Below are 57,671 nucleotides of genomic sequence, written 5' to 3' on the forward strand. Positions count from 1 at the left end.
GTGCATCCAGGAGGATTCGAACCTCCGACCGCTCGGTTCGTAGCCGAGTACTCTATCCAGCTGAGCTATGGATGCATCGGAAATGGCGGTGAGGCGGGGATTCGAACCCCGGATGCAGCTTTTGACCGCATACTCCCTTAGCAGGGGAGCGCCTTCAGCCTCTCGGCCACCTCACCTTACGCGTTCTTCCGAACCGTGCTTCTGAACTTGTTTCTGCTCATCGGCACTGCGTGGCGCACATATTACTTTCCCGGACTTATAAGTCAAACAATTTCTCCCGACTTTTTTCACTCACGCGTCTGATTGCACAAATGACGCACAATTCGGCTGATTTAGCGGCGAAAAGAGTGATTTATCAACAGCAAAAGCCAGGAGAGCAATGAAAAAACAGAGAGGGGTAAAACAGAAATAAATGAGCGGAGGAAGCAGAAAGGTAGCGTCTCGCCCATGAGCGAGACGCTGAAAACGTTAGTAACCCGTGGTTTGCGTTTTTTCAGCCTGAATACGCTGATAAATCTCTTCACGATGTACTGATACTTCTTTTGGCGCATTAACACCAATGCGGACCTGGTTACCTTTAACACCCAGCACCGTTACAGTCACCTCATCGCCAATCATGAGGGTTTCACCAACTCGACGAGTTAGAATAAGCATTCTTTGCTCCTTGAAAGATTAAAAGAGTCGGGCCTGTTCGGGTTCCCGGCCATATCCATCATATACCGCTGAACAATGCCTATGACAAATACACCATTGCGATTTGTCACGCCAATACATTCTGCTGATAATTAGTTTAGCCGAAATACACTACATCGACCGGACTTTGTCATTACCTGGTGTCCATTGCACTAAAAAGCGCCGGAACAGACGTTCCCGGCGCTATACAACGCTTAATTTTAATTGTTAAAGCCGGCTGCTTACCCACTCCTGTACGCCTGCCAGCGCGCCTGCCAGCGCCTGCGGATTGGTTCCGCCCGCCTGCGCCATGTCAGGACGTCCACCGCCTTTACCGCCCACCTGAACGGCCAGTTCGCCAATCAGCTCGCCTGCCTTCACGCGATCGGTCAGATCTTTGGTTACGCCCGCAATCAGCGAAACCTTACCTTCTGCGACCGTTGCCAGTACGATAACGGCAGACCCAAGCTGATTTTTGAGGTCATCCATAATCGTACGCAACATTTTAGGCTCAGTGTTGCTCAGCTCACTCACCAGCAGCTTAGCACCTTTGATTTCGATGGCGTTGCTGCTCAGTGATGCGCTCTCCTGTGCCGCCTGCTGATCGCGTAGCTGCTGCAGCTCTTTCTCCAGCGCACGGACGTTATCAACCAGACCGCGCACCTTCTCATTGAGATTGCTGCTGTTGGCTTTTACAACCTGGGCAATATCAGCCAGCTGATCGCTCTGCGCATGCAGCTGCGCAATAGCAGCCTCGCCGGTCAGTGCTTCAATACGGCGAATACCGGCAGCCGTGCCCGACTCAGACTGAATGCGGAACAAGCCGATATCGCCAGTGCGTGCAGCGTGCGTACCGCCACACAGCTCTACTGAATATTCACCCATGCTGACCACGCGTACACGCTGATCGTATTTCTCACCAAACAACGCCATTGCACCGCGCGCTTTGGCCTCTTCCAGATCCATGATATCGGTCTGAATCAGCAGGTTGCGGCGGATCTGTGCGTTGACAATATCTTCCACCTCACGGATCTGCTGCGGTTTCATCGCTTCAGAGTGCGAGAAGTCGAAACGCAGATATTTATCGTTATTCAGCGAGCCTTTCTGACCAACGTGATCGCCCAGTACCTCACGCAACGCTTCATGCATCAGGTGCGTTGCCGAGTGATTCAGGCGAATACGCGCCCGGCGCGCTTCGTTTACCTGCGCCTGCAGCGCATCACCGATACGCAGCTGACCGTGGGTGAGCTTACCGATATGTCCCAGTGCTTTGCCATACTTTTGCGTATCCTGCACGCTAAATTCAGCATTCTGCCCTGTCAGTACGCCGGTATCACCCACCTGCCCGCCTGATTCACCGTAGAATGGCGTGGCGTTCAGGATTACGACTGCATCCTGACCAGCTGTAATCTGCTCTACAGGCTGACCATCAACAAACAGCGCTTCAATGGTGGCATTCAGCGTAAGCGCTTCATAACCTTTAAAATCGGTTACGGCATCAACGCGAATAACGCTATTGTAGTCTGCGCCAAAGCCACTGGCTTCGCGCGCGCGCTGGCGCTGCTGCTCCATGGCGGCTTCAAATCCTGCCTCATCAATCTTGAGATTGCGCTCGCGGCAGACGTCAGCGGTCAGGTCCGCCGGGAAGCCAAAGGTGTCATAAAGACGGAATACGGTTTCACCATCCAGCGTATCGCCACTGACTTTTGCCAGCTCGTCATCCAGCAGTGCCAGGCCGCGCTCCAGCGTTTTAGCAAACTGCTCCTCTTCAGCCTTCAGCGCATTTTCGACCAGCTTCTGCTGACGCTTCAGATCTTCACCTGCAGCGCCCATGACCTCAATCAGCGGTGCAACCAGCTTATAGAAGAACGCCTCTTTGGCACCGAGCATGTTGCCATGACGGACCGCACGGCGAATGATGCGACGCAGCACGTACCCGCGGTTTTCATTCGATGGCATGACACCATCGGCAATCAGGAAAGCACAGGAGCGGATGTGATCCGCAATAACGCGCAGCGATTTGTTATTGAGGTCGCTCGCGCCCGTGACCTGAGCAACGGATTTAATCAGCCGCGCAAACAGATCAATCTCATAGTTGGAATTTACATGCTGCAGTACCGCCGCAATACGCTCCAGCCCCATGCCGGTATCCACTGACGGCTTAGGCAGCGGTTGCATGGTGCCGTCAGCCTGACGGTTAAACTGCATAAACACGATATTCCAGATCTCAATATAGCGATCGCCATCCTCTTCCGGGCTACCCGGCGGGCCTCCCCAGATATGGTCGCCATGATCATAGAAAATTTCAGTGCAGGGACCGCAGGGGCCGGTATCGCCCATCTGCCAGAAGTTATCAGATGCGTACGCGCTGCCCTTGTTGTCACCAATACGGATAATGCGCTCACGCGGGACGCCGATCTGGTCAGCCCAGATATCAAAGGCTTCGTCATCAGTTTCGTAGACGGTTACCCATAAACGCTCTTTGGGCAGGCTGAACCACTGCTCACCCGTCAGCAGTTCCCAGGCATAAGCAATCGCTTCCTGTTTGAAATAGTCGCCAAAGCTGAAGTTGCCCAGCATTTCAAAAAAGGTGTGATGGCGTGCGGTATAACCCACATTTTCCAGATCGTTATGCTTACCGCCTGCGCGTACACAGCGCTGCGAGGTAGTGGCACGCGTGTAGTCACGCTTGTCCTGACCAAGGAAAACGTCTTTGAACTGCACCATGCCGGCGTTGGTAAACAGCAGCGTTGGATCGTTATTCGGTACGAGGGAGCTGCTGGCTACAACCTGATGTCCCTTGCTATGAAAAAAGTCGAGAAACGCTTGACGGATCTCAGCAGTGCTCTTGCTCATAAAATTCCTGGAATCACGCTAACGAACGTTCCCTTTCGCTGACAAACCCTGTCTATCCGGTCCGTCGCTGACTGAGGAACAAAAAGTGGGAATAAGATAAAATTTCTGCAATAGGAAGTAAAATCACATTGCCTTTCAGTCGTCACTATTTCTGAAAACCGCCTGAATATCTTCCATCATAAAGCCTTTTGTCATGAGAAAGCGCTGTACTTTGCTTTTTTCTGCCCAGGTCTGCGGCAGCGGCTCGCCGAACTTCCGTCTGGCAAGCTCGGCAGCACACGCCGCCCAGTCCACGTCACTTTCTGCCAGCGCCTGATTAATTTCGTCGCGTCCGATACCTTTTTGCTGCAGCTCCATCCTGACGCGCTGCGGACCATACCCTTTACGCGCCCGACTCTGAATAAAACGCTCGGTGAATCGATTATCGTTCAGCCAGCCATTTTCCTGACACCAGTCGAGCACTTTTTCCAGTAGCTCATCCGGGATGGGAATATTTTCCTGCTGCTGCAGGTAGGCCGCGCGCTGACCCGACAGCTGCAATTTGCGCTTCAGTTCGCTGCGACTGTGATCGCGCTGTGACAGCAGCCGCATAGCGCGGTCGAGTAAACGGGAAAAGTCAGGTACCGGGGCCTGTGAGGATGTTGATGACATACGTATTAGCCTTACTGTTAGTAACGGGCAGGGTAAAGCATGAGGGCAGAGAGCGGAAGGCGTACAGAGGAGTATAAAAGAAAACGGGAGCATTGCTGCTCCCGCTGATATTAAAAGTCTTCGTTGATGTCGCCGGCTTTTTCCAGCTCAGCGTCAGAAGGCTCTTTGGTATTCGCTTCCGCTGTCGCACCTGTCAGCAGCGACTCACGCAGCTTGCTATCAATCTCATTAGCAATTGCCGGATTCTCTTTCAGGAAGTTAGTCGCGTTCGCTTTACCCTGACCAATCTTGTCGCCGTTGTAGCTGTACCACGCACCGGCTTTCTCCACCAGCTTGTGCTTCACGCCCAGGTCCACCAGCTCACCAAAGGTGTTAATACCTTCGCCATACATAATCTGGAATTCAGCCTGCTTAAACGGTGCAGCAATTTTGTTCTTCACCACTTTCACACGCGTTTCACTACCAACGACTTCATCACCCTCTTTGATCGCGCCGATACGACGGATATCAAGACGGACAGAAGCGTAGAACTTCAGCGCGTTACCGCCGGTAGTGGTTTCCGGGTTACCGAACATCACGCCAATTTTCATACGGATCTGGTTGATGAAGATCAGCAGCGTGTTGGACTGTTTCAGGTTACCCGCCAGCTTACGCATCGCCTGGCTCATCATACGTGCCGCCAGACCCATGTGCGAGTCACCGATTTCACCTTCGATTTCCGCTTTAGGCGTCAGCGCCGCAACGGAGTCAACGATGATGACATCAACAGCACCTGAACGTGCCAGTGCATCACAGATTTCCAGCGCCTGCTCACCGGTATCTGGCTGTGAACAGAGCAGATTATCGATATCTACGCCCAGTTTTTTCGCATAGACCGGATCCAGCGCATGCTCAGCATCAATAAAGGCGCAGGTTTTGCCTTTACGCTGTGCAGCTGCAATAACCTGCAGCGTCAGCGTGGTTTTGCCAGAAGCTTCCGGTCCGTAGATCTCTACGATACGACCCATCGGCAGACCACCCGCACCCAGTGCGATGTCCAGCGACAGGGAGCCGGTAGAAATGGTTTCTACATCCATCGAGCGGTCTTCACCCAGACGCATGATGGAGCCTTTACCAAATTGTTTTTCAATCTGGCCCAGTGCGGCAGCTAAAGCCTTCTGTTTGTTCTCGTCGATCGCCATTTACACTCCTAATCATGCCGGGTGAGCAAACACTGGCTGTGTCCGCCCGTTCTGTTGCCAATAATTATACTGTATAATCATACAGTATCAAGCCTAATTTATCAGAAATTGATCAAGCAGCGTCTGCAGCGCCCACGCCACCGACTGACGCCGTACCGCCTCACGATCGCCAGTAAAAACACAGCGTTGCGTGAGAATGCGCGCCGGTCCGGCAAGGGCAAACCAGACGGTGCCCACCGGCTTATCCGGGCTGCCGCCGCCGGGTCCGGCAATTCCACTGACCGCGATCCCGTAGGGCGCCTGCGCCGCCTGGCATGCACCTGTCACCATCTCACGCACTGTCTGCTCACTCACCGCACCGTAACGCGCGAGCGTCGCTGCCTGTACCCCTGCCATCTGCTGCTTGGCACTATTACTATAGGTGACAAATCCGCGCTCAAACCAGGCAGAGCTGCCGCTGATATCAGTGAAAACTTTGGCTATCCAGCCGCCGGTACAGGACTCAACCGTCGTCACGCTGGCGTGCCGCGCGATCAGTTTTTCGCCGATCTGATGGCTTAACTGCTGCAGCTGTTCATCATTCATCGCTTTTTCCTTTTGCGGCGCAACGATAGCAGTAAATGGAGCGGCTGACGGGGCTTTTCAACCAGCGGCAGCGAAATTTGCGGCCCCGCTTCCGCTGCCGCTGGCCTGATTTATTCCCATCCTGAACGGATGCGGGAAAGCGCACAGGAGGGTGCCGCCGCTGCCTGCCGGATTAGCCAGCGTCAGCGCCGCCTGATCAATCATAGTCGTTATCTGCGCCAGGCAGGCGCGGGCGTTTAGCCGCGAGTGAGACTGAAGCTATTGTCAGAGAGAATGGTGCAATGAGAACCGAAAGCGTGGAGCGTAAATACGCGCACAAGGAAAAGCAGGACGGCCTGTGCCGTCCGGCTGTCAGCTCTTCTTCACAAACTCAGATTTGAGTTTCATCGGGCCAAAGCCCTCAATTTTGCAGTCGATATTGTGATCGCCTTCGACCAGACGAATACTTTTGACTTTGGTACCGATTTTCAGCACCGAAGAGCTGCCTTTCACCTTTAAATCTTTGACTACGGTGACGCTGTCGCCATCTGCCAGTACGTTGCCATTAGCATCACGTACCAGCAGCGTATCGCCTGCTTCCGCACCGCTGGCCGACCAGATATGGCCACACGACGGACAGTTCAGGTTGTCGCCATCCTGCCAGGTGTAATCAGCCTGACACAGCGGACAGGCGGGTAAATGTTCCATGAGTGCTCCTGATAATCTGCATGCGGTGAAACGGCACCGCAAAGAGGGTGCCATCTTATATCCTCACACTTTATAAGGACAGTACTAAAGCAGATTACCCTGACGCGCTTTGGCAACCGCGTCTCCCAGCTGCCACACCGCCATGGCGTAGTGCGTGCTGTGGTTATAACGCGTAATCACATAGAAATTAGGCAGACCGTACCAGTACTGATAGCTGGTGCCGAGATCGAGCCGCAACAGGCTGGCTTCATTGTTACCGTCCAGTGAGCCCTGCGGTGTCAGACCGCTAGCGGCCAGCGTGGCAACCGGATAACGCGTCTTGAAGCCATTCTCCAGCACGGGTGCCTGCCCACTGGCCGGGACAGCGACCGACTCACCGCTGCGCCAGCCGTGCGCTTTAAAATAGTTTGCTACGCTGCCAATCGCATCAACCGGATCCCAGAGGTTAGTATGGCCATCTCCGTTAAAATCCACGGCGTACTCTTTATAGGATGAGGGCATAAACTGGCCATAGCCCATTGCCCCGGCAAACGATCCGCGCAGATCCAGCGGATCATCCTGCTCGGTGCGTGCCATCAGCAGAAACGTTTCCAGCTCGCTGCTGAAATAGGCGGCGCGACGCGGATAGTTGAAGGAGAGCGTCGCCAGCGCGTCCAGCAGACGCGTTTTGCCCATTACCCGACCCCAGCGCGTCTCAACGCCGATGATGCCCACAATAATTTCCGGTGGTACGCCATAAACCTGCTGCGCCCGCTGCAGAGCATCCTCATACTGATTCCAGAACGCTACGCCATTCTGTACGTTATCGGGCGTTATGAATTTTTTCCGGTAGCGCAGCCAGGCACCGTTTGGCCCTGCGGGCGGCGTATAGCTCGGCGCCTGCTGATCCATCAGGCGCAGCACGTAATCAAGCCTTTTTGCCTGGCCGATAACCGCATGCAGCTGATCGCGGTCGAAACCGTGCTTCGCTACCATCTGATCGATAAACTGCTCCGCCGCCGGGTTGCCGGCAAAGTCACCAAACATCGGCTGAACCGCATGCGAAGTGTCCAGCAGAAAGCCACCTTTAGGCGCCGGCACAACATCGCCTTGCTGGTGAGAAGCAGGCTTACTGCTGCAGGCAGCAAGCAGGAAAAAGAACGGAATGAGGGCAACCTTAATACGCATTAGATATCCATAAGCGAGCAAAAAACCTAAACGCTTATGGTAGACGTTCAGCGCATTGACGGACAGAATAATGTCGTAACTTTACGCGCTGCGTGCGCCCCCTCAACGCGAGGTTGCGCACGCAACAGGTTCAGGGTACCAGCAGCACTTTGATCGATTCACGACCTGATGCCATCGCAAAGCCCTGCTCCCACTCCGCCAGCGGAAAACTGTGCGTGACAATGCCTTCTGCGGTGAACCATTTTTTCTCAAAAAAGCTGATGACTGTTTCATAACAGTGCGGGCCAAGGTGCGAGCCGCGCACATCCAGCTCTTTGCGGTCGCCGATAATTGACCAGTCCACCGTGGCAGGCTTGCCAAAGACGCTGAACTCGACATAGCGGCCCATGCGCCGGATCATCTGCAGTCCCTGATTAACCGCCAGCGGGTTGCCGGTCGCCTCTATATAGATATCACAGCCGTAGCCGTCAGTGAGTTTGCGCACCTCCGCATCCACATCCTGCTCCAGCGGGTTGAAAACCAGATCGGCTCCCAGCTTTTTCGCCAGCGCCAGACGTTCCGGAATGGTATCCAGCACAATAAACAGTTTGGGATTTTTCAGTCGGATAGCCTGAATCATGCCGGTACCAAGCGGGCCGGCACCCGCCAGCACCACCACATCATTGAATTCAATCGCCGCGCGATTCACCGCGTGAACGGCACAGGCGAATGGCTCAATCAGCGCACACTCTTCGTGCGTCAGCGTATCAGGGATTTTATGTACCCGGCTGTTGGCTTTAAACAGCATATATTCGGTCATGCCGCCATCAGAGTCCTGCGTCTGAAAGCCGTAGATATCATGCTTTTCGCACATCCAGTATTTGCCATCTTTGCAGAAGCGGCACTGAGTACAGGGAATGATCTGCTCAGCGATTACGCGGTCACCAGGCGACACGCCAAAATGCTCCAGCGCGCCTTCGCCATACCCCACTACCGTGCCATAAAACTCGTGCCCTACCACCACGGGCGTTTTAACCCAGGCTTTTTCCGGATTGCCGTCTCCCCAGTACATGGGCGCCCCGTGCCAGCAGTGGACGTCAGAGGCGCAGATACCACACGCCCCGACTTTTACCAGCAGCTCACGTGCTTTCGGCTCAGGAAGCGGTAACGTTTCCAGGCGATAATCGCGCGGGCCGTAGTTCACCAGGCTTTTGATCTGTTGCGGCAGAATATTCATAGCATATCCTTTTCGATAAATGTTAACGTCAACATTGAATGATATAGAGATGACCCGCAGGTCATCTTAACGGTGTGCTTTACGCTTAACGGAACTCAGCCAGATTGCGCCCAGAATGATCCCGCCTTTAATCACAATCTGCACATAAGGTGAAACGCCCATCAGATTCAGACCATTGTTGAGAATGCCGAGCATCATCGCGCCCACTAATGTGCCAAGAATGGCGCCTTTTCCGCCGGCTATTGCCGCTCCACCCAGCACCACAGCAGCGATCGCATCCAGCTCAAAACCATTACCGGCGTTTGGCTGCCCGCTCATCAGACGCGAACTGAGCACAATGCCGGCCACGGCCGCCGTGAGTCCGCTGATGATATAGACCCAGAGCTTGGTGCGGGAGACGCGGATACCACTCAGGCGCGCAGCCTCTTCATTGCCACCGAGGGCGTAGACGTGGCGACCAAAGGGTTTCTGGTGCAGTAAGATCCACGCCAGTAAATAGACCACCAGCATGATTAAAATAGGCACCTGAATACCCAGCAGGCTGGCACGGCCAAACATCATGAAGCTTTCCGGCAGGCCGGAAATGGGATACCCCCCGGTATACATCAGCGCCAGTCCCCGTGCGATCCCCATACTGGCGAGCGTAACGATAATAGGCGGCATACGCAGCCAGGCGATACAGCCGCCATTTAAAGCGCCAAAGCCCATACCGATCAGTAATCCGGCCAGCACCGCCAGCGGCATCGGAATACCCGCCACCATCAGACCAGCAGCAACGGTACCGGAAAGCGCCATTACCGATCCTACCGACAGATCAATCCCGCCGGTTAAAATGGCACAGGTCATTCCCACAGCAATAATGGCGTTGATAGAGACCTGACGCGCCACGTTACTGAGGTTGTTCGCCGTCAGAAAGCTGTCGTTGAGAAAAATCATCACAATAAACAGCAGCACAAAACCCACAAACGGCAGAAAGGCGGGATGATGCAGGCATCGATCAAGCCGGCCGCGCCTGCGCGACGTTTGTGACAGCATGGAATTAGACAGAATACTCATGATGCGTTCCCCGTAGCGTGTAGCATGATGGTCTCAGCGTTGATTGCGGTATCGTGAAGCTCCTGCGCGATGTGTCCGTTGCGAAACACCAGCACCCGGTGGCAGAGGCCAATAATCTCCGGCAGCTCAGAAGAGATGACGATGATGGCGATGCCTTTACGCGTCAGCTGCTGCATCAGCTGATAAATTTCCATTTTTGCGCCCACATCGATACCGCGTGTGGGCTCGTCAAAAATCAGCACCTTACAGTCATTGTTCAGCCAGCGCGCAATGACCACCTTTTGCTGATTGCCGCCGCTAAGCGTATTGACCTCCTGCTCCGCTGACGGCGTCTTCACGCCAACCCTGCGGATAAGATCGCTGACCACTTCACGCTCGCGCACATGGTGCAGAAATCCGCCGTGGGTGATCTGCCGGTTCAGGGTAATGTTATGCGCGACGCTAAACGGCAGTACCAGCCCTTCGGTTTTCCGGTTTTCCGGCAGCAGCCCAATCCCCTGCTCTAAAGCATCGGCCGGACTGCGCAGCCGCAGCGGCTCGCCATTCAGCCGCACCTGCTTTTGCCAGCACGCCTGCGCCCCCAGCATCGCGCAGGCGGTTTCAGTGCGGCCCGACCCCACCAGCCCGGCAAAGCCGAGAATCTCTCCAGGCCAGAGCTGAAAGGCGTCTGCCGGCCCCTGACGCTGGCGCTGCAGGTTAACCTCGAGCAGCGGTAGCGTTGCCGCCGGTAGCGGCAGCTTGTCGGGAAAATGCTGTGCTACCTGACGGCCCACCATCATTTTTACCAGCTGCTCGCTGCTGCATTCGCTCACCGGGATGGTGCCAACATAGCCTCCGTCACGCAGTACCGTAATGGTGTCGCACACGGCAAAGATCTCCTCCAGATGATGCGAGATGAACAGCATGCCCACCCCCTGCTGTCGCAGGTCGCGCATCACCCGGAACAGATGCTCAGCTTCACCCGGCGTCAGCGTCGCCGTAGGTTCATCCAGGATCAGGATCCGTGCATCCAGCGCCAGCGCTTTGGCAATCTCAACAAATTGCTGCTGCGCCACGCTGAGATGCGTCACTGCAAGGTCCGGATCGAGCTCAACCCCCAGTCGCGCCAGCAGCGCCAGCGTACGATCACGCATCGTCTTGCGATCCAGCCATCCCCAGCGGGTACGCTGTTCGCGATTCAGAAAGATATTCTCTACTGCATTAAGGCCGGGTATCAGCGAGAACTCCTGAAAGACAATCCCCACGCCGGCTGTTATCGCCTGACGATAGCCAGCGAACTGCTGTGGCCGATCGTTGATACAGATCTCGCCGCTGTCAGGCTGATAAATTCCGCTCAGAATCTTCATCAGCGTGGATTTACCCGCTCCGTTTTCACCGAGCAGCGCATGAATTTCACCGGCTTGCAGCGTCAGATTAATGTTATTTAACGCGCGTACGCCTGGAAATGATTTACTGATTCCGTTGAGTTGCAGTAACGGCATGACAGCGCCTCCCCGGAGTGATTACCAGCTAAAGCCGCTGGCGTTCTCTTTCGTGATCAGTTTTACATCAAGCGGTACCGCAGCCGGCACCTGACTTCCCCAGTGCTTCGCCATCGCTACACCCAGCCCCAGCCGTACCATGTCGCGTGGGAACTGCGCAGAGGTGGCAATAAACGGCGAGCCCGCTTTTTCAATCTCTTTAACCGCTTCCGGCTGACCATCGACGCTGACCAGTTTCACATCTGCGCCATTAGCCTGAATCGCCGCCAGGGCCCCAAGCGCACCGGTATCATTGACGCTAAATATGCCTGCCAGATCCGGTGCCGCCTGCAGCATATTCTCGGTAACGCTCAGTGCGGTATCGCGCTCCTGCTTGCCGTTCTGACGGTTAACGATTTTGATGCCGGGATACTTCTTCATCGCATCTTCAAACCCTTTGACGCGTTCAATAATCGGCACTACCGGAATACCATCAAGAATGGCGACTTTACCTTTACCGCCCAGCGCTTTGGCCAGAAACTCTCCGGCCTGCAGGCCGGCATCATAATTTTTAGAGCCGACAAAGGAATCGATAGGGCCTTTGGCCTGAGCGTCAATCGCTACCACCACCACTCCCGCTTTTTTCGCCTCATTAACTGCGTTTTCAACACCATTGGTATCTGCCGGATTAATCAGCAGAATGTCGACTTTTTTCTGCAGCATGTCTTCAATGTCGTTGATCTGCTTTGAAACATCATGACGGGCATCTGCCTCAATAACCGTGGCCCCCATGCTGCCGGCGGCGTCCTTGAGCGCTTCCTGCATCGTGACAAAATAGGGATTATTCATTTCCTGGAAGGACATGCCGATGGTCAGCGGTTTTGCTATTGCTAACGCAGATGCCAGCATTAAAGGGGTTGTTACGCAGAGCGCCAGCAGGGTATTCAGTTTGCCTTTCATAGTTTTCTCCGGGTCTTTTCAGTTAACTGCTTGTCGTCGTTACGAAATAAAGCCGGTACACGAAACACTGCGCAACCACACCTGAAATGTTGACGTTAACATAGGAGCAAAAACGTCTTATCTGCCAGGAATACGCCCTGTGAGGATGAATAAATTCATTCCGCCAGAAGTGAGATCAAAATTTAAACACCAGGAATGACAACGTCAACATCCGCTGACGAGCAAGTTTGAGATTCTTGCGGCATGTCACATCTTCTTAACATCGCTTTCAGTGCTGTTACAGAAAAAACCACCAGGCATCTGAAACTAAAGGTTTTTCAGGAAGCCATTGATCATCACGCGGGTTTCATAGGGGCGGCCCTCAATGGCAGAGATGATATTTTCTGACACTACCCGCGCCCACTGCCCGGTATCATGGGCGACATAAGGAATAATCTGATTAAAATCGTCGGCACAGGGGACTTCATCGACAGAGATAAAGCGGGTGTCATGCATCCCCCACTTATTGGCCAGAGCGATCGCCGCCAGCGTGATCATGCCATTTAATCCCACGATGGCATCGTAGCGTTCAGTAGTGGTAGAGAACCATGACTGGATCATCGCCTTAGCGTGTTCGTAACGGTAGTCGGTATAAAGCGCGTGCAGATTAACATGCGCATTAATACCGCTACGGATACCGGCAATACGCTGCTGTGTGATATGGGAATGTTCACTGCCGCCGATCACCAGCACATTACGATATTCTTTTTTCATTATCGCGTCTGCGACCAGTTCACCGGCACGACTGTTGTTGATATAAACTGCCGGCAGCGAAGTATCAAACTGACGATCCAGCTGGATAAGCTGGCTCGAAGAGTGACGCACCACGTCAATATGGCTTTTGTCGTAGCGGTCAGAATCCTCTACCACCGACAGAATAATCCCTGCCGCTTTGTAACTGACCAGCGTCTGCAGCGCGCGCGCCTCAATCTGCCGGTTACCGTTCGTGGTAAAGAACATGACCGAATAGCCTTTAGCATCTGACAGACGGCACACCTCTTTAATGATGTGGGAATAGACAATATTGAAGGTGTCGTCGGTGACCACGCCAATAATACGGCTCTGGCTGGCCTTGATAGTGCGGGCAAAGGCGTTGGGAACATAGTTAAGCTTGCGCGCGGCGGCAAGGATCCGCTCGCGCGTTTCGGGTTTAACCTTATCAGGCGCAGTAAACACGCGCGAAACGGTGATATTGGTTACGCCTGCAATCTGCGCAATATCTTTAATGGTGGCCGCTTTGGTGCTTTTTCGGGTCATAACATTCGCTATCGGCAGTATCAGCAAGAGTAACGCGATGGTAGCAGCTTTAATGAAATGTTGACGATGACATTTTACGTGCTCAGTGCAGAAACAGGGCCGGCGTAGTGTGCAATTCTGAAGCGCCCCGAAGAAACAGCCCTGTGCGCCGGTTTTCCTGCTATACAGACTTCGTTATCATAATCAGCACACAGTCGTGAACACATTCAGGTTAATGGCCGCCCTTCAGCTATCATCGGGCAACAAGTTGAGCCTTAAACGGGTTTTACGCCGTAATACAGCGCTGAAAGGCAGATAAATGATAATCAACATCATGTATCGCGCTGCTTATGTTTAAACATGGAAACCCTAATACTATGAGTACATTAGAGAATATCAGCGCTCACACGCCAATGATGCAGCAGTATCTGCGCCTGAAAGCCGATCATCCTGACATCCTGCTTTTTTACCGTATGGGCGATTTCTACGAGCTGTTCTTTGATGACGCAAAACGCGCCTCGCAGCTGCTGGAAATCTCCCTGACCAAACGTGGCGCCTCCGCTGGCGAGCCGATTCCAATGGCGGGTGTGCCCTATCACGCCGTAGAGGGCTACCTGGCAAAGCTGGTGCAGCTGGGCGAGTCGGTGGCGATTTGCGAACAGATCGGCGATCCGGCGCTGAGCAAAGGGCCGGTTGAGCGCAAGGTGGTGCGGATTGTTACCCCCGGCACTATCAGCGATGAGGCGCTGCTGCAGGAGCGCCAGGATAACCTGCTGGCTGCTATCTTCCAGAGCCAGCGCGGCTTTGGTTACGCCACGCTGGATATTAGCTCCGGGCGTTTCCGCCTGAGCGAACCGGGCGATGCTGAAACCATGGCCGCTGAGCTGCAGCGCACCAATCCCGCCGAGCTGCTCTACCCTGAAGACCTGCAGGCAATGTCACTGATCGATCAGCGCCGCGGGCTGCGGCGGCGTCCGCTGTGGGAGTTTGAGATCGATACCGCGCGCCAGCAGCTGAATCTGCAGTTTGGCACGCGCGACCTCAGCGGGTTTGGCGTGGAGCAGGCGCATCTGGGGCTGCGGGCAGCGGGCTGTCTGTTGCAGTACGCTAAAGATACCCAGCGCACCACCCTGCCGCACATCCGTTCTCTGAGTATGGAGCGCCAGCAGGACAGCGTAATCATGGACGCAGCCACGCGCCGGAACCTTGAAATCACGCAAAACCTGGCCGGCGGAATCGATAACACGCTGGCGGCAGTACTGGACAAAACCGTCACGCCCATGGGCAGCCGCATGCTGAAGCGCTGGCTGCACATGCCGCTGCGCGATATTGCGGTGATCACCCGACGTCAGGATGCCATTGCAGAACTGCAGTCGCTGAGCGACGCGCTGCAGCCGGTACTGCGCCAGGTCGGCGATCTGGAGCGCATACTGGCACGCCTGGCGCTGCGCACTGCCCGCCCGCGCGATCTGGCGCGCATGCGGCATGCGTTTCAGCAGCTGCCGGAAATCAATCAGCTGCTGACCGGCGCAGAGGCCGGGCAGCTGGTCACTCTGCGCACGCAGATGGGCGAATTTGCTGAGCTGCGCACGCTGCTGGAGCAGGCGATCATTGAATCACCGCCGGTACTGGTCCGTGACGGCGGCGTCATTGCGCCGGGCTATAACGCTGAACTCGATGAGTGGCGGGCGCTGGCCGATGGTGCCAGTGACTATCTCGACCGGCTGGAGATCCGCGAGCGGGAAAAACTGGGGCTGGATACGCTGAAAGTCGGCTTTAATGCGGTGCACGGTTACTATATTCAGGTCAGCCGTGGGCAGAGTCACCTGGTGCCCATCCACTATGTTCGTCGCCAGACGCTGAAAAACGCTGAGCGCTACATTATCCCTGAGCTGAAAGAGTATGAAGATAAAGTTCTGACCTCCAAAGGCAAGGCGCTGGCGCTGGAAAAAGGCCTCTATGAAGAGCTGTTCGATCGCCTGCTGCCGCATCTGGAAGCGCTGCAGCTGAGCGCGGCCGCGCTGGCCGAGCTGGATGTACTCGCCAGCCTGGCAGAGCGCGCCTGGACGCTGAACTACTGCCGGCCGGTGCTGCAGGAGAAAGCGGGGATCCGCATTACCGCAGGCCGGCATCCGGTGGTTGAACAGGTGCTGAAAGAGCCCTTTATTGCCAACCCACTCTCGCTGTCGATGCAGCGGCGCATGCTGATTATCACCGGACCCAATATGGGCGGTAAAAGCACCTATATGCGCCAGACCGCGCTAATAGCGCTGATGGCGTGGATCGGCAGTTTTGTGCCGGCTGAAGAGGTGGTGATCGGCCCGGTGGATCGTATCTTTACCCGCGTCGGCGCAGCAGACGACCTCGCCTCCGGCCGCTCCACGTTTATGGTTGAGATGACAGAAACCGCAAACATTCTGCATAACGCTACGGAAAATAGTCTGGTACTGATGGATGAGATAGGCCGCGGGACCTCAACCTATGATGGTCTGTCCCTTGCCTGGGCGTGCGCCGAAAATCTTGCCAGCCGGATTAAAGCGATGACGCTGTTTGCCACCCATTATTTCGAGCTGACCACGCTGCCGGAAAAAATGGAGGGCGTCGTGAATGTTCATCTGGATGCGGTTGAACATGGCGATACTATCGCATTTATGCACAGCGTGCAGGAGGGTGCCGCCAGCAAGAGCTATGGCCTGGCGGTAGCGGCGCTGGCAGGCGTGCCTAAAGAAGTGATCAAACGCGCGCGGCAGAAGCTGAAAGAGCTGGAGACGATCTCCATGAGTCAGAGCGCTTCGTCAACCGGAGGAGCGCAGCTGCCACTGCTGGTGGCAGAAACCTCACCCGCAACAGATGCGCTGGAAGCGCTGGATCCTGACAGCCTGACGCCAAAACAGGCGCTGGAGTGGATCTACCGGCTGAAAAGCCTGGTCTGATACACGGGCAAAAAAAAACGGTGACCTGACAGGTCACCGTTTTTGCTGCTGATTATGGCTTATTCACGAAACAGTGCTTCGATATTGAGGCCCTGTGTCTGCAGGATTTCCCGCAGGCGACGCAGCCCTTCAACCTGAATCTGACGAACGCGTTCACGGGTTAACCCGATTTCACGACCCACATCTTCCAGGGTTGCCGCTTCATAGCCTAACAGGCCGAAACGACGCGCCAGCACTTCACGCTGCTTGGCATTGAGTTCAAACAGCCACTTAACGATGCTCTGTTTCATGTCATCGTCCTGCGTGGTGTCTTCCGGACCGTTGTCTTTTTCATCGGCCAGGATGTCCAGCAGCGCTTTTTCGGAATCACCACCCAGCGGGGTGTCAACCGAGGTAATACGTTCATTGAGACGCAGCATACGGCTTACGTCATCAACTGGCTTATCCAGCTGCTCGGCAATCTCTTCCGCACTCGGCTCATGATCGAGCTTGTGTGAAAGTTCACGCGCGGTACGCAGATAAACGTTCAGCTCTTTAACAATATGAATCGGCAGGCGAATTGTACGGGTTTGGTTCATGATAGCCCGTTCAATAGTCTGACGAATCCACCAGGTAGCGTACGTTGAAAAACGGAACCCGCGCTCCGGGTCAAATTTTTCTACGGCACGAATCAGGCCAAGGTTACCCTCTTCAATCAGGTCCAGCAGGGCCAGACCACGATTGCTGTAACGACGGGCAATCTTCACTACCAGGCGTAAGTTACTTTCAATCATGCGGCGGCGAGAAGGAATATCGCCTCGTAAAGCACGACGCGCAAAGAAGACTTCTTCTTCTGCCGTCAGCAACGGAGAATAACCGATCTCTCCGAGGTAGAGCTGCGTCGCATCCAGTACTCGTTGCGTCGCACCCTGTGACAACAGCTCTTCTTCTGCTACTTCGCTATCACCAGGTTCGTTCTCAACAAGAGCTTTCTCATCGAAAACTTCAGCTCCGTTCTCCTCGAATTCCGCATCTTCATGTAACTCATTAACTTTCAGCGTATTCTGGTTCATAAGCGGCTCCTACCCGTGATCCAAGGGCAGAACACCAAAGGTTCTGCCGGATTATCGCTGCGGTAAATAACGCAACGGATTTACGGATTTCCCCTTGTAACGAATTTCAAAATGCAATCTAACTGAACTGGTACCGGTGCTACCCATGGTAGCTATCTTTTGCCCCGCCTTAACTTCCTGTTGTTCCCGGACCAGCATTGTATCGTTGTGGGCGTAGGCGCTCAGATAATCATCGTTATGCTTAACGATGATCAAATTACCGTACCCGCGCAACGCGTTACCTGCGTACACCACCCTTCCCGATGCGGTAGCGACAACAGATTGTCCGCGAGACCCGGCGATATCGATACCTTTGTTTCCGCCTTCCGCAGCAGAGAAGTTATCGATGATCTTGCCATCAGTCGGCCAGCGCCAGCTCCCCACCGGGGTTGAGCTATTTGTAGTGCTGCTGACTGTAGGCGGTGCGGTAACCGGAGCTGTGGTCGTTGCCACATTAGTTGCTCCTTTCGACGGTAGCATTTTCCCACCTGTCGAACCTGAATCATCAGAATACGTAATAACAGGTTGCTGTGCAACAGCCGGGGATTTAATTTGCGTTTGAGTATTGGTTCCAGGGGTGCCGCTCTGGCTGGCATCGGCCGCTGTAATCGCATTTCCACCGGTAATTGTCTGACCGTTACCGTTGCCAACCTGGAGGGTTTGGCCGGCGCTCAGGCCGTACGGCGCGGGGATGTTGTTGCGCTGAGCCAGATCGCGGAAATCGTTGCCGGTAATCCAGGCGATATAAAACAGCGTGTCGCCACGCTTAACGGTATAGGTTTCACCGCCGTAACTGCCTTTCGGAATATTCCCGTAATTTCGGTTGTAAACAATTCGTCCGTTTTCAGTCGCTACATTATTACTGGTACTAATCATTCCGCCCGCAGGCGCGGCAGAAGGTGCATTATTGCTTAACATTCCACCTTGTGGCATAGCGGGTACCGGGGAACTCTGCCCGGCGACCATACCCCCTCCTTGTGGAGCGGCCATGCCGCCGCCCTGAGGTGTCAGCATACCGCCGCCATTACTGCTGCCGACCTGACTGATAGGCGCCTGCGTGTTATCGCCAGAGCTACAGCCAGCCAGCCAGAAACCTACCAGTGAGACTGCCGCCAGACGGCGTAATTGAAATGCGGTGCTTCCTGTGCTCATTGCTCCCCCGTGATGGCAATACTGGTCAGAACTCTCTTGCGGCCTGAACCGCATAATTCTCTACGCGTATGGTTTCAAACGCGCATCGGTATCGAAAAAGAGGATAGTAACAATATCACCTGCGCCATGCCACGCCGGGATTGTGAAGAAATACGTAAGATCGCCCTTACGCCAGGTCGCCCTGCACCAGCGGAACAAAGCGTACCGGCTCGATAATCTCTTCGGTCAGCTCGCCTTTTCGGCGGCGCAGACGCTTAAGCACCTGATGGTCCTCCCCCACCGGCAGCACCATTCTGCCGCCTTCCCCGAGTTGTGCTATCAGCGCAGTCGGAATTTCAGGCGGTGCCGCGGTAACAATGATGGCATCAAACGGCCCGCGCGCGGGCCAGCCGAGCCAGCCGTCGCCGTGCCGGGTAGAGATGTTGTGCAGGTCGAGCTGTTTCAGACGGCGCTTAGCCTGCCACTGCAGCCCTTTGATGCGCTCAACGGAGCAGACGTGATCGACCAGGTGCGCGAGAATCGCGGTCTGATAGCCGGAGCCGGTACCAATTTCCAGCACGCGTGAGTGCGGGTCCAGCTCCAGCAGCGCGGTCATACGCGCCACCATATAGGGCTGAGAAATGGTCTGTCCGCTGCCGATGGGGAGTGCCGTGTTGTCCCACGCCTTGTGCTCAAAGGCTTCATCTACAAAGCGCTCCCGCGGTACATCGGCAATCGCCTGCAGCAGACGCTCATCAGTAATGCCCTGCGCCCGCAGCTGGGCTAACAGCGTGTCGATGCGCCGGTTTATCATGCCAGTGAGACCTCTGCCTGCAGCAGCCAGTCCTGCAGAACGCTCTGCGCGGGGTGGGCGGTGAGATCGACATGCAGCGCCGTCAGCGAAACATAGCCGGCGTCAACGGCAGCAAAATCGGTGTCAGGTCCGGCATCAAGCTGGTCACCAGGTGGACCGATCCAGTAGAGCGGCTGGCCGCGTGGATCTTCAGTGCAAATCACCTGATCCGCCGGGTGGCGGCTGCCGCAGCGCGTAACGCGAAAGCCTTTAATCTGCGCCAGCGGTAAATCGGGCACATTAATATTGAGGATGCGTCCGGTGCGCAGCGGTGCCCGGGAGAGCGCGCGCAGCAGCACACAGGTTACGGCTGCAGCAGTGTCATAATGCGTATGGCCATTCAGCGACACCGCAAGCGCCGGCAGGCCGAGATGCCGGCCCTCCATCGCAGCCGCGACGGTACCGGAATAGATGACATCATCGCCCAGATTGGGGCCGGCATTGATGCCTGAAACCACAATGTCGGGACGCGGCTGCATCAGCTTATTCACGCCAAGAAAGACGCAATCGGTGGGCGTGCCCATCTGTACAGCGATATCGCCGCTGGCATGCGTAAAGGTACGCAGCGGCGTTTCCAGCGTCAGCGAATTAGAGGCGCCGCTGCGGTTGCGGTCAGGTGCCACCACCTGGACCTCAGCAAATTCCCGCAGCGCATGCGCCAGCGTCTGAATGCCAGGCGCATGGATTCCATCATCGTTACTGAGCAATATCCGCATCTGTTTCTGACCTTTGTTCATTAACCGGTCCCCGCCAGCCTGTGCCGGCGGTGCGAAAAATCGGGCGCAACTACGCCAGTGGCCGGTGAGACAGGGATAGGTGCATTCTAGCGATGAGGCGCAGGAAGTGGTAGACGTAAATCGCGATACAGAGAGGGTTTGTCAGTGCAGTGGTCAGAACCCGGCCAGCGGCCGGGTGGAATAATGCGCCGGAGGTCAGCGCAAGGGAACCAGCACTACTCGTCGCCGAGCGGTGCCGCAGCGCCGTTGCTCAGCAGCTCGCGCACCAGGCTAGTAGCGAAGCTGCCGGCGGGCAGCCAGAACTGCAGCGCCAGCGTGGCGTCATCCTGCCACTGCCACTGCAGATTGTCTGGCACTACCAGCATGGCGCGGCGGGCGGCATCAACCCGTTCACGCGTCAGCAGCGTCAGCAGGGCTGGCGATTGCGCCAGCTGCTGCTGCTCAAATGAGGCGACTTCACCTTGTGTGCCCGCTTCACCCCGTCCCGCCAGCGGTGCCGTGATGCGCAGCTCATGCGCGGCCACGCGCTGCTGCAGCACCGGCAGCTCATCGGCGGCAGCCACAAACCAGCTGCCGCGTCCGGCGAGCTGCAATGCATCGCCTGCCTGCACCTGCTGCAGCGAACCGTCGCGCTGCAGACGCGCGCTGGTTACCTGATTAAACAGATAGCTGCGCGCGGCTGACAGCAGCAGACTTTTCATGTTGCGATCGCGCGGATGAAACTGCTCTTCTGCCCAGCGCTGCGCTTGCTGAAGATTATTACCGCCGCGGCCAAAGCGCTGCTCGCCAAAATAGTTGGGCACGCCCTGCGTCTGGATCTGCTGCAGGCGTGCGTCAACGTCTGCACGGTCAGACACGTCGCGGATCACCAGACGAAAGGCATTTCCTGCCAGCGCGCCGGTCCGCAGCTTACGCCTGTGCCGGATCACCTGCAGGATCTCAACCCCTTCAAGGTGAAAGCCGCTCATGACCGGCATTGCATTACCCGGCAGGCGAAAACAGAGCGTCTGTTCAGTCACGGCGTGGCGGTCTTTCATGCCGGCATAGCTCAGGTCGCGCGCCGGCACCCCCAGATACTTTGCCAGGGCTTCAGCAACAAACCGCGTGTTGCAGCCGGTTTTACGGATGCGCACCAGCAGCTGCTCGCCGTCACCGTCATAGGGATAACCGAGATCTTCGATCACCACAAAATCATCCGGACGCGCTTTAATGATGCCAGTGGCAGCGGGCACGCCGTGCAGATAGTGCAGCTCACTCATGCGTTAGCCTTTACCAGCAGTGCCACTGCCTCGCAGGCGATACCCTCACCGCGTCCGGTAAAGCCCAGCTTTTCGGTGGTGGTGGCTTTCACGTTCACCGCATCCATGTGGCAGCCCAAATCTTCGGCGATATTGACACGCATCTGCGGCACGTGCGGCAGCATTTTAGGCGCCTGCGCGATAATCGTGACGTCAACGTTGCCAATGGCGTAGCCTTTTGCCTGAATACGGCGCCACGCCTCACGCAGCAGCCCGCGGCTGTCCGCCCCTTTAAACGCCGGATCGGTATCCGGAAAGAGCTTGCCAATATCGCCCATCGCTACCGCGCCCAGCAGGGCATCGGTCAGCGCATGCAGCGCAACGTCACCGTCGGAGTGGGCGATAAAACCGTGCTCAAACGGGATACGCATCCCGCCAATCACCAGGGGACCTTCACCGCCAAAAGCGTGAACGTCGAAGCCGTGACCGATACGCATCATGCGTTCTCCTGTCGTTGAATCTGAGTAAGGTAAAAGGCCGCCAGCGCCAGATCTTCCGGTCGCGTGACCTTGATGTTGTCGCTGCGCCCGCTGATCAGCTGCGGATGATAGCCGCAATACTCCAGCGCTGACGCCTCATCAGTAATGGTGGCACCTTCGCTGAGCGCCCGGCTCAGACAGGCAGTCAGCAGCGTATGCGGGAAAAACTGTGGCGTCAGCGCATGCCAGAGATCGTCACGTTCAACGGTATGCGCCACCGCGGTTTGGCCCGGCTCAGCGCGCTTCATGGTATCGCGTACCGGTGCGGCCAGAATGGCGCCGGTTTGAGTGTGATCCCGCGCGGCCAGCAGCCGTGCCAGGTCGTTAGCATGGAGGCACGGGCGCGCGGCGTCGTGCACCAGCACCCACGCGCTCTCTTTGATGTGCTGCAGGCCTGCCAGCACCGACTCGGCGCGGGTTGCGCCGCCGGTAACCCGCACCACGCGCGGATCGTGCGCCAGCGGCAGCGAATCAAACCAGCCGTCGTCAGCACTGACGGCGACAATAACCTGCTGCACCGCGGCGTTAGCCAGCAGGCGCGCCACGCTGTGTTCAAGCAGCGTCATGGTACCAATAGTGAGATATTGCTTGGGAAACGCCGCCTGCATGCGGCTGCCGACACCGGCAGCCGGCACGACGGCAATCACATCCGCAGCGTGAGAGTGGTGAGTCATGTTGTTATCGTTGCTGATTTTGCGCAGATTGCTGCGCATTACGTTTGTTCTGGTCTGCCACCAGGCGATAGAAAGTCTCGCCGGGTTTAATCATACCCAGCTCGCTGCGTGCGCGTTCTTCAATCGCTTCTGAACCGCCATTGAGATCGTCAATTTCGGCAAACAGCTGATCGTTTCGCGCTTTGAGTTTGGCGTTATTCGCCTGTTGTGACACCACGTCTTCGCTGACGCGTGTGTAATCATGGATACCGTTCTTGCCCAGCCACAGGGAATATTGCAACCATCCCAGTAGCGCGAGCAGCAGTAACGTCAGTTTTCCCATCCCCGCCCCCTGAAAAACGGCCCAATCATCCCATAACTTGAGTCCGGACTCCACTGCGGCAGCGAAAATGGCGCGTAAGCAGATTTATCCGGATCATTTATAGCAGGCGGACGCGGAAAACAGCAGGCAAACTTTTGTAACCAGCCGATGCGTTTGCACATCTCTGCGCTTACCAGCCGGACAGATAAGAGAACAGCAGCCAGAACAGGCAGATGACCAGCAGGCCAGTCGCAACGGCGCACCAGAACAGGTGCCCGCGCATCATCAGGCTCAGCACAATGCCGGCCAGCACCGATACCGGCAGCAGCGCGAGGAAAAAAGGCCAGGTATAGAGAAAAAAGAACAGCGTATTAGAGCCGTAGAGCAGAAAGGGGATTGCCAGCGCACACCAGTAGGCGAAAAAGCCAATGACGCCGCCGGGTAACGAAGAGCGCGGCTCTTCAGGCAAGCTGTCGTCTTTGCGTGCGAGCATGGGAGTGACGTTCTGCATAGAGATCCTGTTGACGCTAAAATGCGGCAAACCCGGTGAAGGCATTTGCCGCGTCGGTTCAGGATCTGATGATATCGCGGCGGCGCAGCAGGTCTAACAATTGGGCCGCGAGTTTTGTAACCAATTGTTCGCCATCCAGCGTGATATCAGCGGCCTCTGGCGCCTCATAGGCGCTGTCGATACCGGTGAAATTGCGCAGTTCGCCGGCGCGCGCTTTTTTATACAATCCTTTCGGATCGCGCGCTTCGCATACCGCCAGCGGCGTATCGACAAAGACCTCAACAAACTCGCCCTCGCCCAGCAGATCGCGCACCATCTGCCGTTCAGCGCGGTGCGGCGAGATGAACGCGGTCAGTACCACCAGCCCGGCATCGACCATCAGCCTGGCAACCTCACCCACGCGCCGGATATTCTCCCGGCGATCGTCATCACTGAAACCCAGGTCGCGGCACAGGCCGTGTCGCACGTTGTCACCGTCCAGCAGATAAGTGCTGACGCCAAGCTGATGCAGCGCCTGCTCCAGCGCACCCGCTACGGTGGATTTACCCGAGCCGGACAGCCCGGTAAACCACAGTACGACACCCTGATGACCATGCTGCTGCTCACGCGCCGTCCGGGTGACCGGATGGTCGTGCCACACCACGTTTTCATCATGCTGCGCCATTACGCACCGCCCAGCAGATCGCGTGCGTTCCAGTGCGGGAAGTGGCGACGTACCAGCGCATTCAGCTCCAGTTCAAAGGCGCTATAGGTACCCGCTGTAGCAGGTGCAGCGCTCTGCGGCTGATTGATCATACCAGCGCCTACGGTGACGTTGCTCAGGCGGTCAATAAAGATCATGCCGCCGGTCACCGGGTTTTGCTGATAAGGATCCAGCACCATCGGCTCATCAAAAGTGATCTCTACCAGCCCGATACCGTTCAGCGGCAGGCTGTCAACGGTGTGCGTTGCCAGGGTGTTGATCTCCACCTGATGCAGAATTTTTTCCACCCGCCCACGCGCTTTTTTACCGGCAATTTTAATTTCATAGCTCTGCCCTGGCTGCAGCGGCTGCTCCGCCATCCAGACCACGTCAACCGTAGCGGACTGTACCGCCTGCAGATCGGCATCGGCAACAACCAGCAGGTCGCCCCGGCTGATATCGATCTCATCGTTCAGCACCAGGGTAATCGCCTCCCCCGCTGCCGCTTCCGGCAGATCGCCGTCAAAGGTCACGATGCGGGCGATAGTGGACTCCACGCCAGAAGGCAGTACTTTTACCCGCTGTCCCGGTCGCACGGTACCGGACGCCAGCGTCCCGGCGTAGCCGCGGAAGTCGAGATTAGGGCGATTAACGTACTGTACCGGGAAACGCATTGGCTGGTGATCGACCACGCGCTTCAGTTCAACCGTTTCCAGCACGTCCAGCAGCGTCGGACCGCTGTACCACGGCATGGTGGTACTCGGGGTGGCGACATTGTCCCCTTCCAGCGCGGACATCGGCACAAAGCGAATATCCAGATCGCCCGGCAGCTGAGCCGCGAAGTCGAGATAATCCTGTTTGATCTGCTCAAATGTCTCCTGGCGATACTCCACCAGATCCATTTTGTTGATCGCCACCACCAGATGTTTGATGCCCAGCAGCGTAGAGATAAAGCTGTGGCGCCGGGTCTGATCCAGCACGCCTTTGCGCGCGTCGATCAGCAGAATAGCCAGATCGCAGGTTGAGGCGCCGGTGGCCATATTACGGGTGTACTGCTCGTGTCCCGGGGTATCCGCAATAATAAATTTGCGTTTTTCCGTCGAGAAGTAGCGATAAGCGACATCGATAGTAATGCCCTGCTCGCGTTCCGCCTGCAGGCCATCGACCAGCAGCGCCAGATCGAGTTTTTCACCCTGGGTACCGTGCCGTTTGCTGTCGTTATGCAGGGAAGAGAGCTGATCTTCATAAATCTGTCGCGTGTCGTGCAGCAGGCGGCCAATCAGGGTGCTCTTGCCGTCATCAACGCTGCCGCAGGTCAGGAAACGCAGCAGGCTCTTATGTTGTTGCGCCGTCAGCCAGGCTTCTACGCCACCCTGCTCGGCAATCTGTTGTGCAATAACGGTATTCATCTGCGTCTCCTTAGAAATAACCCTGGCGTTTTTTCAGTTCCATCGATCCCGCCTGGTCGCGGTCAATCATACGTCCCTGTCGTTCGCTGGTGGTGGAGACCAGCATCTCTTCGATAATCTCCGGCAGCGTCTGCGCTTCAGACTCTACAGCGCCGGTCAGCGGCCAGCAGCCCAGCGTACGGAAACGCACCATGCGCTCGATGATCTCTTCGCCTGGCTGCAGATCGATACGATCGTCATCAATCATCATCAGCATGCCGTCGCGCTCCAGAACCGGGCGCGGCGCAGCAAGGTAGAGCGGCACGATGTCGATGTTTTCCAGGAAGATATACTGCCAGATATCGAGTTCGGTCCAGTTAGAGAGCGGGAATACGCGAATGCTTTCGCCCTTGTTGATCTGGCCGTTGTAGTTATGCCACAGCTCAGGGCGCTGATTTTTAGGATCCCAGCGATGAAAACGGTCGCGGAAAGAGTAGATGCGCTCTTTCGCACGCGACTTCTCTTCATCACGACGCGCGCCACCAAAGGCGGCATCAAAACCGTACTTGTTCAGCGCCTGCTTCAGTCCTTCCGTCTTCATAATATCGGTGTGTTTGGCGCTGCCGTGGACAAACGGGTTAATCCCCATCGCCACGCCTTCCGGATTACGGTGCACCAGCAGCTCGGCACCCATGTTTTTCACCGTGCGATCGCGGAACTCATACATTTCGCGGAATTTCCAGCCGGTATCAACATGCAGCAGAGGAAACGGCAGCGTTCCCGGGAAGAATGCTTTACGCGCCAGGTGGAGCATCACCGAAGAGTCTTTACCGATGGAGTACATCATCACCGGATTGCTGAACTCGGCCGCCACCTCGCGGATGATATGGATACTCTCTGCTTCCAGCTGACGCAGATGAGTAAGACGATTTTGGTCCATAGTTTTTCCTCAAGCCAAATTGACAACGGCGGACTCGCGAGCCCCCTGCTGTGCAGAATGTTGAAACCAGGCTAATTGCCCGTGCAAGTTCACCACTTCGCCAATCACTAACAGCGCAGGCGTCGGCGCGGCGGCTGCCAGCACCTCAAGTTGATTCAGGGTTCCGGTCAGCACCTGCTGATCCTGACGCGTGCCGCGCCCGATTACCGCCACGGGCGTTAGCGGATCGCGGCCGTGGTCAATCAGTCCGGCGGCAATCTCTGCTGCTTTGACGGTGCCCATATAGATAGCCAGCGTCTGGCGCGCACGCGCCAGTGATGGCCAGTCAATGCCATCGCCGTCGGCGCGGCAGTGACCGGTAATAAACATCACACTCTGGGCATGATCGCGGTGCGTCAGCGGGATGCCTGCGTAGGCGGTCGCGCCTGCGGCAGCGGTAATGCCTGGCACCACCTGGAACGGAATGCCTGCCGCTTTCGCCGCCTGCAGCTCTTCACCGCCGCGGCCAAAGATAAAGGGGTCGCCGCCTTTCAGCCGCACCACGCGCTTGCCCTGCAGCGCCAGCGATACCAGCAGCTGGTTGGTCTCTTCCTGCGGCACCGAATGGGCACCGGCGCGTTTTCCGACGCAGATGCGATCGGCATCGCGCCGCACCAGATCCAGCACCTCATCGCTGACCAGATGGTCATACAGCACCACATCCGCCAGCTGCATCACCTGCAGGCCGCGCAGCGTCAGCAGGCCGCTGTCGCCAGGCCCTGCGCCAACCAGCGCAATTTCACCCTGGTTATCGCTGATGTGTTCCAGCTCACGATCAAGCGTCTGGCGCGCTGCGCTGACATTGCCTGCCGCCATCTGACTGGCAAACAGACCATTAAAGGCGCGCTCCCAGAAACGGCGGCGATCGGACATTTTGCGATAGCGCTGTTTGACTTTGTCGCGCCACTCTCCTGCCAGTGCGGCCATCTGGCCCAGGTTTGCCGGCAGCAGCGCTTCGATTTTTTCCCGCAGCAGCCGCGCCAGCACCGGCGCGGTGCCGCTGGATGAGATCGCAACGACCAGCGGTGAGCGATCAACAATAGAAGGGAAGATAAAGCTGCATTTAGGCTGGTCATCCACTACGTTAACCAGCTTGTGCCGCGCATTGGCGGCGTCAAATACCTGCGAATTAAGCGCGTTATCATCGGTAGCGGCAATCACCAGAAATACGCCGTCAAGCTGAGACGGCTCAAAACTGCGGGCTATCCACTCAACGGCTTGCTCTGCCTCCAGCGCCTGCAGTTCATGCCCCAGCTCGCGGGCGGCCACCAGGATGCGCGCGCCAGCCCGGCGCAGCAGTTCAATTTTACGGGCAGCGATTTCACCACCGCCGACGACCAGCACCGGACGCTGTCTGAGATCGGCAAAGAGGGGCAGATAATCCACGATAACCTTGCTAGTTTTACAATAAGTTATCGCGACTATACGTCGCGCTATTCCGCCAGATGAAATTACGATTTCGCATGAGTAGTTACCAAATGGAATATAGCGGTGGCAAAGCTGATGCGTTTTTCTGCTTAAGAACTGATTTTATAACGCTTTTTTCAGGCAGCACGATTCTGACCGCGGCCAGACGGGGATCACTTTAGGAATTAGCAGAGGTGGGCCAGAGAGGAATAAAAAAACAGGGCGAAAATTCGCCCTGTGGATCGAGGTTAGCCTTCGTGCAGACCGCACTCGCGCTTGAGGCCAAAGAAGCGCGTCTCCTCTTCAGCCATGCCCGGTTCCCATTTACGCGTGGTATGGGTGTCCCCTACTGAGAGATAGCCCTCATCCCGCAGTGGGTGATAGCTCAGGCCATGCTGTTTCAGGTACTGATGCACCTGCCGGTTATCCCAGTCGATAATAGGCAGGATCTTAAAGACACCGCGCTGGACCGCCAGCACCGGCAGACTGGCCCGGCTGCCTGACTGGTCGCGCCGCAGTCCGGCAAACCAGGTCTGCGCGCCCAGCGTGCTCAGCGCCCGGTTCATCGGTTCCACTTTATTGAGCTGGTTATACTGCTCAATGCCGTCCACGCCCTGCTCCCACAGTTTGCCGTAGCGCGCTTCCTGCCATGCAGGCGAGGTCTCCGCGCGGAAAATCTGCAGGTTAAGGTTGAGCTTTGCCGTTAACTCATCGATAAAGCGATAGGTTTCCGGGAACAGATAGCCGGTGTCGGTGAGGATCACCGGAATATCCGGCCGCTGCTGCGTGACCATATGCAGCAGCACCGCCGCCTGGATACCAAAACTGGAGGAGAGAACAAACGCTCCCGGCAGCTGTTCCAGCGCCCAGCTGACGCGCGCTTCAGCAGAGAGTTTCTCCAGCTGCACATTGCTCTCAGCCAGCGCCATAATACGATCAACTTTGCTGCCGCTGTTCAGTACGGCGAGATCGGGCAGGGTCATACAGCCTCCGCGTCCCAGAAATCACGAGCCGGATCCGTCACCGCTTTAACAATACCGGTGCGGATCGTGAAGTCACCAAAACCTTCGCCAGCCTCGCGCTCATTTGCCCAGCGCGCCACCAGTTCATCAATCGTGGCAAGAATTTCGCTCTCGGTGATATTTTCACGGTACATACGCGGAATGCGCGTACCCACCCGGTTACCGCCGAGATGCAGGTTGTAGCGGCCTGGCGCTTTGCCGACCAGTCCCAGCTCTGCCAGCAGCGCACGACCGCAGCCGTTCGGACAGCCGGTTACGCGCAATACGATATGCTCTTCGCCCACGCCGTGACGATGCATAATCTCTTCAACTTTGGTGACAAAGGACGGCAGGAAACGCTCTGCTTCTGCCATCGCCAGCGGACAGGTCGGAAACGCTACGCAGGCCATTGAGTTTTCACGCTGCGGGGTCACGCTTTCCATCAGTCCGTGCTCGCGGGCAATCGCTTCAATCTGCGCTTTCTGCGCTTCCGGCACACCGGCCACAATCAGGTTCTGATTAGCGGTGAGACGGAAATCCCCCTGGTGTACTCTGGCGATTTCGGCGATGCCGCTTTTCAGCGGACGGCCCGGATAATCAAGCAGGCGGCCATTTTCAATAAACAGCGTCAGGTGCCACTTGTTATCGATGCCTTTAACCCAGCCGATACGATCGCCGCGCGTGGTAAATTCGTACGGACGCGCCGGCGCGAAAGTCAGACCGGCACGCTTTTCCACTTCCGCTTTGAACGTCTCAACGCCCACCCGCTCAAGGGTGTATTTGGTTTTAGCGTTTTTACGATCGGTACGGTTACCCCAGTCGCGCTGCGTAGTGACGACTGCCGCCGCCACATCCAGGATCTTCTCTACCGGCAGGAAACCAAACTCACTGGCGGTACGGGCGTACGTCGCTTTATTGCCATGTTCGATAGAGAGACCGCCACCCACCAGCACATTAAAACCGACCAGCTTGCCGTGCTCGGCGATCGCAATAAAGTTAAGATCGTTGGCATGCAGATCAACATCATTGTGCGGCGGTACCACCACGGTGGTTTTAAACTTACGCGGCAGATAGGTTTCGCCAAGAATCGGCTCTTTATCTGTGGTCGCAACTTTTTCCTTATCCCACCAGATTTCCGCATAGGCGCGGGTCTGCGGCAGCAGGTGCTCAGAGAGTTTTTTCGCCCACTCGTAAGCCTCCTGATGCAGCTCTGACTCCACCGGGTTTGAGGTGCAGAGTACGTTGCGGTTGACATCATTGGCGGTCGCCAGCGCGTCGAGTCCCACTTCATGCAGCATCTGATGCGTGGGTTTCACATTCTTTTTCAGAATGCCGTGAAACTGGAACGTCTGCCGGTTCGTCAGGCGGATGCTGCCATAGAGGGTTTTTTCAGCCGCAAACTTATCAATCGCCAGCCACTGCGTCGGGGTAATGATGCCGCCCGGCAGACGGCAGCGCAGCATCATGGCGTGACGCGGCTCCAGCTTCTGCTCAGCTCGCTCAGCGCGAATATCGCGATCGTCCTGCTGATACATGCCGTGAAAGCGGATCAGCAGGAAGTTATCGCCGGTGAACCCACCGGTCAGGCCATCGTCGAGATCGTCTAAGATGGTGCCACGCAGATAGTTGCTCTCTTTTTTCAGACGCTCGGCGTCAGAAAGTTTACCTTCAACCACCAGCGGTCCAGGGTGTTTTTCGCTCATTAGTAAACGTCTCGCTGATAACGGCGCTCAATGCGCAGCTCACTCAAAAATTCATCAGCCGTTTCACGATCCATGCCGCCGTGTTCGACCACCACATCCAGTAATGCCTGCTCCACATCTTTCGCCATGCGATTCGCATCGCCACAAACGTAAAGGTGAGCGCCCTCTTCGATCCAGCGCCAGACCTCTGCGCCTTTCGCCCGGATTTTATCCTGTACATAGACTTTCTCAGCCTGATCGCGTGACCAGGCGAGATCGATATGGGTCAGCAGCCCCTGCTTAACATACTTCTGCCACTCTACCTGATAGAGAAAATCTTCGGTAAAGTGCGGGTTGCCGAAAAACAGCCAGTTTTTACCGCCGGCACCGTCATTATCACGCTGCTGCATAAACGCGCGGAACGGCGCAATACCGGTGCCCGGACCAATCATGATCACTGGTGCATCCGGATTAGCCGGCAGGCGGAAATTGTCATTATGTTCAATGAAGACGCGGATGGCGCCCTCTTCTTCCAGCCGATCGGCGAGCCAGGTTGAGGCGCCGCCACCGCGCTGACGGCCATCGATCTCATACCGCACCGCCCCCACAGTGATATGCACCTCGGTGTCGTTCTCCGCCTGGGAAGACGCAATTGAGTAAAGGCGCGGCGTCAGCGGACGCAGTAAGCCCGTCAGCTGCTCGGCATTCAGTTCAGTGGGCGCCTGGCGCACCATATCCACAATCGGGAAGCTCTGGGCATAGCTCTGCAGCTTCTGCTTATCTTCTGCCAGCGCCAGCAGCGCCTCATTGCGCGACAGCGCGGCGTAGCGCTCCACTATCTGCGGCGTGTTGACCGTGAGTTCAAACTGCGTCTGCAGCGCTTCAGTCAGCGGCAGCGTTTTGCCCTGTACCGTTACCTGCTCATCGCCTTTCAGCCACACCAGCTGCAGCAGCTCCTGCACCAGCTCAGCATCATTCTCATACCAGACGCCCAGCGCGTCGCCCGGCTGATAGCGCAGGCCGGAGTCACCGAGGTCGATTTCAATATGGCGCACATCTTTATCAGAGAGGCGGCCGGTGATTTTCTGATTCAGCGCAAAGCTGGCGGTCAGCGGCAGCTCTTTCGTGTAAGGGCTGCTGTCAACCAGGTTAACATTGCCGGTGCTGCTGGCCGCAATCTGCGCCGCAGGTGCGACCGGCACGCGCGCTTTCAGCAGATCGGTCAGCTGCAGGCGCCAGGCGCTGGCCAGCTCGCTGTATTCAACGTCGGCATCAACGCGATCCAGCAGGCGCTCTGCACCCAGCTCTGCCAGACGGCTGTCGAAATCTTTACCCGCCTGGCTGAAAAACTCGTAAGAGGTGTCGCCGAGACCAAACACGGCAAAGGCCGCGCCGTCCATTTTCGGTGCTTTCTTCGACAGCAGGAATTTATGCAGCGCGACCGCCTCTTCCGGCGGCTCACCTTCGCCCTGCGTCGAGGTGACGATAACCAGCAGCTTTTCCTGGCCAATCTGCTTGAACTTATAGTCACCGGCGTTAACCAGATTGACATTCAGCTTCGCTGCCAGCAGGTCGTCACGCAGCTGTTCTGCCAGGCGACGCGCATTGCCGGTTTGCGAAGCTGAAATCAGCGTCACGCCCGGGGTTTCCGCTGGCGGAGCAGCAGGTGCTGCAACCGCACCGGGCGTCTGGTTGACCATGCCCCAGAAGTAGCCCGAAAGCCAGGCCAGCTGAGTCGTATTGAATTCCGTGGTCGCCGCCTGTAAGCGCGCAAGTTGCTCCGGAGAGAGCGGCAGCATGGAGCCTGGGGGTGCCTGAGTCGTCATCGCGTTAAAAATTCCAGTGTCAGAAGTCCGGACCGAGAAGCGGTGGAAGAGGAGGTAGGTTACCGAGCTGTATATTAACGATTAAATAAGGGTTCGACATAATAAATAACCAAAATGACTAAGCGGTTTTTCGGGTATCAGTAACCGCCAAAAGTGGTAAATTATCCCTTTGTTAAATATGGATTTTATCTTCAGGTACCCTGCCGGATAGCGTTAAATGCGCTTTTGCGCCCCGGCGGGTGCGAAAAATCTGCTTTTGAGGTAGACTTCAGCGGTTTTTTCGTTTGAGAGTCATTATGTCTACCACGCTGTTTAAAGAGTTCCAGTTTGAAGCGGCTCACCGCTTACCTCACGTGCCTGAAGGGCACAAATGCGGTCGTCTGCACGGCCACTCCTTTCTGGTGCGACTGGAAATAACCGGTGAAGTGGATGCGTATACCGGCTGGGTTATGGATTTTGCTGAACTGAAAGCGATTTTCAGTCCGCTCTATGAGCGACTGGATCATCACTATCTGAACGATATTCCGGGTCTGGAAAATCCCACCAGTGAAGTGCTGGCGAAGTGGATCTGGGATGAGCTTAAGCCGGTGCTGCCGGTGCTGAGCGCGGTCATGATCAAAGAGACGTGTACTGCTGGCTGCGTTTACCGCGGCTGACCGGACCGGCGTTTTCCACGCTGCAGGTGCGCTGGCTGCCCTTGTCCACCCCCGTCACTTACTCATGTAAGCGCCTGAGGAGGAACGCGGTTGCTGCCTTCCTGCAACGTGGGATCACGGGTCCGCATCTGAACCGCTGTCAGACCTGAATGCATCTCCGGATCGCCTATTACTGCTGATTCATCTCTTTGTAACAATCCCCCTCTACGTTGTTGTCTCCTCTGTTAAAACTCAAGAGAATCAACAATGAACCTTGTGAAACACCTTTCCCTGCTTGCTGTTTTTATCTCTGCTTCTGCTGCCGTTCAGGCGCAAAATGTGCTCGATTTTCCCCAGCCGGAGAAGATGCCGGAAGAGTTTTACGCGGTGACAGAAATTCCGGCAGGCGGAACGATCAAATATGAAACTGATGCGAAAACCGGGTTTATTGTGGCTGACCGCTTTCAGTCGATGCCGGTCGCGTATCCGGCTAACTATGGTTCCCTGACTCAGTCACTGGGCGGCGATAACGATCCGCTGGATGTGATTTTTTACACCCGTGCGCCGTTACAGCCCGGCACGCTGATTAAGCTGCGTGCGATTGGCGTGCTGAAAATGATTGATGGCGGTGAAGTGGATGACAAAATTGTCGCCGTACCCGCCAGTAAAATCGATCCGACCTATGATGATATTAAAGAGATAAGCGATCTGCCCCGCATTGAGCAGCAGCGGCTGGAGGCTTTTTTCCGGGTGTATAAACAGTTACCGGATGGCCGTAAAAAGGTCGAACTGAACGGTTTTGAGGATGCGGCTAAAGCCAGGGCGGAGATCAAGCAGGCGTTTGACGCCTATAACGCGAAGCAGTAGCTGGCCCGGGCGCGCCCCTACCGGTATGTGCGTAGTGGACGCATTCATGCGTCCCTGGCCGATGTGCGATTTCTATCCGGGCGCCATAAATGGCGCCCCTACGGATATGTGCGTAGGGGGCGCATTGATGCGCCCCTGCTGTGAATCAGGCAATATTCAGGTACTTGTGCGTCTGCATGGAGAGCCGCCAGTTACGGGCGATGCAGGTTTCAATACAGAGCCGGGTCGCGGCATCGCCGCGGCTGATCGGCTGCAGCGCCACAATACGCGGTTTATCATCATGCAGCTCTGCCAGCAGCTCATCAAGCGCCTCCACGTCACGCTCGCGCGCCACCGGATGCTTGATCTCATCTGCGCGCGTCAGCGCCTGCAGCAGCACATCGTAGCCACCGCGCATATTCACCTTAGGTGAGACCGTAACCCAGGTCGCTGCAGAGCAGTGCACCTCATGGGTGCCGCTGGTCTCGATCTGACACTGGAATCCGTGCGCTTCCAGACCCTCTGTTAGCGGACGCAGGTCAAAAATTGCCGGTTCGCCGCCGGTGATCACCACGTGGCGCGCGCTCCAGCCCTGCCGGGCGATGGTCTCAATTAGCGTGGCCGCGTCTGCACTTCCCCAGGCATCGCTCTCCACGGTTTTGACCAGAATATCACCCAGTGAGGTCTCCCGATCCGCGCGCTTCTCCCAGGTATGTTTGGTATCACACCAGCTGCATCCCACCGGACATCCCTGTAAGCGGATAAAGATGGCCGGCACGCCGGTATAAAACCCTTCGCCCTGCAGCGTCTGGAACATTTCGTTAATCGGGTAGAACATTTTTCACTCACGTCTCTCATTCGGGGCGCAGATTATGGCAGATTTTTACTGCAGCTTCACAGCCGCTTTGTGCCCTGAAAAACAAAAAGCCCCGCTTATAGCGGGGCTTTCAGGCAAAGCGTGCTGCACGGAGCAGCACCTGCAGGCGATTACGCCTGGCCTTTCACTTCTTTCAGACCATTGAACAGTGCTTTTTCGCCCAGCGCTTCTTCAATACGGATCAGCTGGTTGTACTTAGCAACACGGTCAGAACGGCTCATGGAACCGGTTTTGATCTGGCCCGCTGCCGTACCTACCGCCAGGTCAGCGATAGTGGCATCTTCTGTCTCGCCTGAACGGTGAGAAATAACGGCCGTGTAGCCTGCATCTTTCGCCATCTTGATCGCAGCCAGCGTTTCGGTCAGAGAGCCGATCTGGTTGAATTTGATCAGGATAGAGTTCGCGATGCCTTTATCAATACCTTCCTTCAGGATTTTGGTATTGGTGACAAACAGATCGTCGCCTACCAGCTGGATTTTGTCGCCCAGCACTTTGGTCTGGTAAGCGAAGCCGTTCCAGTCAGATTCATCCAGGCCATCTTCGATAGAAACGATTGGGTACTGTTTGGTCAGATCTTCCAGGAAGTGAGTGAACTCTTCAGAAGAGAACGCTTTGTTGCCTTCGCCAGCCAGAACATATTTGCCATCTTTATAGAATTCAGACGCGGCACAGTCCATCGCCAGGGTGATATCTTTGCCCAGCTCATAGCCCGCTGCTTTTACCGCTTCAGCGATAACCGCCAGCGCTTCAGCGTTGGAGCCGAGGTTAGGCGCATAGCCACCTTCATCACCGACTGCAGTGCTCATGCCTTTGGCTTTCAGCACTTTAGCCAGGTTGTGAAAGACTTCAGAACCCATACGGATGGCTTCTTTGATATTTTTCGCGCCCACCGGCTGGATCATGAACTCCTGGATATCCACGTTGTTATCCGCGTGCTCACCGCCGTTGATGATGTTCATCATTGGCAGCGGCATAGAGTATTTGCCTGGGGTGCCGTTCAGCTCAGCAATGTGTGCGTAAAGCGGCAGGCCTTTTGATGCTGCAGCAGCTTTCGCTGCGGCCAGAGAAACAGCCAGGATGGCGTTTGCACCGAAGTTGGATTTGTTATCAGTACCGTCCAGCTCGATCATGATCTTATCGATGTTCGCCTGGTCTTTGGCATCTTTGCCTTTTACCGCGTCAGCGATTGGGCCGTTAACCGCTGCAACCGCTTTGGTTACGCCTTTGCCCAGGAAGCGAGACTTATCACCGTCGCGCAGCTCCAGTGCTTCACGTGAACCGGTAGAAGCGCCTGATGGAGCTGCCGCCAGACCAACGAAACCGCCTTCCAGATGCACTTCTGCTTCTACAGTCGGGTTGCCACGGGAGTCGATGATTTCGCGACCAATGACTTTAACGATTTTGGACATTCGATTTTCCTCAGTACAAGTTAGTCAATCCTAAGACAAACAACGCGCGAAAAGTTCGCGCGTTGTTCGTAAACTCTTACTTCGCTAAACGCTTCTGGTGCTCCTGCGCGGCTTTCACAAAGCCGGCAAACAGCGGATGACCATCACGTGGTGTTGACGTGAACTCCGGATGGAACTGGCAGGCCACAAACCACGGATGGTTCGGGATTTCAATAATCTCAACCAGTTGATCATCGCCGGAACGGCCCGCAATATGCAGCCCCGCTGCTTCAATCTGCTTCAGCAGCAGATTGTTGACTTCATAACGGTGACGGTGACGCTCGGTAATCACATCAGAACCGTAGAGCTGGCGTACTTTGCTTTCCGGCGTCAGCTGACACTGCTGGCTACCCAGACGCATAGTACCGCCCAGATCGCTCTGCTCAGTACGCTGCTCAACGTTGCCATGTTCATCACGCCATTCCGTGATCAGCGCGACCACCGGATATTTACAGTCTGGCACAAATTCGGTGGAGTTGGCGCCTTCCATCCCGGCCACATTACGTGCGAACTCCATCAGCGCAATCTGCATACCGAGGCAGATGCCGAGATACGGAATGTTATTTTCACGCGCGTACTGTGCCGTCATCAGCTTGCCTTCCACGCCGCGATAGCCGAAACCGCCGGGAATGAGAATCGCATCGAGATCTTTCAGGATCTCAACGCCGCGCGTCTCCACATCCTGTGAATCGATCAGTTTGATGTTCACGGTGACGCGGTTTTTCAGGCCGCCATGCTTGAGCGCTTCAATCACTGACTTATAGGCGTCCGGCAGCTCAACATATTTGCCGACCATACCGATGGTCACTTCTCCGCCCGGATTCGCTTCTTCATAGATAACCTGCTCCCACTCGGCGAGGTTAGCTTCCGGTGCGTTCAGATTAAAGCGTTTACAGATATAGTCATCCAGACCCTGCGACTTCAGCAGGCCCGGGATTTTATAAATGGAGTCGACATCTTTCAGCGAGATAACGGCTTTTTCCGGCACGTTACAGAACAGCGCAATTTTTGCCCGCTCGTTGGCAGGTACCGCGCGATCGGAACGGCAGATCAGTACATCAGGCTGAATACCAATCGACAGCAGCTCTTTGACTGAGTGCTGAGTAGGCTTGGTTTTTACCTCACCCGCTGCGGCCATATACGGCACCAGCGTCAGGTGCATGTACATGGTGTGTTCACGGCCAACGTCTACCGCCATCTGGCGAATCGCTTCCAGGAACGGCAGGGATTCGATATCGCCTACGGTGCCACCAATCTCAACCAGCACGACATCATGACCTTCGCCACCTTCGATGATGCGCTCTTTGATAGCGTTGGTGATGTGTGGAATAACCTGGATCGTGGCACCCAGATAGTCACCGCGACGCTCTTTGCGCAGCACTTCTGAGTAGATACGACCGGTAGTAAAGTTGTTACGACGCGACATTTTGGTGCGAATGAAACGCTCGTAGTGACCTAAATCCAGATCGGTTTCGGCCCCGTCATCGGTGACAAATACTTCACCATGCTGCGTCGGGCTCATGGTACCCGGATCAACGTTAATATACGGATCGAGTTTCATGATGGTCACATTCAGACCACGTGCTTCGAGGATAGCTGCGAGGGAGGCTGCGGCAATGCCTTTGCCCAGAGAGGAAACGACCCCGCCGGTCACAAAAATATAATTCGTTGTCATGCTGAACCTGAGAGTTTAGGTTTAAAGACGATGGAATAACCAGGACGGGAAAGCAGTATACCCGAAGTCGTCCCCAGCCACAATTGATGAATCACACCATCCTCCCGCGCCGTGCAGCGGCTAACATAACGGATAGTCAGCCAGAAAATGTTGACGCATGTCACAAAGTTGCCGGATGGCTGAATCGAGTAAGCGCAAGCGGATGAATTATGCGCACTGCTGGAATAACCAGCAGTATAACGCTGCACAGGCTAGTGATTGTTCTCACTCAGTTTTACCTGCTGCCATGCCGCTTCCATCTGCTCCAGCGTTGCTGCCGGCATACTCAATCCCTGCGCCGTAATAATCTGCTCTACGTGGCGGAAGCGACGCTCAAATTTATCATTGGCTTTCTGCAGCGCGATTTCCGCTTTACTGCCGAGATGGCGTGACAGATTTACCGTCGCAAACAGCAGATCGCCAATCTCCTCCTCCAGCTTGTCGCTGTCGACAGTGGCCTGCTGCGCTTCATGCATGACTTCATCAATCTCCTCATGCACCTTATCCAGCACCGGTCCGAGGCTGTCCCAGTCAAAGCCTACACTGCTGCAGCGCTTCTGGATTTTATGCGCCCGCATCAGCGCCGGCAGCGCGCGCGGAATATCATCCAGCGCCGAGTGCTGCGCTTTCGCCGCGCGTTCATCCTGTTTAATCGCTTCCCAGTTCTGCAGTACCTCTTCGGCGCTCTCAGCCTCAGCGCTGCCAAAGATATGCGGATGACGGCGCTCGAGCTTGTCGCCGATCGCGTTGCAGATATCGTCGAAGTTAAAACGCCCTTCTTCTTCTGCCATACGGGCATAGAACACAATCTGAAACAGCAGGTCGCCCAGCTCATCGCGCAGATCGGTAAAATCTCTCCGCTGGATAGCATCAAGCAATTCATACGTCTCTTCCAGCGTATAAGGCGCAATAGTGGCAAATGTCTGCTGGCGATCCCACGGGCAACCGCGCACCGGATCGCGCAGGGTTTGCATCAGGGTAAGCAGACGGTTCAGGGCTGTCATGGAGAATCCTCGAAAAACAGTATAAAAAGGGCCGCCGTTAAGGGCGACCCTGAAGGGCAGCGGGCCAGTGCCGGCTGCGCGTTAATTCAGACGACGGGCGTCGATAATATCCGGCACCTGGTTAAGCCGCGCCAGCACGCGACCCAGCACCTGCTGGTTATAAATCTCAATATCCATATCAATGGTCGCCAGCTGTTTTTTGGTATCGCTGCGGCTGGAGACGCCCAGTACATTGACCTTTTCATTCGCCAGTATGGTCGTGATATCGCGCAGCAGACCGCTGCGGTCGTTGGCCGTCACGCGCACCACCAGCGAATAGCCGCTGGAGTAGCTTTCACCCCATACGGCATCAACGATACGCTCCGGCGCATGAGAGATCAGTTCACTGAGCTGATCGCAGTCGGCACGGTGAATTGAGATGCCGCGTCCCTGAGTAATAAAGCCGGTGATATCGTCGCCGGGAATAGGCTGACAGCAGCGGGCAATGTGATGCATCAGGTTCCCGACTCCCTCGACCACCACGCGACCGCTCTCTTTACGTACGCTGGAGGCGTGATGCGACTTCTGCGTCAGCTGGCGCAGCGCTTCACGATCTTCCTCTTCGGCGCTCGGCTTATTGAGCTTTGCCTGCAGGAAGTTAATCATCTGGTTAAGACGAATATCGCCGCCGCCAATCATTGCCAGCAGCTCATCCTGCGAGCCAACGTTGTAACGCGGCAGCAGGATCTTTTCCGCTTCACGCATGCTGATATCAAGCTGGCTCAGCTCGTTATCGAGGATCTGGCGGCCCGCCACGATATTTTTATCGCGATCCTGTTTGCGGAACCAGGCGTGTACTTTGGAGCGCCCGCGACTGGTGGTGATATAGCCCAGGTTCGGGTTGAGCCAGTCGCGGCTGGGATTAGGCTGCTTCTGGGTGATGACCTCAATCTGATCGCCCATCTGCAGCTGATAGGTAAAGGGCACGATGCGTCCACTGATCTTTGCACCAATACAGCGGTGCCCGATATCGCTGTGGATATGATAGGCAAAATCGAGCGGCGTGGAGCCGGCGGGCAGATCCACCACGTCGCCTTTCGGCGTAAAGACATAAACGCGATCGTCGAACACCTGACTGCGCACTTCTTCCAGCATCTCGCCGGAGTCCGCCATCTCTTCCTGCCAGGTAATCAGCTTGCGCAGCCAGGCGATACGCTCTTCGTGTCCGGCCGCCCCGCGCGAGTTGCTGACGCCCGGCCCCTCTTTATATTTCCAGTGTGCCGCTACGCCAAGCTCGGCATCTTCATGCATCTGACGGGTGCGGATCTGGATCTCAACGGTTTTGCCCTGTGGTCCCAGCACCACGGTATGAATGGACTGGTAACCGTTGGGTTTAGGGTTTGCGACATAATCGTCAAATTCGCTGGGCAGATGCCGGTAAAGGGTATGCACCGTACCGAGTGCGCCATAGCAGTCCTGCAGGCGCTCTGCCACGATACGCACCGCGCGCACGTCGAACAGCTCATCAAACGCCAGTGACTTCTTCTGCATCTTGCGCCAGATGCTGTAGATATGTTTCGGCCGCCCGTAAACCTCTGCCCGTACGCCCTCTTTCTGCATCTCCTGGCGCAGGTTGGTCACGAAGTTATCGATATATTGTTCGCGATCGATACGCCGCTCATGCAGCAGCTTAGCGATGCGCTTATATTCATCCGGGTGCAGATAGCGGAAACAGTAATCCTCCAGCTCCCACTTCAGCTGGCCAATACCGAGCCGGTTAGCCAGCGGTGCATAGATGTTGGTGCTCTCTTTTGCCGCCAGCACGCGCTCATCTTCTGGCGCATCTTTCATTTCGCGCAGGTGCGCAATCCGCTCGGCCAGCTTAATGACCACACAGCGGAAATCCTCCACCATCGCAAGCAGCATACGGCGGACATTATCCACCTGGGCTGACGCCATAGAATCATTATGAATCGCTTTCAGCTGGCGAATGGCATCCATATCACGTACGCCGTGTACCAGGGAGACAATCCCTTTGCCAAACGCCTGCTCCAGCTTCTCTTCGCTGACCACATCTGCGTTGGCCAGCGGAAACAGCAGCGCCGCGCACAGGCTATCGCAATCCATACTGAGCATGGTGAGAATTTCCACCATCTCAATACCGCGCCACAGCAACAGAGTCTGATCGGGGTGCTCGCGCGTTTCGGCTTCACAGTAGCGCCAGGTCTCTGCCAGTCGCTCACAGGATTGAGGATTACCAATAGTCAGGCTGGCAATCCACTGATCGAGGGCAAACTCCCCTGCCGTATTTAAATGCGCACTTCTGACCGCAACCATATCCTCTCCTGCCACAGCGACATAACTGCCGCTTATGTTTTGCTAAACAACACCATGGATTCGAGATGACTGGTATGTGGGAACATATCCAGCATCGCGACCCTTTCCAGATGGTAGCCCGCAGTCAGAAGCACCTGACTGTCGCGTGCAAGCGTCACCGGGTTACAGGAAACATAGACCACGCGTTCCGGCGCAAGTTTAACAATATGCGACATCACGCCCGCCGCCCCGGCTCGCGCCGGATCCAGTAACACCTTATTAAATCCCTGCGCCGCCCACGGCTGACGCGAAACCTCTTCTTCCAGATTATGCTGGAAAAAGCGCACATTGCTTAGATTGTTAAGCGCGGCATTATACTCTGCCTGCTTAACTAATGCTGCTACCCCCTCCACACCCACAACATTTTGTACAAATTTTCCTGCCGGCAGGGTGAAATTTCCCATGCCGCAGAAAAGATCCAGCAGGCTGTCGTCGGGTTGCAAATCGAGCCACGCCAGCGCTGTTGCCACCATCTGCTGATTAACGCGATCGTTAACCTGAATAAAATCCTGTGGACTAAAGGTTAGCGTTAAATCCTGCGAGCGGTAGTAAGGCATAGTGCTGTTGATCGCCTGCAGCTCGCCGCTGCCGTCAGCCAGATAAAGCATAAGCGAGTGCTGATGCGAAAAGCGTTCCAGGTCTGCGCGATCGCGGGCAGAAAGCGCGTCGAGATGGCGCAGCACCATCAGCGGGCCGTTGTCTGCCAGCACCAGCTCCACATGCCCGAGCCGCCTTACCCCCTGCAGGGCACTCAGGCAGTGGTGCAGCGGCTGAAGCAGTGCTTCAAGTTCGGGCACCAAAACAGGGCACTGCTGCAACGCCACCAGCGCATGACTGGCCGCCTGGCGAAATCCCATCACCAGCCGCTGCTGCTTCGGCTGCCACTGCAGCCCAAGCCGGGCGCGACGCCGATATCCCCAGCTTTCACCGCGGATAATCTCCTCAACCGCCACCGGGGAGGCGGCGTCGCGGCTCAGCAGGCGACTCAGCGCATGCGCCTTGCTGCTCTCCTGCAGTGCAACAGCAGCATGCTGCTGCTGGCAGCCACCGCAGACGCCAAAATGGCGGCAACGCGGTATTTCCCGCTGCGGACTGGGCTGCGCGATCTTTATCGCTTTACCCCGGGCAAACTGCCGTTTATCTTCCAGCAGCGTGACTTCTGCCTGTTCGCCCGGCAGCGCGCCGCTGACAAACAGGGTTTTTCCCTGATAGCGTGCGACGCCCTGTCCGAACGGATCGAGTTCATCAACAGTGACGGCGATCCGCTGCTTTGTCGTCGGCCGCTGTTTTGCGGCGTAAAATTGCGCCATAGTAATCGTATTCTCTTTTAATCAGGTTGTGCCGCCCGCCACGACGCGTGCACAGGGAAACGGCAATCGCCAGGGCATCGTAATGACCAAATACAGCCTGCGGGCGCGGATGATGATTTTAATACTGGCGCCAACGCTGCTGATTGGCCTGCTGCTCAGCACCTTTTTTGTCGTCCACCGCTATAACGAACTGCAGCGCCAGGTCTACGATGCCGGCGCCAATATTATCGAACCCCTGGCGGTATCTAGTGAGTATGGGATGAGCTGGCACGATCGCGATGCGATCCACGAGCTGGTCAGCCTGCTGCACCGGCGTCATTCCGATATTGTCCGTGCCATTACGGTTTTCGACAACCAGAATCGCGTTTACGCCACCTCGAACAGTAAGCAGAACCTGGCGCTGCTGCAAAAAGAGGATATGACGCATCTGCGTGAGGGCGTCACGCATGAACGCCAGGGTAACCTGCTGGTGCTGCGCACGCCTATCATATCTGAACGCTATTCTGCTGATGAGCAGCCGGATGAACAGACCAAACCCGGCGGTAATCCCCTGGGCTACGTCGCCATTGAACTGGACCTGCAGTCGGTCCGGCTGGCGCAGTATAAAGAGGTTTTTGTCGCGACGCTGCTGCTGCTGTTCTGCCTCTGCCTCGCCATGCTGTTCGCTTATCGTCTGATGCGTGATGTAACCGGCCCGATACGTAACATGGTTACCACCGTCGATCGCATCCGGCGCGGCCAGCTCGACAGCCGGGTGGAGGGCTACATGCTGGGAGAACTCAGCATGCTTAAAAACGGCATCAATGCGATGGCGATGTCGCTCACCGCCTACCACGAAGAGATGCAGCAGAATATCGACCAGGCCACCTGGGATCTGCGCGAAACGCTGGAGCAGCTGGAGATTCAGAACGTCGAGCTGGATCTGGCAAAGAAACGTGCTCAGGAAGCGGCCCGCATTAAATCAGAATTTCTGGCGAATATGTCCCACGAGCTGCGTACGCCGCTCAACGGCGTGATCGGCTTCAGCCGTCAGATGCTGAAAACCGGGCTGAGCACCAGCCAGCGCGACTATATGAGCACGATTGAGCGCTCCGCCAACAATCTGCTGAGTATTATCAACGATGTACTCGATTTCTCGCGTCTGGAATCGGGTAAGCTGGTACTGGAATCCATACCGTTTCCGCTGCGCGCCACGCTGGATGAGATGCTGGTGCTGCTGGCGCCGTCCGCGCATGAGAAAGGGCTGGAGATCACCGTCTGCCTGCAAAACAGCGTGCCTGACAATGTCATCGGCGATCCGCTGCGGCTGCAGCAAATTCTGATCAACCTGATAGGTAACGCTATCAAATTTACCGAGCAGGGGCATATCGATCTGCGCGTTGAGCTGCAGCATCTCAGCGCCACGCAGGCGGAACTGGAGATTCAGGTGCATGACACCGGCATCGGCATTCCGGATATTCAGCAGCCGCAGCTGTTTCAGGCATTTCGTCAGGCGGATGCCAGCATTACCCGCCGGCATGGCGGCACCGGACTTGGGCTGGTGATCACCCAGAAACTGGTTCAGGAGATGGGCGGTGAGATCGCTTTTCACAGTCAGCCTGGCCAGGGGTCGGTTTTCCGGGTGCGCGTCCGGCTCAACCTCAACCCGAATGCCCCTGCCATCCCGCGCGTGCTGGATGACCTGCATGCCACAACGCTGGCCTACGTGGAAGCCCATCCGGCGGTGGCGCGGGTTGTGCAGGAGATGCTGAGTATCACCCCGCTGAAAGTAGAGTATTACCCCAGTCTGGCTGCGCTGCCGGAACGCCACTATCCCCTTCTGCTGCTGGGAATGCCGGTCGCTAAACCGCATCCGGCAACGCTGACGGATGCGGAGATCCAGCAGCTGTGCGCCCGGGCGGATGCCGTACTGCTGGCGCTGCCGAGCGAGATGATGCTGTTTGCCGACGAGCTGCGCGCCAGGGGCATTGCTGGCTGTATTACCAAACCGGTTTCGCTGACGCGTTTTATCCCGCTGCTGCTGGACATTGACAGCCGTCAGCATCGCCTGGCCGCCCCGCTGCCGCGTCAGCCGCTGACGGTGATGGCGGTGGATGACAACCCGGCTAACCTCAGGCTGATTGGCGCACTGCTGGAGGAGCAGGTTGAAAATATCATTTTGTGTGACAACGCAGAGCAGGCAATCCGCGCTGCGCAGCAGCAGCGGCTGGATGTGATCCTGATGGATATTCAGATGCCCGACATGGACGGTATTCAGGCCAGCGAGATTATCCGGCGGCTGCCGCTGCACGCCAGCACGCCCATCGTTGCGGTTACGGCGCATGCGCTGGATGGCGAGCGCGAGCAGCTGATTGCCGCCGGCATGAACGATTATCTGGCGAAACCGATTGATGAAACCCGGCTGGCCCGGCTGCTGCAGCGCTATCTGCCGGTTGCGCTGGCCGCTCAGCTGCCCGCAGCGGCGGTGGCTGTTTCACTCGACTGGTCACTGGCGCTGCGTCAGGCGGCCGGCAAACCGGCGCTGGCGCGCGATCTGCTACAGATGCTGCTCGATTTTCTGCCCGAGGTGGAGGAGCGCGTGACGCACTGTATAGCTGAAAGTGATGTAAACGGACTGCGCGAAATTATTCATAAGCTGCACGGCAGCGCCAGTTACAGCGGTGTTCCCCGCCTGAAGCAGCTCTGCCAGCAGCTGGAGAGCAGCCTGCATCAGACAAGTGATATTGCTGCACTGGAGCCGGAACTGCTGGAGCTGAGTGATGAGATGGCGAACGTAGCGCGCGAGGCGCGTAAGCAGCTGGCGCTGAACTAAAAGGATGCATCAGGATGATCGTCCCGGCACCTCTGCGGTGACCTTCATCCTGACTCTCAGCCGCCGGGGTGCCAGCCATCGCGATCCGGCTTACAGCGCTTTGCCTATCCTGATTGCCGCCGCGACATTACGCGCCGTCATGCGCACATTCCGTTCCGCGCTGGCCAGCGCCTCCTCCAGAGAACAGATGCTGAACAGTACGCTATAGACCGCATCAAGACCGTGCGCATGCACAACGCCCACGTCAGGCGTCAGGCTACCGGCAATGCCAATCACCGGCTTATTGAACTGTTTTGCAACCCGCGCCACGCCGACCGGTACCTTGCCATTCACAGACTGACTGTCGATGCGCCCTTCCCCCGTGATCACCAGGTCGGCATCTTTGACCTGCTCCGCCAGCCCGAGCGCTTCCGTCACGATTTCGATGCCGCTGCGCAGCTCAGCCTGGCAGAAGGCGTGCAGCGCGGCGCCCATACCGCCCGCCGCGCCACCGCCTGCAATATGCAGCACGTCAATATCAAGATCGCGCTGAATAAGTGAAGCGTAGTGTGCCAGCGCCCGATCCAGCTCTGCTATCTGCGCCGGATTTGCGCCTTTCTGCGGACCGAACACCGCCGATGCGCCTTTTTCACCGGTCAGCGGATTGGTGACATCGCAGGCGACTTCAAAGCGGCACGCTCTAATCCGTGCATCCACTCCGGTGATATCAATCTGCGCCAGCTGTGCCAGCGCAGCACCGCCCGGTGCCAGATCGCTGCCGCTGTTATCCAGCAGACGGACACCCAGCGCCTGTATCATTCCGGCACCGCCATCGTTGGTGGCGCTGCCGCCTATGCCAATAATGATGTGCTCTACGCCGCGATCGAGTGCGTTTTTAATCAGCTCACCGGTCCCCCATGAGGTGGTAATCAGCGCATTGCGCTGCGCCACCGGCACAAGTTCCAGCCCGCTGGCGGCCGCCATCTCAATAAACGCGGTGCGCTCGTCCCCTGACAGGCCATAAAACGCTGCAACGGGATCGCCCAGCGGGCCGGTCACGGTCAGCCGGACCAGCATACCGCTGGTGGCGGCAACCATTGCCTCAACGGTGCCTTCACCGCCGTCGGCAACCGGAATTTTGACATACTCGGCGGCCGGGAAAACCTCGCGGAAACCTGCTTCAATCGCGGCAGCCACATCCAGGGCAGACAGACTCTCTTTGTATGAATCGGGTGCGATGACAATTTTCATAGGCAATCCAGGCGCGATGGTTAACGTAACGGTATGCTGCTTTGCTTATGCAGCCTGTTCTCCGGCCTCCGCAGACGCCGGAGAGCGGCTTCACCGGGCTATCTCAACCTGCGCTAACGTCTCATAATAGCAGGCCAGCGCACTGTGGTCGGCGGAGCCCTGTCCGCTGGTTTTCAGCGCCTGCATCATCTCCATCACCGCGGCCGTCAGCGGCAGATGTGCGCCAATGCCGTGAGATGTATCCAGTGCGTTCGCTAAATCTTTAATATGCAGGTCAATACGGAAACCCGGTTTGAAGTTGCGATCCAGCACCATGGGCGCTTTGGCATCAAGCACGGTGCTGCCTGCCAGTCCGCCGCGGATCGCCTGATAAACCAGTTCCGGATTCACACCCGCTTTGGTTGCCAGCGAAAGCGCTTCAGACATGGCTGCGATATTCAGCGCCACAATTACCTGATTTGCCAGCTTGGTTACATTGCCGGCGCCGATATCACCGGTATGCACCACCGAGCCCGCCATCGCTTTCATAATCTCAAAGCATTGGTCGAAGATCGCTTTATCGCCACCCACCATGACAGACAGTGTGCCCTCGATCGCTTTTGGCTCACCGCCGCTGACCGGTGCATCCAGCATACGGACCCCTTTTTCCGCCAGCGCATCATGGATCTCGCGGCTGGCCAGCGGGGCGATAGAACTCATATCAATGACAATCAGACCGGGCTTTGCCCCTTCAATGATGCCGCCTGCACCCAGGCAGACTTCCTGCACCTGCGGCGAATTCGGCACCATGGTGATCACCACATCCACCTGCTCTGCGACCTCTTTGGGTGTTTTTGCCACCGTAGCGCCCAGCGCTGCCAGCTCCGCCTCATTACCGGCATTGTGATCGCGTACTACCAGCGTGTAACCCGCTTTGACCAGGTTTTTACTCATCGGTTTGCCCATAATACCGAGGCCGATAAATCCAATTTTCATTGCCTTCCCCTTTCTGCGTTACAGTTTAAATTTGTTGCACAGCGCCTGCGTGGCGTTGCGAAAAACCCCGAGATCGCTGCCGACGGCAACAAAGGTGGCACCCCATTCCAGATAGCGCCGTGCATCCGCCTCTACCGGCGCCAGGATGCCACATGGCTTGCCTGCTGCTTTAGCGCGTTCAAACAGGTATTGAATGACTTTCAGCACCTCAGGATGCGCTGGCTGGCCCAGATAGCCCACCGCGGCTGAGAGATCGCCCGGACCGACAAAAATGCCGTCCACGCCGTCAACGGCCGCGATCGCATCGATGTTATCCACCGCCTGCTGCGTTTCGATCTGCACCATCAGCGTGATGTTGTCGTTAATCGTGGCGTTGTAATCCGGCAGCGTGCCGTACATGTTGCTGCGGTGCGAAACCGACACGCCGCGGATGCCCGCTGGCGGATAACGGGTGGAGGCAACGGCGCGGCGCGCCTCCTCTTCCGTCTCCACAAACGGGATGAGAAAGTTATAGAAGCCGATATCCAGCAGGCGTTTAATGATCACCGGCTCATTGCACGGCGGACGCACGACCGCCGCGCTGCTGCTGCCTTTCAGCGCCATCAGCTGTGGTACAAAGGTGGTGATATCGTTGGGCGCATGTTCGCCATCCAGCACCAGCCAGTCAAAGCCTGCCAGCCCCAGCACTTCAGTGGTCAGCGGACTGGCAAGGGCGCACCAGCTGCCAATAAGGGTCTCTCCTGCCAGCAGACGGCGGCGAAAGGTATTTGGCCACGCATTACTCATTCTGTTTACTCCTGTATTTGACGGCAGGCTCCCTTACAGAGAGCCTGAAGCGTTAGCGCACCAGGCAGGGACGCTTATTATCAAAAGTCCAGTCCGGTACCAGGAACTGCATCGCCTGAGCGTCATCACGCGCACCCAGTCCATGTTTCTGATACAGCGCGTTTGCCTGCATCACCTGGTCCATATCCAGCTCTACGCCAAGCCCCGGCTTTTGCGGTACCTGCACCATGCCGCCTTTAATGACGAATGGCTCTTTGGTCAGACGCTGGTTGCCCTCCTGCCAGATCCAGTGAGTGTCGATAGCGGTAATCGCACCCGGTGCGGCGGCGGCAACGTGGGTAAACATCGCCAGCGAGATATCAAAATGGTTATTGGAATGCGAACCCCAGGTGAGGCCAAAGTCGTGACACATCTGCGCCACGCGCACTGAACCCTGCATGGTCCAGAAGTGCGGATCGGCCAGCGGGATATCCACCGACTGCAGCGACAGCGTGTGGCCCATCTGCCGCCAGTCAGTAGCGATCATGTTGGTCGCAGTCGGCAGACCGGTGGCGCGGCGGAACTCTGCCATCACTTCACGGCCGGAATACCCCTGCTCTGCGCCACAGGGATCTTCAGCATAGGCGAGCACACCTTTCAGCTGTTTACCCAGCAGAATCGCCTCATTCAGTGACCAGGCTCCGTTGGGATCGAGCGTAATGCGCGCCTCCGGGAAGCGTCTGGCGAGCGCGGTAACCGCCTCCGCCTCTTCGCCGCCGCGCAGCACGCCGCCTTTGAGTTTGAAATCGTTAAAGCCATATTTCTCATACGCGGCTTCAGCCAGCCGCACCACTGCATCGGGCGTCAGCGCCTCTTCATGACGCAGACGATACCAGTCGCACGGGTCATCCTCCTGGCTCTGGTAGGCGAGCGAGGTTTTGCGACGATCGCCGATATAGAAGAGGTAGCCGAGCATCTCAACGCGGTCGCGCTGCTGTCCATCGCCCAGCAGTGATGCGACGTTTACGCCAAGGTGCTGTCCGAGCAAATCGAGCAGCGCCGCTTCGATACCGGTTACCACATGGATAGTGGTGCGCAGGTCAAATGTCTGGCTGCCGCGCCCGCCCGCGTCGCGGTCGGCAAAGGTGCTGCGTACCAGATTGAGGATATTTTTATATTCGCCGACGGTTTTTCCGGTCACCAGCGCGGCTGCATCCTCCAGCGTCTGACGGATCTTTTCGCCGCCCGGTATCTCGCCCACACCGGTATGGCCGGCGTTATCTTTGATAATGACAATATTGCGGGTAAAAAATGGCGCGTGCGCCCCGCTCAGGTTGAGCAGCATGCTGTCACGTCCGGCAACCGGAATAACCTGCATCGCGACGATTTTAGGGGTCTGACTCATTTTCTGCTCCTTATGTATGACGGCGCCCAAACGCCGGACGCTTGCGATCAAATGACCAGCCGGGAACCAGATACTGCATTGCGGTGGCGTCGTTGCGCGCGCCCGCCGGCAGTGATTTATACAGTTCATGCGCCTGCTGCAGACGATCCCGATCCAGCTCAATGCCCAGCCCCGGTTTATCCGGCACGGCAATTTTGCCGTTGCGGATCTGCAGCGGCTCGCGCGTCAGGCGCTGATCGCCCTCCTGCCAGATCCAGTGCGTGTCAATCGCGGTTGGCTTGCCCGGAGCGGCGGCACCCACGTGGGTGAACATCGCCAGCGAGATATCGAAATGGTTGTTGGAGTGGCAGCCCCAGGTGAGACCCCATTCATCGCAGAGCTGCGCCACGCGCACTGCGCCGCTCAGCGTCCAGAAGTGGGGATCGGCCAGCGGGATATCGACCGCGTTGAGCATCACGGCGTGATTCATTTCGCGCCAGTTTGTGGCGATCATGTTGGTGGCAACCGGCAGTCCGGTAGCGCGGCGAAACTCCGCCATCACTTCGCGCCCGGAGTAGCCCTGTTCCGCGCCGCAGGGATCTTCTGCATAGCTCAGCACATCCTGCAGGCCTTTGCAGAGGCCGATCGCCTCGTCCAGATGCCAGGCGCCATTGGGATCGACGGTAATGCGCGCCTCCGGGAAGCGCTGCTTCAGCGCCACCGCCGAGGCGATCTCCTCTTCACCCGGCAGCACGCCACCTTTGAGTTTGAAATCTTTGAAGCCATATTTATCCTGCGCTGCCTCTGCCAGACGCACCACCGCCTCCGGCGTCAGCGCCTCTTCATGCCGCAGCCGGTACCAGTCGTGGCTGCCGGCCTCACCGCTGCGATAAGGCAGATCGGTTTTATGGCGATCGCCGATATAAAACAGATAGCCGAGCACGGTCACCTCATCACGCTGCTGACCCGGCCCGAGCAGTTCTGCCACCGGCACGCCCAGATGCTGCCCCAGCAGATCCAGCAGCGCCGCTTCCAGCGCTGCCACCGCGTTCACACGCAGTTCAAAAGTCCAGGCCCCGTTGCCAAAGGTGTCAAAATCTGCAGACTGATTGCCCTTATGCACCTGCTGCACCAGCCGGTTCATACGCGCAATCTGCTGGCCCTTAACCTGGGGTACTGCCGCCAGCAGCGTCTGATAGATTGTGTCGCCGCCCGGTGCCTCGCCCAGTCCGGTATGACCGGCGCTGTCGGTCAGCACCACAATATTGCGCGTAAAGCAGGCGTTGTGCGCGCCGCCAATGTTAAGCAGCATACTGTCGTACCCGGCAACCGGGATCACCTGCATGTCGGTGATGACAGGCGTACTTTGCGTACTCATTTCGGCTCCTTATACGGTTTCAGCTCAACGCGTTTAATGTCACCGGTGATAAACAGGAAGCTAAAGGCGGCGACAAAAGCGTGGATCCCGACATACACCAGCGCCCCCTCAAACGATCCGCTGGTGGCGATGATGTAACCAATCGCGATAGGTGTGACGATACCGGAGAAGTTGCCAAACATATTGAACAGGCCACCGCTCAGGCCACTGATCTCTTTCGGTGCGGTATCAGCCATCACCGCCCAGCCCAGCGCACCAATGCCTTTTCCGAAGAATGCCAGCGCCATGAACAGCACCACCACCCATTCCGTTTCGGTGTAGTTACACATCACCATGCTGATAGAGAGCAGCATGCCGATAACGATTGGCGTTTTGCGGGCAATATTGAGTGAGCCGGTTTTACGCATCAGGTAGTCGGAAATAACCCCGCCCAGCACGCCGCCGAGGAAGCCGCAAATTGCCGGAACGGAGGCAATAAAGCCCGCTTTCAGAATCGACATACCGCGCGCCTGCACCAGATAAACCGGGAACCAGGTAATAAAGAAGTAGGTCAGCGCGTTGACACAATACTGGCCAAGATAGATGCCCCACATCATGCGGGTAGAGAGCAGCTGTTTGATCTGATCCCACTTCTCACCGCGGCTGACTTTGCGATCGGCTTTTTTCGCATCCATATTGATCAGCGCGCCGCCCTGCTCCATGTACTCCAGCTCCGCCTTGTTCACGCCGGGGTGGTTGTTGGGATCGTGCATCACTTTCAGCCAGATAAAGCTCAGGATGATGCCGAGGCCGCCCATAAACCAGAACACATGCGCCCAGCCGACTTCAGAAACCAGCCAGCCCATGATGGGCGCGAAGATCACCGTGGCGAAGTATTGTGCCGAGTTAAAAATGGCGACAGCGGTTCCGCGCTCCTGCGCCGGGAACCAGGCCGCAACAATGCGGCTGTTGCCGGGGAATGAAGGTGCTTCAGCCAGACCCACCATAAAGCGCAGCAGGAACAGCGAAATCACAATGCCAAAGCCGCTGAACAGATCGACAAAGCCCTGCAGAAGGGTAAACAGCGACCAGAGGAAAATACTCCAGAAGTAGACGCGCTTGGATCCGAAGCGATCCAGCAGCCATCCGCCCGGGATCTGGCCGATCACATAGGCCCAGGAGAAGGCGGAAAAGATATAGCCCAGTCCGACAGAGTCGAGCCCGATATCTTTGGACATTGCCGAACCGGCAATGGAAATGGTGGCGCGGTCGCCGTAGTTGAATGAGGTGACAATAAATAACATCACCACGATCCAGTAGCGGGCGTTGGTACGTTTCTGCACCGCCTCTGCCGTCTGGCTGTAACTATTCATGATGCACTCCTGAAATATAGCGAACGCTACATTCACTCTGACTGCATACACATCGCGTTGGGTATCAGAATGATGTCGGGTTAAACACGGCGATTGTTGTTATGGCGAACGTTGATGCGTCGTGACAGGTAACCAAACCTTTGAGAACGGAAATCAGTATAAAAACAGCCCGTCGCTGAAACACTGGAAGAAAGCCCGACAATTCAGCCGAAACAAAAAAGATTTTGTGGCATATGCACATCCTGCTGCGTGATGGCTCACGAAATGCGGATGACAGTGCCATAAATGTACAAAAAACAGACAGCCGGAGAGCGCTTTGTGAGCACCTTCACTTGCTTTTGGTTAAAACCACCAAATCGGGCAAAGAAACGGGCTAAAAGCCGGACAGTTGCACAATGCGCTGGCGGGCGTGTGCTGCTTATACTGGAGCTGGCTGACTTTGATGACGTGACCAGAACCTCTATTTATCGCCCTGCAATGTACAGTGCGGCTACCCGGAAGGTGAGCAATGAACCGACCCGTTACAGAAAAACCACTCTATATAAAAGTCCATGAAGCGGATAACGTTGCGATTGTCGTCAACGACCAGGGCCTGCCCGCGGGTACACGCTTTGCAGACGGGCTGCAGCTGACGGAACATGTGCCCCAGGGGCATAAAGTTGCGCTGGACGATATTGCGCAGCATGCACCGATTCTGCGCTATGGCGAAGTGATCGGCACGGCGCTGCGCCCCATCATGCGCGGCAGCTGGATAGATGAGTCGCTGGTGGCGCTGCCCGAGGCGCCGCCGCTCAGCAGCCTGCCGCTGGCAACTAACGTCCCGCCCGTGCTGCCGCCGCTGGAAGGCTATACCTTTGATGGCTATCGTAATGCAGACGGCAGTGTGGGAACCCGCAATCTGCTTGGCATTACCACCAGCGTCCACTGTGTGGCGGGCGTCGTGGATTATGTTGTGCAGCTTATTGAACGCGATCTGCTGCCGCGTTACCCCAACGTTGATGGCGTGGTTGCGCTGAATCACCTGTATGGCTGCGGCGTAGCGATTAACGCGCCGGCTGCCGTCGTGCCGATCCGTACCATTCATAACCTTGCGCTGAATCCCAATTTCGGCGGCGAAGTGATGATTGTCAGTCTCGGCTGCGAAAAGCTCCAGCCGGAGCGGCTGCTGACCGGTACGCCTGATGTACAGGCGATCTCGCTGGATGATAACGATATCGTGCGCCTGCAGGATGAGCGTCACGTCGGCTTTGGCGCCATGGTGGATGAAATTCTGCAGGTTGCCGAACGGCATCTGAAAAAGCTTAACCTGCGCCGGCGGGAGCCCTGCCCGGCGTCTGAGCTGGTGGTGGGCACCCAGTGCGGCGGCAGCGACGCGTTTTCCGGCGTAACGGCCAACCCGGCGGTGGGATTTGCCTCCGATCTGCTGGTACGCTGCGGCGCCACGGTTATGTTTTCTGAAGTAACTGAAGTACGCGACGCAATTCATCTGCTGACGCCGCGCGTGGTCAATGAAGCGGTGGGCAAACGCCTGCTGGAAGAGATGGCGTGGTATGACGACTATCTGCATCAGGGACAGACCGATCGCAGCGCCAATCCCTCACCGGGCAACAAAAAAGGCGGACTGGCAAACGTGGTGGAAAAAGCGCTGGGATCGATTGCAAAATCGGGCCGCAGCCCGATTGCTGAAGTCCTGTCGCCAGGACAGCGCCCTACGCAGCGCGGGCTGATTTACGCGGCCACACCTGCCAGCGACTTCGTCTGCGGTACGCAACAGATGGCTTCCGGCATTACGCTGCAGGTGTTTACGACCGGACGCGGCACGCCTTATGGTCTTGCGGCGATCCCGGTGATCAAGATGGCGACGCGCAGCGCGCTGGCCCGGCGCTGGCACGATTTAATGGATATCAACGCCGGCACTATTGCTACCGGTGAAGAGAGCATTGAGCAGGTGGGCTGGCGTCTGTTTGAGCTGATTCTGGAGATCGCCAGCGGTCGTCAGCAGACCTGGTCCGATCGCTGGGGGATCCGCAACCAGCTGGCAGTGTTTAATCCGGCACCGGTGACGTAATAGCGCTACAGCCGTGAATACCGGGCCGCCATACAGGGCGGCCCTGCTCACTACAGCAGCTTACCCCAGCTCTCCACCCACGGCGTCGTCACGCTTTCAGGTTCCGGATGCTCAATGGCATCTACCATCAGCACGTCACCGATACGCTGCGCCTGCTGCGCCTGGAGCGTGGCATCAAAGGTTTTTCCTGCGCCGCAGAAGTGCTGATAGCTGCTGTCACCCAGCGCAATCACACCGTAGCGCAGCGCTGGCTGGTAGCCGAGATCATCATGGATTTGTGCATGGAGACGGGCAATATTATCCGGCAGATCGCCCTGCCCCGTTGTTGAGGTTACAATCAGGACGACCTCGCTGCTGTACGCCTGCCACTCCGCCAGCGTCGGGTCCTCGAATACCGCTACCTCATGCCCCTGCGCCTGCAGCACCGGCTGCGCCTCTTCGGCGACCAGCAGTGCATTGCCGTAAACCGTGCCTGTAAAAATGCCAATCTTTGCCATCTTGCTGCTCCTTTACGCTGTTGGCTTATCCTGAACTGCCTCAGCGTCAAACTCAACCCTGGGAACCTCCGGTAACCGATCCTGCCAGCCGAACTGCTGCAGCATCTGCTGCCATATCGGATCCAGCCCGGCACGGATCACCAGCGGCTCTCCGGTAAAAGGATGCGTCAGCGACAGGGCGCTGGCGTGCAGCATTAAACGATCAAGCCCAAAATGCGCGGCCGCGCCACGATTCTGTCGCAGATCGCCATGGGCGCTGTCGCCAATAATCGGGTGGCGCAGATGCGCCATATGACGGCGCAGCTGATGCTTGCGCCCGGTGCGCGGCGACATCTCCACCAGAGTGTAACGGGCACTGCTGTATTTACCGATTGCCACCGGCATTTCTGTCTGCGCCAGCGCCTGATAATGCGTGACCGCGGGCTGTGGTGCGCGCGGTTCAGCAGAAAATTTATCCGCGATCTTATCCAGCTCTTCCAGCAGCGGATAATCCAGCGTGGCCGTGCCATCCAGCCAGCCACGCAGTACGGCGTGATAGGTTTTTTGTATCTGATGCTGTTCAAACTGCTGTGCCAGTAAACGTCCCGCCTCGCTCGACAGCCCCATAAGCAGTACGCCGGAGGTCGGGCGATCAAGCCGGTGTGCGGTGAATACGTGCTGACCAATCTGATCGCGCACCGTTTGCATCACCACCACTTTCTCTTTGCGATCGAGCCAGCTGCGGTGAACCAGCCAGCCTGCCGGCTTGTTCACCGCTACCAGCCACTCATCCTGATAGATAATCTCCAGCATCAGCGCGCTGGCTCCGCAAACAGCGCATCAAGCTCACGCAGCGTGGTCAGCAAATCGGCATAGCCGGGGGTAACGGGAGTGAGAGCCACTTCATAATAGGGCGCGACGGCGAAGCCCGCCGGCATTGGTGCGCCGGAGGCGATCAAGGCTGACATACGCGGGATCAATACCCACTGCAGCCACTCCAGTGGAGCCATGGTATCAAGGCAGAAAGGCTGGTCGCTGTTAAACGCAGCCGCGTCAGGGGCGCTATGTTGCCAGTAATCGTGTTCGCGCATGACTGCTTCGACCTGCTGCAGTCGTTGAGTAATAGTGTGCGTCGACATAGGTTGCCTCCGTGAAATAATGGGCGGCAAGCATATCACTCGTCACCGATGGCGTAAAAAGCGCATAAAAAAAGGGAGCACTGTTATTAACAGTGCTCCCGGTTCGTTGTGCAGCATTCCCGCCACCGCAGTGCTCCCTGCTCATCCGTGACAACTCTTCCTGCGCTTTCCATTGCCTGTCTTCATGACAGCATCCTTAGCATCCTGGCTCGCCCTGCTCCGCACGGCTCACATTCTCCATCCTGGAGGTGTCCCTTACTCACTCCTGAGTGTCCTGCTTCATCCTGAAGCCTTCCCTGTGACGCAAACTCCGTTACGTTCCCGCCTTCCTGGCTGACATTCTCCTGAACGTCACTCTGTCCATAGCATCCTGCTAACGGGGGGTATTCTCTCAAAAATCGCCACAATAACAAGTAAGCATGAGCCATTAATCGATCAAGTATTGTCTCAATTTTCAGATTGATACCATAACTCTATGATTCACAATATCTTTACATTTCGCGTTTCTGAAAGGTTTATGCATAAAATGTCAATCTCGCACAAACTTTGTAAGAGATCTCTTACAGCACACTTCAGATATCAGGCAGCTGGTTCGATAACAGGTTGTATATCATCAAGAAATGTACTGATGCAGGGTGAAAGAATTTCACGTTTATTACGCCCCGGCTCTTCCAGAATAACTTCACCGGTAAGATTGCACACCGCCACCATCTCCTGCTCTGAATCGGTGGTGGCAATAAACAGCGTCGGACTCTGTTTCAGACGTCGCTTCATAATCAGGTGGCCAATCAGATTCTCCTGCAGCCGGAGAAAGTCCTCTTCGCTCCATACCTGCAGCAGTGTTAACCGGCGCTGCTGCAGGCGGGCATGCATATCGCCGGCAAACTGGGTGGTGTAAAACGCAGTAATATCAGGCTGGAGCTGAATATCCAGCGCCCGCTCTACTGCATCCAGGCCCGACGACGGTGAAAAAGGCTGCGGCTGCCAGAGGACGCGGTCATCAACGGTGCTGATGATACAGGGCGAAGGGATCCCCATAAGCTCACTGCTGGCAGGATAGTGTCCCTGCTGCTGCTGCCAGAGATCGATATAACGGGTGGTAAACGCACGCAGTGCGCCGGCGGTGGGCTGCATCATTCATCTTCTCGCTGGTGATCGGTTACA

At 56.7% G+C, this 57,671-nt stretch carries 49 protein-coding genes and 2 tRNA genes; 5 read left to right on the forward strand and 46 right to left on the reverse strand.

Translation table 11 applies throughout. The features are described 5' to 3' along the window. Position 1: 1 nt before the first annotated feature. From SB719_RS17400 to SB719_RS17465, 14 genes are all read right to left on the reverse strand, one after another. Positions 2-75, reverse strand: a tRNA-Arg gene (locus tag SB719_RS17400). Between the two features lie 8 nt (positions 76-83). Next, positions 84-176, reverse strand: a tRNA-Ser gene (locus SB719_RS17405). Between the two features lie 292 nt (positions 177-468). Beyond that, a complete protein-coding gene (gene csrA / locus SB719_RS17410) occupies positions 469-654 on the reverse strand; it encodes a carbon storage regulator CsrA (RefSeq protein ID WP_039379826.1) in 186 nt (61 codons plus the stop codon). Positions 655-900: 246 nt separating this feature from the next. Beyond that, complete coding sequence (alaS, locus tag SB719_RS17415; RefSeq protein ID WP_065648342.1) at positions 901-3,528, reverse strand: alanine--tRNA ligase; 2,628 nt, start codon at positions 3,526-3,528, stop codon at positions 901-903. Between the two features lie 135 nt (positions 3,529-3,663). Next, a complete protein-coding gene (locus SB719_RS17420) occupies positions 3,664-4,179 on the reverse strand; it encodes a regulatory protein RecX (RefSeq protein WP_304234320.1) in 516 nt (171 codons plus the stop codon). Positions 4,180-4,289: 110 nt separating this feature from the next. Further along, on the reverse strand, positions 4,290-5,360 hold the full coding sequence (gene recA / locus SB719_RS17425) for a recombinase RecA (RefSeq protein WP_065648341.1): 1,071 nt from the start codon (positions 5,358-5,360) through the stop codon (positions 4,290-4,292). A 93-nt stretch (positions 5,361-5,453) separates the two neighbouring features. After that, complete coding sequence (pncC, locus tag SB719_RS17430) at positions 5,454-5,945, reverse strand: nicotinamide-nucleotide amidase (protein WP_065648340.1); 492 nt, start codon at positions 5,943-5,945, stop codon at positions 5,454-5,456. Between the two features lie 351 nt (positions 5,946-6,296). Next, positions 6,297-6,632 carry a zinc ribbon domain-containing protein YjdM gene (locus tag SB719_RS17435; protein WP_065648338.1) on the reverse strand — a complete coding sequence of 112 codons (336 nt, stop codon included), beginning with the start codon at positions 6,630-6,632 and terminating at the stop codon, positions 6,297-6,299. An 84-nt stretch (positions 6,633-6,716) separates the two neighbouring features. After that, complete coding sequence (mltB, locus tag SB719_RS17440) at positions 6,717-7,799, reverse strand: lytic murein transglycosylase B (protein WP_412159517.1); 1,083 nt, start codon at positions 7,797-7,799, stop codon at positions 6,717-6,719. 130 nt (positions 7,800-7,929) lie between these two features. Continuing rightward, positions 7,930-9,015 (reverse strand): alcohol dehydrogenase catalytic domain-containing protein, encoded by a 1,086-nt coding sequence (locus SB719_RS17445; protein WP_065648336.1) that lies wholly within the window; start codon positions 9,013-9,015, stop codon positions 7,930-7,932. A 66-nt stretch (positions 9,016-9,081) separates the two neighbouring features. Then, positions 9,082-10,050, reverse strand: coding sequence for an ABC transporter permease (locus tag SB719_RS17450; RefSeq protein ID WP_039385622.1), 969 nt, complete (start codon positions 10,048-10,050; stop codon positions 9,082-9,084). A gap of 17 nt (positions 10,051-10,067) precedes the next feature. After that, positions 10,068-11,552, reverse strand: a complete 1,485-nt coding sequence (locus SB719_RS17455) for a sugar ABC transporter ATP-binding protein (protein WP_304234318.1) — start codon at positions 11,550-11,552, stop codon at positions 10,068-10,070. 21 nt (positions 11,553-11,573) lie between these two features. Further along, entirely contained in the window at positions 11,574-12,440 is an 867-nt protein-coding gene (locus tag SB719_RS17460) for an ABC transporter substrate-binding protein (RefSeq protein WP_412159524.1), read from the reverse strand. A 357-nt stretch (positions 12,441-12,797) separates the two neighbouring features. Then, the gene (locus SB719_RS17465) at positions 12,798-13,787 is read right to left on the reverse strand and encodes a LacI family DNA-binding transcriptional regulator (protein ID WP_304234314.1); all 990 of its coding nucleotides are present in this window, start codon (positions 13,785-13,787) and stop codon (positions 12,798-12,800) included. 356 nt (positions 13,788-14,143) lie between these two features. Between SB719_RS17465 and mutS the strand changes: the two genes are divergently transcribed. Continuing rightward, the gene (gene mutS / locus SB719_RS17470) at positions 14,144-16,699 is read left to right on the forward strand and encodes a DNA mismatch repair protein MutS (RefSeq protein ID WP_065648331.1); all 2,556 of its coding nucleotides are present in this window, start codon (positions 14,144-14,146) and stop codon (positions 16,697-16,699) included. Between the two features lie 59 nt (positions 16,700-16,758). Here the strand turns inward: mutS and rpoS are convergent, their stop codons facing one another. The 16 genes from rpoS to cysJ form a co-directional block, all read right to left on the reverse strand. Continuing rightward, positions 16,759-17,751, reverse strand: a complete 993-nt coding sequence (rpoS, locus tag SB719_RS17475) for an RNA polymerase sigma factor RpoS (protein ID WP_039330767.1) — start codon at positions 17,749-17,751, stop codon at positions 16,759-16,761. Positions 17,752-17,802: 51 nt separating this feature from the next. After that, on the reverse strand, positions 17,803-18,942 hold the full coding sequence (nlpD, locus tag SB719_RS17480; protein ID WP_065648330.1) for a murein hydrolase activator NlpD: 1,140 nt from the start codon (positions 18,940-18,942) through the stop codon (positions 17,803-17,805). Positions 18,943-19,108: 166 nt separating this feature from the next. After that, positions 19,109-19,735: a protein-L-isoaspartate(D-aspartate) O-methyltransferase gene (locus SB719_RS17485; RefSeq protein WP_065648329.1), complete on the reverse strand. Its 627-nt coding sequence runs from the start codon at positions 19,733-19,735 to the stop codon at positions 19,109-19,111. Beyond that, complete coding sequence (gene surE, locus SB719_RS17490; protein WP_304234357.1) at positions 19,732-20,490, reverse strand: 5'/3'-nucleotidase SurE; 759 nt, start codon at positions 20,488-20,490, stop codon at positions 19,732-19,734. Before surE ends, SB719_RS17485 begins: the two co-directional genes overlap by 4 nt. 236 nt (positions 20,491-20,726) lie before the next feature. Continuing rightward, complete coding sequence (gene truD, locus SB719_RS17495; protein ID WP_293005344.1) at positions 20,727-21,770, reverse strand: tRNA pseudouridine(13) synthase TruD; 1,044 nt, start codon at positions 21,768-21,770, stop codon at positions 20,727-20,729. Then, positions 21,767-22,246 (reverse strand): 2-C-methyl-D-erythritol 2,4-cyclodiphosphate synthase, encoded by a 480-nt coding sequence (gene ispF, locus SB719_RS17500; protein ID WP_412159525.1) that lies wholly within the window; start codon positions 22,244-22,246, stop codon positions 21,767-21,769. The genes truD and ispF overlap by 4 nt, the downstream gene beginning before the upstream one ends. Continuing rightward, the gene (gene ispD / locus SB719_RS17505) at positions 22,246-22,962 is read right to left on the reverse strand and encodes a 2-C-methyl-D-erythritol 4-phosphate cytidylyltransferase (RefSeq protein ID WP_304234353.1); all 717 of its coding nucleotides are present in this window, start codon (positions 22,960-22,962) and stop codon (positions 22,246-22,248) included. Before ispD ends, ispF begins: the two co-directional genes overlap by 1 nt. Positions 22,963-22,966: 4 nt before the next feature. After that, positions 22,967-23,284: a cell division protein FtsB gene (ftsB, locus tag SB719_RS17510; protein ID WP_039379853.1), complete on the reverse strand. Its 318-nt coding sequence runs from the start codon at positions 23,282-23,284 to the stop codon at positions 22,967-22,969. A 169-nt stretch (positions 23,285-23,453) separates the two neighbouring features. Continuing rightward, positions 23,454-23,774, reverse strand: a complete 321-nt coding sequence (locus SB719_RS17515) for a DUF3561 family protein (protein WP_065648327.1) — start codon at positions 23,772-23,774, stop codon at positions 23,454-23,456. 58 nt (positions 23,775-23,832) lie between these two features. After that, a complete protein-coding gene (gene cysC, locus SB719_RS17520; protein ID WP_412159518.1) occupies positions 23,833-24,438 on the reverse strand; it encodes an adenylyl-sulfate kinase in 606 nt (201 codons plus the stop codon). After that, complete coding sequence (gene cysN, locus SB719_RS17525; protein WP_412159519.1) at positions 24,438-25,865, reverse strand: sulfate adenylyltransferase subunit CysN; 1,428 nt, start codon at positions 25,863-25,865, stop codon at positions 24,438-24,440. Before cysN ends, cysC begins: the two co-directional genes overlap by 1 nt. Before the next feature lie 10 nt (positions 25,866-25,875). Beyond that, entirely contained in the window at positions 25,876-26,784 is a 909-nt protein-coding gene (gene cysD / locus SB719_RS17530; protein ID WP_304234307.1) for a sulfate adenylyltransferase subunit CysD, read from the reverse strand. Positions 26,785-26,793: 9 nt separating this feature from the next. After that, positions 26,794-28,209, reverse strand: coding sequence for a siroheme synthase CysG (gene cysG / locus SB719_RS17535; RefSeq protein ID WP_065648323.1), 1,416 nt, complete (start codon positions 28,207-28,209; stop codon positions 26,794-26,796). A 269-nt stretch (positions 28,210-28,478) separates the two neighbouring features. Next, complete coding sequence (locus SB719_RS17540; protein WP_304234304.1) at positions 28,479-29,213, reverse strand: phosphoadenylyl-sulfate reductase; 735 nt, start codon at positions 29,211-29,213, stop codon at positions 28,479-28,481. Further along, entirely contained in the window at positions 29,210-30,934 is a 1,725-nt protein-coding gene (cysI, locus tag SB719_RS17545; protein ID WP_065648321.1) for an assimilatory sulfite reductase (NADPH) hemoprotein subunit, read from the reverse strand. The genes SB719_RS17540 and cysI overlap by 4 nt, the downstream gene beginning before the upstream one ends. Then, positions 30,934-32,739: an NADPH-dependent assimilatory sulfite reductase flavoprotein subunit gene (gene cysJ / locus SB719_RS17550; protein ID WP_313067505.1), complete on the reverse strand. Its 1,806-nt coding sequence runs from the start codon at positions 32,737-32,739 to the stop codon at positions 30,934-30,936. The genes cysI and cysJ overlap by 1 nt, the downstream gene beginning before the upstream one ends. 293 nt (positions 32,740-33,032) lie before the next feature. On the opposite strand from cysJ, the gene queD reads away from it, so the two are divergent. Both queD and SB719_RS17560 read left to right on the forward strand, forming a co-directional pair. Continuing rightward, the gene (gene queD, locus SB719_RS17555) at positions 33,033-33,395 is read left to right on the forward strand and encodes a 6-carboxytetrahydropterin synthase QueD (RefSeq protein WP_104085513.1); all 363 of its coding nucleotides are present in this window, start codon (positions 33,033-33,035) and stop codon (positions 33,393-33,395) included. 246 nt (positions 33,396-33,641) lie between these two features. After that, positions 33,642-34,241 (forward strand): inorganic diphosphatase, encoded by a 600-nt coding sequence (locus SB719_RS17560; RefSeq protein ID WP_412159520.1) that lies wholly within the window; start codon positions 33,642-33,644, stop codon positions 34,239-34,241. Between the two features lie 145 nt (positions 34,242-34,386). Here the strand turns inward: SB719_RS17560 and queE are convergent, their stop codons facing one another. The 6 genes from queE to rlmD form a co-directional block, all read right to left on the reverse strand. After that, positions 34,387-35,058, reverse strand: a complete 672-nt coding sequence (gene queE / locus SB719_RS17565) for a 7-carboxy-7-deazaguanine synthase QueE (RefSeq protein ID WP_039379876.1) — start codon at positions 35,056-35,058, stop codon at positions 34,387-34,389. Between the two features lie 149 nt (positions 35,059-35,207). Beyond that, a complete protein-coding gene (eno, locus tag SB719_RS17570; RefSeq protein ID WP_412159521.1) occupies positions 35,208-36,506 on the reverse strand; it encodes a phosphopyruvate hydratase in 1,299 nt (432 codons plus the stop codon). A 76-nt stretch (positions 36,507-36,582) separates the two neighbouring features. After that, positions 36,583-38,220, reverse strand: a complete 1,638-nt coding sequence (gene pyrG / locus SB719_RS17575) for a glutamine hydrolyzing CTP synthase (protein WP_065648316.1) — start codon at positions 38,218-38,220, stop codon at positions 36,583-36,585. A 251-nt stretch (positions 38,221-38,471) separates the two neighbouring features. Next, positions 38,472-39,263 (reverse strand): nucleoside triphosphate pyrophosphohydrolase, encoded by a 792-nt coding sequence (gene mazG / locus SB719_RS17580; protein ID WP_412159522.1) that lies wholly within the window; start codon positions 39,261-39,263, stop codon positions 38,472-38,474. Positions 39,264-39,344: 81 nt separating this feature from the next. Beyond that, complete coding sequence (gene relA / locus SB719_RS17585; RefSeq protein ID WP_065648314.1) at positions 39,345-41,579, reverse strand: GTP diphosphokinase; 2,235 nt, start codon at positions 41,577-41,579, stop codon at positions 39,345-39,347. A gap of 32 nt (positions 41,580-41,611) precedes the next feature. After that, positions 41,612-42,928 carry a 23S rRNA (uracil(1939)-C(5))-methyltransferase RlmD gene (gene rlmD, locus SB719_RS17590; RefSeq protein WP_065648313.1) on the reverse strand — a complete coding sequence of 439 codons (1,317 nt, stop codon included), beginning with the start codon at positions 42,926-42,928 and terminating at the stop codon, positions 41,612-41,614. Between the two features lie 82 nt (positions 42,929-43,010). Between rlmD and barA the strand changes: the two genes are divergently transcribed. Then, entirely contained in the window at positions 43,011-45,740 is a 2,730-nt protein-coding gene (barA, locus tag SB719_RS17595; RefSeq protein WP_293005331.1) for a two-component sensor histidine kinase BarA, read from the forward strand. A 90-nt stretch (positions 45,741-45,830) separates the two neighbouring features. On the opposite strand, the gene SB719_RS17600 is transcribed toward barA, so the two are convergent. From SB719_RS17600 to SB719_RS17625, 6 genes are all read right to left on the reverse strand, one after another. Next, positions 45,831-46,970, reverse strand: coding sequence for a glycerate kinase (locus SB719_RS17600; RefSeq protein WP_412159523.1), 1,140 nt, complete (start codon positions 46,968-46,970; stop codon positions 45,831-45,833). A gap of 90 nt (positions 46,971-47,060) precedes the next feature. Further along, positions 47,061-47,945 carry a 2-hydroxy-3-oxopropionate reductase gene (garR, locus tag SB719_RS17605; protein ID WP_065648310.1) on the reverse strand — a complete coding sequence of 295 codons (885 nt, stop codon included), beginning with the start codon at positions 47,943-47,945 and terminating at the stop codon, positions 47,061-47,063. 18 nt (positions 47,946-47,963) lie between these two features. Beyond that, positions 47,964-48,731 carry a 2-dehydro-3-deoxyglucarate aldolase gene (gene garL, locus SB719_RS17610; protein WP_314687670.1) on the reverse strand — a complete coding sequence of 256 codons (768 nt, stop codon included), beginning with the start codon at positions 48,729-48,731 and terminating at the stop codon, positions 47,964-47,966. 52 nt (positions 48,732-48,783) lie between these two features. Then, positions 48,784-50,115, reverse strand: a complete 1,332-nt coding sequence (gudD, locus tag SB719_RS17615; protein WP_065648309.1) for a glucarate dehydratase — start codon at positions 50,113-50,115, stop codon at positions 48,784-48,786. Positions 50,116-50,125: 10 nt separating this feature from the next. After that, on the reverse strand, positions 50,126-51,472 hold the full coding sequence (locus SB719_RS17620) for an enolase C-terminal domain-like protein (protein WP_065648308.1): 1,347 nt from the start codon (positions 51,470-51,472) through the stop codon (positions 50,126-50,128). Next, entirely contained in the window at positions 51,469-52,824 is a 1,356-nt protein-coding gene (locus SB719_RS17625; protein WP_065648307.1) for an MFS transporter, read from the reverse strand. The genes SB719_RS17620 and SB719_RS17625 overlap by 4 nt, the downstream gene beginning before the upstream one ends. A gap of 508 nt (positions 52,825-53,332) precedes the next feature. On the opposite strand from SB719_RS17625, the gene garD reads away from it, so the two are divergent. Continuing rightward, positions 53,333-54,892 (forward strand): galactarate dehydratase, encoded by a 1,560-nt coding sequence (gene garD / locus SB719_RS17630; RefSeq protein WP_065648306.1) that lies wholly within the window; start codon positions 53,333-53,335, stop codon positions 54,890-54,892. Positions 54,893-54,942: 50 nt separating this feature from the next. Here the strand turns inward: garD and SB719_RS17635 are convergent, their stop codons facing one another. The 4 genes from SB719_RS17635 to syd form a co-directional block, all read right to left on the reverse strand. Continuing rightward, complete coding sequence (locus tag SB719_RS17635) at positions 54,943-55,389, reverse strand: flavodoxin (protein ID WP_065648305.1); 447 nt, start codon at positions 55,387-55,389, stop codon at positions 54,943-54,945. Between the two features lie 12 nt (positions 55,390-55,401). After that, complete coding sequence (truC, locus tag SB719_RS17640; RefSeq protein ID WP_065648304.1) at positions 55,402-56,181, reverse strand: tRNA pseudouridine(65) synthase TruC; 780 nt, start codon at positions 56,179-56,181, stop codon at positions 55,402-55,404. After that, on the reverse strand, positions 56,181-56,507 hold the full coding sequence (locus tag SB719_RS17645; RefSeq protein ID WP_065648303.1) for a YqcC family protein: 327 nt from the start codon (positions 56,505-56,507) through the stop codon (positions 56,181-56,183). Before SB719_RS17645 ends, truC begins: the two co-directional genes overlap by 1 nt. A gap of 579 nt (positions 56,508-57,086) precedes the next feature. Next, positions 57,087-57,644, reverse strand: a complete 558-nt coding sequence (gene syd / locus SB719_RS17650; RefSeq protein WP_292968602.1) for a SecY-interacting protein — start codon at positions 57,642-57,644, stop codon at positions 57,087-57,089. Positions 57,645-57,671: the final 27 nt, after the last annotated feature.

It is taken from the genome of Pantoea sp. SIMBA_079, assembly GCF_046940275.1.
GTDB classification, from domain to species: domain Bacteria; phylum Pseudomonadota; class Gammaproteobacteria; order Enterobacterales; family Enterobacteriaceae; genus Pantoea; species Pantoea borealis.

What these genes read in the sequence shown, in the direction of transcription:
- eno (WP_412159521.1), bottom strand. Translation starts at nt 36,506, where the DNA reads ATGTCCAAAATCGTTAAAGTCATTGGTCGCGAAATCATCGACTCCCGT.
- cysD (WP_304234307.1), bottom strand. Translation starts at nt 26,784, where the DNA reads ATGGACCAAAATCGTCTTACTCATCTGCGTCAGCTGGAAGCAGAGAGT.
- rlmD (WP_065648313.1), bottom strand. Translation starts at nt 42,928, where the DNA reads ATGGCGCAATTTTACGCCGCAAAACAGCGGCCGACGACAAAGCAGCGG.
- SB719_RS17645 (WP_065648303.1), bottom strand. Translation starts at nt 56,507, where the DNA reads ATGTCGACGCACACTATTACTCAACGACTGCAGCAGGTCGAAGCAGTC.
- cysC (WP_412159518.1), bottom strand. Translation starts at nt 24,438, where the DNA reads ATGGCGCAGCATGATGAAAACGTGGTGTGGCACGACCATCCGGTCACC.
- SB719_RS17625 (WP_065648307.1), bottom strand. Translation starts at nt 52,824, where the DNA reads ATGAATAGTTACAGCCAGACGGCAGAGGCGGTGCAGAAACGTACCAAC.
- truD (WP_293005344.1), bottom strand. Translation starts at nt 21,770, where the DNA reads ATGAGTGAGCTGCACTATCTGCACGGCGTGCCCGCTGCCACTGGCATC.
- SB719_RS17450 (WP_039385622.1), bottom strand. Translation starts at nt 10,050, where the DNA reads ATGCTGTCACAAACGTCGCGCAGGCGCGGCCGGCTTGATCGATGCCTG.
- pyrG (WP_065648316.1), bottom strand. Translation starts at nt 38,220, where the DNA reads ATGACAACGAATTATATTTTTGTGACCGGCGGGGTCGTTTCCTCTCTG.
- truC (WP_065648304.1), bottom strand. Translation starts at nt 56,181, where the DNA reads ATGCTGGAGATTATCTATCAGGATGAGTGGCTGGTAGCGGTGAACAAG.
- ispD (WP_304234353.1), bottom strand. Translation starts at nt 22,962, where the DNA reads ATGACTCACCACTCTCACGCTGCGGATGTGATTGCCGTCGTGCCGGCT.
- ispF (WP_412159525.1), bottom strand. Translation starts at nt 22,246, where the DNA reads ATGCGTATCGGTCACGGCTTCGACGTTCACGCTTTTGGCGGTGAAGGT.
- relA (WP_065648314.1), bottom strand. Translation starts at nt 41,579, where the DNA reads ATGGTTGCGGTCAGAAGTGCGCATTTAAATACGGCAGGGGAGTTTGCC.
- csrA (WP_039379826.1), bottom strand. Translation starts at nt 654, where the DNA reads ATGCTTATTCTAACTCGTCGAGTTGGTGAAACCCTCATGATTGGCGAT.
- ftsB (WP_039379853.1), bottom strand. Translation starts at nt 23,284, where the DNA reads ATGGGAAAACTGACGTTACTGCTGCTCGCGCTACTGGGATGGTTGCAA.
- barA (WP_293005331.1), top strand. Translation starts at nt 43,011, where the DNA reads ATGACCAAATACAGCCTGCGGGCGCGGATGATGATTTTAATACTGGCG.
- SB719_RS17435 (WP_065648338.1), bottom strand. Translation starts at nt 6,632, where the DNA reads ATGGAACATTTACCCGCCTGTCCGCTGTGTCAGGCTGATTACACCTGG.
- recA (WP_065648341.1), bottom strand. Translation starts at nt 5,360, where the DNA reads ATGGCGATCGACGAGAACAAACAGAAGGCTTTAGCTGCCGCACTGGGC.
- SB719_RS17635 (WP_065648305.1), bottom strand. Translation starts at nt 55,389, where the DNA reads ATGGCAAAGATTGGCATTTTTACAGGCACGGTTTACGGCAATGCACTG.
- SB719_RS17445 (WP_065648336.1), bottom strand. Translation starts at nt 9,015, where the DNA reads ATGAATATTCTGCCGCAACAGATCAAAAGCCTGGTGAACTACGGCCCG.
- SB719_RS17600 (WP_412159523.1), bottom strand. Translation starts at nt 46,970, where the DNA reads ATGAAAATTGTCATCGCACCCGATTCATACAAAGAGAGTCTGTCTGCC.
- garD (WP_065648306.1), top strand. Translation starts at nt 53,333, where the DNA reads ATGAACCGACCCGTTACAGAAAAACCACTCTATATAAAAGTCCATGAA.
- SB719_RS17485 (WP_065648329.1), bottom strand. Translation starts at nt 19,735, where the DNA reads ATGATAAACCGGCGCATCGACACGCTGTTAGCCCAGCTGCGGGCGCAG.
- gudD (WP_065648309.1), bottom strand. Translation starts at nt 50,115, where the DNA reads ATGAGTCAGACCCCTAAAATCGTCGCGATGCAGGTTATTCCGGTTGCC.
- mutS (WP_065648331.1), top strand. Translation starts at nt 14,144, where the DNA reads ATGAGTACATTAGAGAATATCAGCGCTCACACGCCAATGATGCAGCAG.
- surE (WP_304234357.1), bottom strand. Translation starts at nt 20,490, where the DNA reads ATGCGGATATTGCTCAGTAACGATGATGGAATCCATGCGCCTGGCATT.
- SB719_RS17540 (WP_304234304.1), bottom strand. Translation starts at nt 29,213, where the DNA reads ATGACCCTGCCCGATCTCGCCGTACTGAACAGCGGCAGCAAAGTTGAT.
- mazG (WP_412159522.1), bottom strand. Translation starts at nt 39,263, where the DNA reads ATGACAGCCCTGAACCGTCTGCTTACCCTGATGCAAACCCTGCGCGAT.
- garR (WP_065648310.1), bottom strand. Translation starts at nt 47,945, where the DNA reads ATGAAAATTGGATTTATCGGCCTCGGTATTATGGGCAAACCGATGAGT.
- SB719_RS17460 (WP_412159524.1), bottom strand. Translation starts at nt 12,440, where the DNA reads ATGCTGGCATCTGCGTTAGCAATAGCAAAACCGCTGACCATCGGCATG.
- syd (WP_292968602.1), bottom strand. Translation starts at nt 57,644, where the DNA reads ATGATGCAGCCCACCGCCGGCGCACTGCGTGCGTTTACCACCCGTTAT.
- pncC (WP_065648340.1), bottom strand. Translation starts at nt 5,945, where the DNA reads ATGAATGATGAACAGCTGCAGCAGTTAAGCCATCAGATCGGCGAAAAA.
- SB719_RS17620 (WP_065648308.1), bottom strand. Translation starts at nt 51,472, where the DNA reads ATGAGTACGCAAAGTACGCCTGTCATCACCGACATGCAGGTGATCCCG.
- SB719_RS17560 (WP_412159520.1), top strand. Translation starts at nt 33,642, where the DNA reads ATGAACCTTGTGAAACACCTTTCCCTGCTTGCTGTTTTTATCTCTGCT.
- SB719_RS17515 (WP_065648327.1), bottom strand. Translation starts at nt 23,774, where the DNA reads ATGCAGAACGTCACTCCCATGCTCGCACGCAAAGACGACAGCTTGCCT.
- rpoS (WP_039330767.1), bottom strand. Translation starts at nt 17,751, where the DNA reads ATGAACCAGAATACGCTGAAAGTTAATGAGTTACATGAAGATGCGGAA.
- cysN (WP_412159519.1), bottom strand. Translation starts at nt 25,865, where the DNA reads ATGAATACCGTTATTGCACAACAGATTGCCGAGCAGGGTGGCGTAGAA.
- nlpD (WP_065648330.1), bottom strand. Translation starts at nt 18,942, where the DNA reads ATGAGCACAGGAAGCACCGCATTTCAATTACGCCGTCTGGCGGCAGTC.
- SB719_RS17420 (WP_304234320.1), bottom strand. Translation starts at nt 4,179, where the DNA reads ATGTCATCAACATCCTCACAGGCCCCGGTACCTGACTTTTCCCGTTTA.
- garL (WP_314687670.1), bottom strand. Translation starts at nt 48,731, where the DNA reads ATGAGTAATGCGTGGCCAAATACCTTTCGCCGCCGTCTGCTGGCAGGA.
- mltB (WP_412159517.1), bottom strand. Translation starts at nt 7,799, where the DNA reads ATGCGTATTAAGGTTGCCCTCATTCCGTTCTTTTTCCTGCTTGCTGCC.
- SB719_RS17455 (WP_304234318.1), bottom strand. Translation starts at nt 11,552, where the DNA reads ATGCCGTTACTGCAACTCAACGGAATCAGTAAATCATTTCCAGGCGTA.
- SB719_RS17465 (WP_304234314.1), bottom strand. Translation starts at nt 13,787, where the DNA reads ATGACCCGAAAAAGCACCAAAGCGGCCACCATTAAAGATATTGCGCAG.
- queE (WP_039379876.1), bottom strand. Translation starts at nt 35,058, where the DNA reads ATGTTCTACCCGATTAACGAAATGTTCCAGACGCTGCAGGGCGAAGGG.
- cysJ (WP_313067505.1), bottom strand. Translation starts at nt 32,739, where the DNA reads ATGACGACTCAGGCACCCCCAGGCTCCATGCTGCCGCTCTCTCCGGAG.
- cysI (WP_065648321.1), bottom strand. Translation starts at nt 30,934, where the DNA reads ATGAGCGAAAAACACCCTGGACCGCTGGTGGTTGAAGGTAAACTTTCT.
- alaS (WP_065648342.1), bottom strand. Translation starts at nt 3,528, where the DNA reads ATGAGCAAGAGCACTGCTGAGATCCGTCAAGCGTTTCTCGACTTTTTT.